The sequence below is a fragment of the Streptomyces sp. P13-3-3 genome (assembly GCF_050571355.1).
Taxonomy (GTDB): Bacteria; Actinomycetota; Actinomycetes; order Streptomycetales; family Streptomycetaceae; genus Streptomyces; species Streptomyces althioticus.
Genome location: NZ_CP192228.1, coordinates 3,003,801 through 3,059,250 on the forward strand (window position 1 = coordinate 3,003,801; position 55,450 = coordinate 3,059,250).

The following is a 55,450-nucleotide window of genomic DNA, read 5'->3' on the forward strand; positions in this document are numbered from 1 at the left end:
GGCGCCCATGGTGTCGATCGCCGGCGGCGAGCCCCTGATGCACCCCCAGATCGACGAGATCGTGCGTCAGCTGGTGGCCCGCCGGAAGTACGTCTTCCTGTGCACCAACGCGCTGCTGATGCGCAAGAAGATGGACAAGTTCACCCCGTCGCCGTACTTCGCGTTCGCGGTGCACATCGACGGGCTGCGGGAGCGGCACGACGAGTCCGTCGCCAAGGAGGGCGTGTTCGACGAGGCCGTGGAGGCCATCAAGGAGGCCAAGCGGCGCGGCTTCCGGGTCACCACCAACTCGACGTTCTTCAACACCGACACCCCGCAGACCGTCGTCGAGGTCCTCAACTTCCTCAACGACGACCTCAAGGTCGACGAGATGATGATCTCGCCCGCCTACGCCTACGAGAAGGCGCCCGACCAGGAGCACTTCCTGGGCGTGGAGCAGACCCGCGAGCTGTTCAAGAAGGCCTTCTCCGGCGGCAACCGGCGCCGCTGGCGGCTCAACCACTCCCCGCTGTTCCTCGACTTCCTCGAGGGCAAGGTGGACTTCCCCTGCACCGCCTGGGCGATCCCCAACTACTCCCTGTTCGGCTGGCAGCGCCCCTGCTACCTGATGAGCGACGGCTACGTGCCGACCTACCGGGAGCTCATCGAGGACACCGACTGGGACCAGTACGGCCGCGGCAAGGACCCGCGCTGCGCCAACTGCATGGCGCACTGCGGCTACGAGCCCACCGCCGTCCTCGCCACCATGGGCTCCCTGAAGGAGTCCCTGCGCGCCATGCGCGAGACCGTCTCGTCGAACAGGGAGTGACGCAGATGACCGCAGTCTCCCTGGGCCTCCCCGAGGTCCCGGCCACGCTCGCGGTGCGCCGGAGGAGCCGGCAGATCCAGGTCGGCTCGGTGGCGGTGGGTGGGAACGCGCCGGTGTCGGTGCAGTCGATGACGACCACGCGCACGTCGGACATCGGCGCGACGCTGCAGCAGATCGCGGAGCTGACCGCGTCGGGCTGCCAGATCGTGCGGGTGGCGTGTCCGACGCAGGACGACGCGGACGCGCTGCCGGTGATCGCGAAGAAGTCGCAGATCCCGGTGATCGCCGACATCCACTTCCAGCCGAAGTACGTGTTCGCCGCGATCGAGGCGGGCTGCGCGGCGGTGCGGGTGAACCCGGGCAACATCAAGAAGTTCGACGACCAGGTCAAGGAGATCGCCAAGGCGGCGAAGGACCACGGCACCCCGATCCGTATCGGGGTGAACGCGGGTTCGCTGGACCGGCGGCTGCTGCAGAAGTACGGCAGGGCGACCCCGGAGGCGCTGGCGGAGTCGGCGCTGTGGGAGGCGTCGCTGTTCGAGGAGCACGACTTCCGCGACATCAAGATCTCGGTGAAGCACAACGACCCGGTCGTGATGGTGGAGGCGTACCGGCAGCTCGCCGCCCAGTGCGACTACCCGCTCCACCTGGGTGTCACCGAGGCCGGCCCCGCCTTCCAGGGCACCATCAAGTCGGCCGTCGCGTTCGGTGCGCTGCTCTCCCAGGGCATCGGCGACACCATCCGCGTCTCCCTCTCGGCCCCGCCGGTGGAGGAGATCAAGGTCGGCATCCAGATCCTGGAGTCCTTGAATCTGCGGCAGCGGGGGCTGGAGATCGTGTCGTGCCCGTCGTGCGGGCGGGCGCAGGTGGACGTGTACAAGCTGGCCGAGGAGGTCACCGCGGGCCTGACCGGCATGGAGGTGCCGCTGCGCGTCGCGGTCATGGGCTGTGTGGTGAACGGTCCGGGTGAGGCGCGTGAGGCGGATCTGGGTGTGGCGTCGGGCAACGGCAAGGGGCAGATCTTCGTGAAGGGCGAGGTCATCAAGACCGTGCCCGAGTCGAAGATCGTGGAGACCCTCATCGAAGAGGCGATGAAGATCGCCGAGCAGATGGAGAAGGACGGTATCGCGTCGGGGGAGCCGGCCGTCACCGTGAGCTGAGCAGCACGGAACCGAAGGGGGCCCGAGCGTGACGATTCTGGAGAACATTCGGCAACCACGTGACCTGAAGGCGCTGACCGAGGCGGAACTCGGCGAACTGACCGACGAGATCAGGGAGTTCCTGGTGCACGCGGTCGCCAGGACCGGGGGCCACCTCGGGCCCAACCTCGGGGTGGTGGAGCTGACCATCGCCCTGCACCGGGTCTTCGAGTCGCCGGTGGACCGCATCCTGTGGGACACCGGCCACCAGTCCTACGTGCACAAGCTGTTGACCGGCCGTCAGGACTTCTCCAAGCTGCGCGGCAAGGGCGGCCTCTCCGGCTACCCCTCCCGCGAGGAGTCCGAGCACGACGTCATCGAGAACAGCCACGCCTCCACCGCACTCGGCTGGGCCGACGGGCTCGCCAAGGCCCGCCGGGTGCGCGGAGAGCAAGGGCACGTCGTCGCGGTGATCGGCGACGGCGCGCTCACCGGCGGCATGGCCTGGGAGGCGCTGAACAACATCGCCGCCGCCAAGGACCGGCCGCTCATCGTCGTCGTCAACGACAACGAACGCTCCTACGCCCCCACCATCGGCGGACTCGCCAACCATCTCGCCGCCCTGCGCACCACCGACGGCTACGAACGCGTCCTGGCCTGGGGCAAGGACGTCCTCCAGCGCACCCCCGTGGTCGGGCCGCCCGTCTACGAGGCGCTGCACGGAGCGAAGAAGGGCTTCAAGGACGCCTTCGCCCCGCAGGGCCTCTTCGAGGACCTGGGCCTGAAGTACGTCGGCCCCATCGACGGCCACGACATCCGGGCCGTGGAGTCCGCGCTGCGCCGCGCCAAACGCTTCCACGGCCCCGTCCTCGTGCACTGCATCACCGAGAAGGGCCGCGGCTACGAGCCCGCCCTCGCCCACGAGGAGGACCACTTCCACACCGTCGGCGTGATGGACCCGCTCACCTGCGCGCCCCTCGCCCCCTCCGGCGGGCCGTCCTGGACCTCGGTCTTCGGCGAGGAGATCGTCAGGATCGGCGAGGAACGCGAGGACGTGGTGGCCATCACCGCCGCCATGCTCCACCCGGTCGGCCTCGGCCCGTTCGCCGAACGCTTCCCGGACCGGGTGTGGGACGTCGGCATCGCCGAGCAGCACGCCGCCGTCTCCGCCGCCGGGCTCGCCACCGGCGGACTCCACCCGGTCGTCGCCGTCTACGCCACCTTCCTCAACCGCGCCTTCGACCAGCTCCTGATGGACGTGGCCCTGCACCGCTGCGGCGTCACCTTCGTCCTGGACCGGGCGGGCGTCACCGGCACCGACGGCCCCTCCCACAACGGCATGTGGGACATGTCGGTGCTCCAGGTGGTGCCCGGCCTGCGCATCGCCGCGCCCCGCGACGCCGACCAATTGCGCGCCCAGCTCCGCGAGGCGGTCGCCGTGGACGACGCGCCGACCCTGCTGCGCTTCCCGAAGGAGTCCGTCGGCCCGGCGGTCCCGGCGGTGGACCGGATCGGCGGCATGGACGTGCTGCACCGCGCGGACGACCCCGAGGTGCTGCTGGTGGCCGTCGGGGCGATGGCGTCCGTCTGCCTCCAGGCCGCGGACCTGCTCCGGGCACGCGGGATCGGCTGCACCGTGGTCGACCCCCGCTGGGTGAAGCCCGTCGACCCCGCCCTCCCGCCGCTGGCCGCCCGGCACCGGCTGGTGGCCGTGGTGGAGGACAACAGCCGCGCCGCCGGGGTCGGCTCGGCGGTGGCGCTGGTTCTGGGCGACGCCGACGTCGACGTGCCGGTGCGGCGGTTCGGCATCCCGGAGCAGTTCCTCGCGCACGCCAAGCGCGGCGAGGTCCTCGCCGACATCGGTCTCACGCCCGTCGACGTCGCCGGGCGGATCAGTGCGAGCCTCGCCGCCCGGGAGGAACTCGCGAAACAGTCACCGGACGCACAGGAGCACCAGGCATGACCACCGCGGAGTCCGCGTCGGAGTCGTCCCAGGCCGGGAAGTTCGACATCGGCGCCCTGCTGGCAGAGCGCGGGGCCGAGCGCTACGAACTGCACAACCGGTACCTCAACCCGCAGCTCCCGCGCATGCTGCACACCATCGGCTTCGACAAGGTCTACGAGCGCGCCGAGGGCGCCCACTTCTGGGACGCCGAAGGGAACGACCACCTGGACATGCTCGCCGGGTTCGGGGTGATGGGGCTCGGCCGCCACCACCCCGTGGTCCGCAAGGCGCTGCACGACGTCCTGGACCTGTCGCTCGCCGACCTCACCCGCTTCGACTGCCAGCCGCTGCCGGGCCTGCTCGCCGAACGGCTCCTCGTCCACAGCCCGCACCTGGACCGGGTGTTCTTCGGCAACAGCGGCACGGAGGCCGTGGAGGGCGCCCTGAAGTTCGCCCGCTACGCCACCGGCCGGCCCAGGGTGCTCTACTGCGACCACGCCTTCCACGGGCTGACCACCGGCGCCCTGTCCGTCAACGGCGAGCCCGGCTTCCGGGACGGGTTCGCCCCGCTGCTGCCCGACACGGCCGTGCCGCTCGGCGACCTCGACGCGCTGGAGCGGGAGCTGCGCAAGGGCGACGTGGCCGCGCTGATCGTGGAGCCGATCCAGGGCAAGGGCGTCCACGAGGCCCCGCCCGGCTATCTGCGGGCCGCGCAGGACCTGCTGCACCGGCACAAGGCGCTGCTGATCGCCGACGAGGTGCAGACCGGGCTCGGCCGCACCGGTGACTTCTACGCCTACCAGCACGAGGAGGGCGTGGAGCCGGACCTGGTGTGCGTGGCCAAGGCGCTGTCCGGCGGGTACGTGCCGGTCGGGGCCACGCTCGGCAAGGAGTGGATCTTCAGGAAGGTCTTCTCGTCGATGGACCGTGTGCTGGTGCACTCCGCCAGCTTCGGCGCCAACGCGCAGGCCATGGCGGCGGGCCTCGCGGTCCTGTCGGTCATGGAGGACGAACAGATCGTGGCGCACGTGCGCAGGGTCGGGGACCTGCTGCGGACCCGGCTGGCCGCCCTGACCGACCGGTACGAGCTGCTCGCCGACGTCCGCGGCCGGGGCCTGATGATCGGCATCGAGTTCGGGCGGCCCCGCTCGCTGAAACTGCGCTCGCGCTGGGCCATGCTCCAGGCGGCCCGCAAGGGGCTGTTCGCTCAGATGGTGGTGGTCCCGCTGCTCCAGCGGCACCGTATCCTCACGCAGGTGTCAGGGGACCACCTCGAGGTGATCAAGCTGATCCCCCCGCTGATCGTCGACGAGGGGGACGTGGACCGGTTCGTGGACGCCTTCACCGCGGTGATGGACGACGCCCACGAGGGCGGGCTCATCTGGGACTTCGGCCGGACCCTGGTGAAGCAGGCGGTCGCCAACCGCTGACCGCGACGAGCACGACGGGCTTTGCCTCTGAGGCAAGAAAATTGCCCCAAAGGCAAAGTCCGGTGCTTAATGGAGGCATGAGCTCCTCCGAGACCGAGCCGCGGGACGAGCCTGTCGGGGCCCTCCCCGCGGTCGCTCCTCAGCTGCGTGCCCTGCGCCGGCGGGCCTCCCTGACGCTGGAGGCCGCCGCACGGCAGGCGGGCCTGTCACCCGCCCACCTCTCCCGGCTGGAGACCGGACAGCGCCAGCCCTCGCTGCCGATGCTGCTCTCCCTCGCGCGGATCTACGGTACGACCGTCTCCGAGCTGCTCGGGGAGTCGGCCGTCGAGCGTGACGCCGTGGTGCGCGCCGCCGACATGGAACCCACCGAGGCCGGCGGCTGGACCTACTGGCAGGCCGGGGCCGCCGGGCGCGGCATGCAGGCCCTGCGGGTCCACGTGCCGCACGGCTCCCAGGGCGACATCGTGCGCGTCCACCCCGGCGAGGAGTGGCTGTACGTCCTCAAGGGGCGGCTGCGGCTGCGCCTCGGGGACACCCTCCACCGGCTGTCCCCGGGCGACAGCGCCCACTTCGACTCGCTCACCCCGCACCGCATCGCCGCGCAGGACCCCGACGGGGTCGAGCTGCTGTTCGTGCACACCCTGCTGCAGAGTCCCACGGCCGCCCTGTGCCTGGGCCCGACCCATGGAGAGACACCGTGACCGGCAAGGACATGGAGGAGAAGTTCCCGAGGGCCCTCTGGGTCAGGCTGTTCGTCTACGTCGTGGTCGGGCACCTCTTCGCGGCCTTCATCTACTTCCTCTTCGAGATCGCGCCGAAGAAGTAGCGGCCACGGGGCGAGGCGCGCACGGGGGCGGGTGTCAGTCGAGCAGGCGCTCGCGCAGCCGCTCCCGGTGGGCCGGGGTGAGCCCGAGCCCCTGTTCCAGGTAGGCGTCCACGCCGCCCCAGGTCTCCTCGACCGTGTCGAAGGCGGCCGCCAGATACTCCGCGCGCGCGTCGAAGAGCGGGCTGAGCAGCTCCATGACCTCGGGGGAGTAGGCGTCGGGGGAGCTGCCGCTGCGCCGCACCTTGTAGCGGCGGTGCTTGGCGTTGGACTTCAGGTAGTCCTCGACGATCGCGTCGCACTCCACACCCACGGCGAGCAGGGTCACCGCCACCGAGAGGCCCGCGCGGTCCTTGCCGGCCGCGCAGTGCATCAGCGCGGGGACGCTGTCCTCGGCGAGCGCGCGCAGCACCTGGGAGTGCTCGGGGGTCCGCTCCTTGATGATCGTGCGGTACGAGGTGATCATGCGGTCCGCGCCCTGGCCGTCGGCGAGGATCGCGCGCAGCTGGTCCAGGTCGCCGTCGCGCACCATCTTCCAGAACTCCGCGCCGTCGGCCGGGTCGCTCAGCGGCAGGTTGACGTTGCGCACGCCCGGCAGTGCCACGTCCGGGCCCTCCAGCTTCTGGTCGGCCGCGTTGCGGAAGTCGAACACGGTGTGCAGACCGAGCGAGGCGAGGAAGGCGGCGTCCTCCGCGGTGGCGTGGGCGAGGTGACCGCTGCGGAACAGCACCCCGTGCCGCACCCGCCGGCCGTCCACCGTGGGCAGCCCGCCCACGTCGCGGAAGTTGCGCACCCCGGTCAGCTGGGGCTCGGTCGACGGGATCTCCTGCGTCACGGACGGCTCCTCCCACTTCGCGCCGTCGCCGCGGCTCGTCGACGGGCACCACTCGACGATACGACATGGCTGCCAGGGGCAACGAGGTGTCGGCCGCCCTTGTGACGTTGGATTATGTCGCTTTCTGTTTGTTTCTGAGGCGGGATTCCGGAGCTCGTCCCGTCAAGATCAGGATGTCGCGATTGCGTCGACTGTCCTGCCCGACTTCATGATGAATGGGCGATCTGTCCGAATAAGACACTTGGGGATAACGTGCCCCGATAGCAAGGGATTTGAGGATGGAGTGCGTGAGCATCGTCATACCGGTGACCCTGTGCTGTCGCCATGCTCACGTAATTCCCCACCGTGACAAGGGAATTCACCTGCGGCTCACTCGTGGGATCGACGCACGGTGACGTCATTTCCGCCTTTCGATCACGGAAAAAGAGGGTTCGTGGGAACCCGCGCTTGTTTCGCCGCGTCGAGGTCGCTTACGTTCCCAACCGATCCGGACGGACGCCTAATCCTGCCGCCGCCCGGAGCCCGCACACACTGACCCGACGTACGGCAGGAGCGGGGGACCCACAGGTACAACTGCCTGTTCCGGGCCCCGGAAACAGGCTTGGGGTTAAGCCGCGCAGCAACGCGGCCGGACATCTCCAGTCCGCACCCGACAGCTCACCTCGTAGGCGCCGGAGAGGAATTCGTCATGCCCGCGAAGGGTAAGCACCGCCGTACCAAGGCCCAGCGTTTCACCCGCTCCATCGCCGTCGCCGGAACCGGTGGCGCCGCTCTCGCCCTGCCGCTCCTCGGCGCCACCGGCGCGCACGCCGCGACGCCGCAGTCCGCCCCCGAGACGTCGGTCCGGTCGCTCTCCGTCACCGGCCAGCAGGCCAAGGCCGAGAAGGGCGACGAGGCCCGCACGTACACCGTGAAGGCCGGCGACTACCTCGCCAAGATCGCCGAGGCCGAGCACGTCGACGGTGGCTGGAAGCAGCTCTACGCGGACAACCGCGAGGCCGTCGGTGACGACCCGTCGCTCATCCACCCGGGTCTGAAGCTCTCCATCGACGGCAAGGCCGCCAAGAGCGCCCCGAAGCAGTCCACTTCGCCGCAGGCCGCCGAGCCCGCCGCGCCCAAGGCGGAGAAGCCGGCCGAGAAGCCCGCGCAGAAGGCCGCCGAGGAGTCCTCCTCCGACGAGGCGTCCACGCAGACCGCCCCCGCCTCCGGCTTCACCTCCCCGGTGTCCGGCGGCAGCGTCGGCACCGCCTACAAGGTGGCCGGCAGCATGTGGTCCAGCGGCTACCACACCGGTGCCGACTTCGTCGTCCCGACCGGCACCCCCCTGAAGGCCGTCGGCGCCGGCACCGTCGTCTCCGCCGGCTGGGGCGGCGCGTACGGCAACCAGGTCGTCATCCAGCTGAACGACGGCCACTACGCCCAGTACGCCCACCTGTCCTCCCTGTCCGTCTCCGCGGGCCAGACGGTGAGCGCCGGCCAGCAGGTCGGTCTCTCCGGTGCGACCGGCAACGTGACCGGCCCGCACCTGCACTTCGAGATCCGCACCAGCCCGGACTACGGCTCGGACGTGGACCCGATCTCGTACCTCCGCGGCAAGGGCGTCTCCCTCTGACACCCGGAGCTCCGGCTCCCGAGCGGCACCCTTCCTGACACGCGCGCCGAAGGCCGACCCCGATCCACGGGGCCGGCCTTCGGTGTGTCCGGGCCCGTGCCGGGCGCGGGGCCGTACCTATTCCTGGCTTGGCCAAACCTTGAAGTGGCTTATCTCACCGCGCGTCAACCCCCGCCTACGGTCGCGTAGGTCACATCCGAAGGTGAATCATGTCCGGCTGTGGCAGACGATTCGAAGAGTGACAAGGCAACAGTGATCGGGTCGTACGTGGCGGTGGGGGACAGCTTCACCGAGGGCGTCGGCGACCCCGGGCCCGACGGGGCGTTCGTCGGCTGGGCCGACCGGCTCGCCGTTCTGCTCGCGGACCGCAGGCCCGAGGGCGACTTCCGGTACGTCAACCTCGCCGTACGCGGCAAGCTGCTGGACCAGATCGTGGCCGACCAGGTCCCCCGGGCCGTCGAACTCGCCCCGGACCTGGTCTCCTTCTGCGCGGGCGGCAACGACATCCTGCGCCCGGGCACCGACCCGGACGAGGTGGCCGAACGGTTCGAGAAGGCGATCGCCCAGCTCGCGGCGGCCTGCGGCACGGTTCTGGTGACGACCGGGTTCGACACCCGGGGCGTCCCGCTGCTCAAGCATCTGCGGGGCAAGATCGCCACGTACAACGGGCACGTGAGGGCGGTCGCCGACCGGTACGGCTGCCCGGTGCTCGACCTGTGGTCGCTGCGCAGCGTGCAGGACCGCAGGGCGTGGGACGCCGACCGGCTGCACCTCTCGCCCGAGGGACACACCCGCGTCGCACTGCGCGCGGGTCTCGCCCTCGGTCTGGAGGTGCCCGCCGATCCGGAGCAGCCGTGGCCGCCGCTTCCGCCGCGCGGCACGCTAGAGATCCGGCGGGACGACGTCCACTGGGCCCGCGAGTACCTCGTCCCGTGGATCGGGCGCCGCCTCCGCGGGGAGTCCTCGGGCGACCACGTCACGGCAAAGGGGACGCTGTCCCCGGCGGACATCCGCTCGCGGATCGCGAAGGTGGCGTGAGGCGCGGTCCGCGGGGCGCGCGGTCCGCTGGGCGCCCGGGGCGCGGGGTGGCTGGGCCGGCGGGGCGTGTGCGGGCCGGTTTGTGGCTGGTCGCGCAGTTCCCCGCGCCCCTGAGGGGGCGTGGTGCTCGCGTGTCTTGAAGGCCACGTGAAGCTGCGTGCCTCGGGGGCGTGTGCGGGCCGGTTTGTGGCTGGTGGCGCAGTTCCTCGCGCCCCTGAGGGGGCCGCGGTGCTCGCGTGTCTTGAGGGCGCGGGGCTGATGACGCCCTGAGGGGGCGCGGGGAACTGCGCGTCGGGGGTTCGGGGGCGGAGCCCCCGTGGCGGGAGGGCGGGGCGGGGGCTGTTTCCACAACCACCCCGGCCGTAGGCGCCACCGCACATAATGGAAACTCCGATCGATTCCATCTGGAGGTACCGTGGCCGCTTCTTCCGCCCCCCGGACGGGGCTCGGCGCCCTGCGGCCCCCGGCCTTCGGCGCGGAGCCGGCCGGTGAGCGTCTGGCCCGGATCCACAGGTCCCCGCACTTCGCGAACGGCGTGTTCCAGAACCCGGGCGGACCGGCCCGTGTGCGCCCCTCCGGTTCGGGACGGGACATGGCCAAGCAGTTCCTCGACAAGGACTCCCGCTCCCGCCGCGCCCCCCGGGGCACGATCCCGGTACATCCCACCACCCTCGCCGACCTGAACCGCCCGCCCGCGACCGGGCTCCGCCTGACGTGGATGGGCCACTCCAGCGTGCTCGCGGAGATCGACGGACAGCGGGTGCTGTTCGACCCCGTGTGGGGCGAGCGCTGCTCGCCGTTCCCCTTCGCGGGCCCGAAGCGGCTGCACCCCGTGCCGCTGCCGCTGGCCGCGCTCGGCCCGGTGGACGTCGTGGTGATCTCCCACGACCACTACGACCACCTGGACATGCCGACGATCAAGGAACTGGCCGGCACGGACACCGTGTTCGCCGTGCCCCTCGGCGTAGGCGCCCACCTGGAGCGCTGGGGCGTTCCCGCGGAGCGGCTGCGCGAGCTGGACTGGCAGGAGTCGACGCGGGTCGGCGGCCTCACCCTGACCGCGACACCGGCCCGTCACTTCTGCGGCCGGGGCCTGCGCAACACCCAGCACACCCTGTGGGCCTCCTGGGTGGTCGCCGGCGAGCGGCACCGGATCTACCACAGCGGCGACACCGGCTACTTCGAGGGCTTCCGCGACATCGGCGCCGCCCACGGCCCGTTCGACGCGACGATGATCCAGGTCGGCGCCTACTCCGAATTCTGGCCGGACATCCACATGACGCCCGAGGAAGGCGTCCGTTCGCACCTCGACCTCCAGGGCGGCGACCCGGGCGGCGTCCTGATGCCGATCCACTGGGGCACCTTCAACCTCGCCCCGCACGCGTGGGCGGAGCCGGGGGAGTGGATGACGGACGCCGCGGGGGCCGTGGGCCAGGCCGTCGCCTTCCCCCGTCCCGGCGCGCCCTTCGAGCCGGGCGGGGAACTGCCCACCGAGCCCTGGTGGCGTCCGCTCACCCGGCCCGTCCCGCGCGTGTGGAACACCGGCGGCCCGTCGCGGAGCGAGGAGACCCCCAGCGGCGACCTCGACCTCGCGGGCGACCGCTGACCCGTCGAGCGGGGACGAGCAGGGCGACGCCCCACGGCACGGGCCTGATGTCACACCCCGTTGCCAGACTGTCGGCTGTGATGATCGACAGTCTTGACGTCTCGTACGGCGACATGTGGGGCTCCCATGAGGGGCCGACCCACCCTGACCCGATACCGAGCGCGCTCGCCTCCCGCCGACATGCCGCCGGGATGCCGTACGCGGTGCTGCTCTCCTCGCGGGAGCGACCGCTGGCCATGGTCGAGCGATGGCCGCGCGGGATGTGGCGCGTATACCTGTTCGACGACGCGTTCCGCCGCGCGCAGATGATCGATTTCAAGCCGTACGGCACGGGGATGCTGCTGGCTCACCGGAACACCCGGTTGACCGAGGGCGACCAGGAGACCACGGCCGTCGAGGTCCTCTCCTGCCCCGCGCCGAAGTTCGGCGACTGGCAGGTGTTCGCTCCGTTCCTCGCCCAGCAGGGCCACGAGCCCGCCCCGACCGTGGTCCTGAACGACGTGTCCGTGGACGAGGGAGCGGGACCGCTGCGCCCCACCCGCATCGAGCGGCTGTTCGTGCCGGGCCCGCGCGACACCCCGGACGGCCCGGCCACCCTCGAGCTCGGCGACGCCGGTGCGGTGCGGATCACGTCAGGACAGCTGGTGGTCTCGGACCCCGGCTGGGTCACCGAACCACGGACCGTCGCCGTGCCGCCGGGCGACTACCCGGTCACGCTGTCGCTCCTGCGCGGAACCCATGAGGTGAGGGTCGCTGCGGCCAAGGTGACCTTCCTGGACGCCCCGCCCCGCACATGGGAGATGGTCCTCCGCCCCGACGAGGACCCGGCGCTGCTCGGCGAGGGCGAGTTCTACGGGGTCGGCGTCGACACCGGCACGGTGGCCTTCATGGACGCGACCCGGACGGTCGACGAGGAAAGGCTGGACGAAGAGGTGTTCGTCCCCCTCTCCTTCGTCGACCGCCCCAGCGTCGAACTCTCCGGTACGGATGGCGGGCCGAACCTCATCGCCCTGAGCGCCGGCTGGGGCGACGGGTCCTACCCCGTCTGGATCGGCCGCACCGAGGACGGGAAGGCTTGCTGCGTCGTGGTCGACTTCCGGCTCTACCCCACCGACCAGGAGATGACGGCCCCCGGCGGAACCGGGCCCTCGCCCGCGTAGCTGTCGCCCCGCCCGGCCGTCGGCGCGTCGTCCCCGGCGAGCGTCAGGCCGGCCCAGGGGCCGGCGAGGACCGCGTCGTCCAGGGTGATGCCGAGGTGGCCGAGCAGGAGGGCCACCACCGGCGCCATCCCGGCGCCCTCGCCCTCGTGCTCGGCCAGGGCCTCCTCCACCCGGTCCCACCAAGGGCCGTGCGGCTCGGACCGGCTGTGCTCCATGCCGGGCTCGAAGTACTCGACGCACTTACCGTCGCGCCAGTGCTGGAAGACGTCGATCCCCTCGGTCGTCGCCACGCCGTACGTCTCGGTCCCCCGGGACAGCTCCGCGAGCGCCTCCTCGCCGAAGCCGATGGTGCCGTCCTCCTCGACGCAGAAGGTCCACTCACCGAGCCTGCCGGCCCGCAGCAGCGAAACCGGCCCGTCGTCCGCGTCGTCCGGGAGCAGAGCCGAGGCCGCGTCCCGGTCGAGCGGGCGCGCCCGTCCCGGATCGGCCCCGTACCGGGCGAACACCTCGCGCGGTTCCAGCCCCCGGGTGAAGGTCACGCACATCCCGGCCCTCGCCCACGCATGCGAACCCGCGTTCGTGCCCATCATCCCCCCACTGTCGTCACAACCGGCCCCCTGCCGGGGCCGAGCCCGAGATCATGATGCCCGGCCGGTGTGACAGAGCGGCGGGCGGGCCGGAGACGTCCCTCCGGCCCGCCCGCCTCCGCACGCTCACCCGGACTCAGGGCGTCGCCGTGACCGACGTCGGCCGCGTACCGGCCGCCGCCGCGGCCTCCGCCGCCAGCCTGCGTCGCCGCGTCGCCGGGCCGAACACCGCCAGGACCAGCGCGCCCAGCGTCCAGGTGCCGGCGATGACCATGAAGACCGCCTGGTAGCCGATGCCGTTGTAGACGCCGGCGATCATCAGCGGGCCCACCGCGTTGGACAGCCGGCCCAGACCGTAGGCGATGCTCGTGCCCAGCGAGCGGCCCTCGGTGCCGTACAACTCGGGGGCGTAGGCGTACGCCAGGGCCGTGTAGCCGCGCTCGAACAGGTTGACCAGGAAGCCGAAGACGACGATCAGCACCGGCGTGAACGTCAGCCCGTAGAGCAGACCGGACGCGGCGATGACCAGGCCGAACACGACCAGGCACCATTTGCGTTCGAAGCGGTCGGTGACCATCGCCGCGAGGAACGAGCCGAGCGGCGCACCCACGGTCGTCAGCGCCACGTAGAAGATCGAGTCCTCGACGCTGACGCCCTCGGCGGCCAGCAGCGTCGGCGCCCAGCTGGAGTAGCCGAAGAAGCCGATGGTCTGGGTGATCCACAGGACCGACAGCAGGAGCGTCGGGTACAGGAACTTCTTGTCCTTCAGCATGCCCAGGCCGGGCTTGACCGAGGGCCCCTTCGGCTTCGGCTGCTGCGGCTCGGGCAGCGGGCCGTGCTCGGCCGTCACGTGGGCCTCGATGCGGGTCAGGACCGCCTCGGCCTCCTCGTGCCGGCCGCGCGACTCCAGCCACTGCGGGGACTCCTCGAGCCGCCGCACGAAGAAGAGGAACAGCGCGCCCAGCGACCCCCACAGGTAGACCAGCCGCCAGGACCAGTCGGACATCGGGACGACCGCGGAGGCGATCAGGTTGGTGACGGGCGTGCCGCAGATGCCGATGACGATGGCGTACGCCTGGAACTTGCCGCGCTTGGCGCTGGGGAACAGCTCGCTGATGTAGACGACGGCGACGACCGTCATCGCCGACAGGCCCGCCGAGGTCAGCACGCGGAACACGCCGAGGGACCAGATGTCCCAGGCGAACACGCAGGCGAACGACCACACCGTGAACCACAGGGTGGTCGCGGTCAGCGTCTGCTTGCGGCCCAGCCGGTCGGCCAGCCCGCCGGCCACGACGGCGCCGACGAACATGCCCACGAAGGACAGCGAGGTGACGTACGCGACGTGGTTCACGTCGGCGCCCCACTGCTCGCGCACCACCGGGGCCGTGATGGCGAAGGTGTTGATGTCCGCGAACTCGAAGAAGTAGGCGAACGCCACCGCGAGGATGGTCCGCTTGTGGAACTTCGTGATCGGCAGCCGGTCCAGCCGGTTCGCCGCGTTGGTGGTACGGATGTGCTGCACTGCACGCTCCTGGAAAGGGGTGGACCCGTCTCACCGGGCCGGGGGTGACGTCAGCGGGCCTCGTCGGGCCAGTACAGACGCAGGGGGTTGTCGACCAGCAGCGCCCGCTGTCGCGCGGCGGTGGTCGCGATGTGCGGGATGTGGTCGACCAGCAGACCGTCGTCGGGCATGTGGTTCTTCAGGTTCGGGTGCGGCCAGTCGGTGCCCCACAGCGCCCGGTCGGTGAACTCCTCGACGACCTTGCGGGCGAACGGCACCACGTCGCGGTAGGCGTGCCGCTCCCCGTCGAGCGCGGGCGGGCCCGAGACCGTCAGCCGCTCCGGGCAGGACACCTTCACCCACACGTCGTTCGCCGCGACGAACCGGAGGAACCTCGCGAACTCGGGTCCGTCCGCGCTGCGGGTGACGTCCGGGCGGCCCATGTGGTCGACGACCAGCGGCACGGGCAGGGAGGCGAAGAACGACTCGAGGTCCGGCAGGTCCGCCGCCTCGAAGTAGAGGACGACGTGCCAGCCCAGCGGCGCCACCCGGCGGGCCACGGCCTCCAGTGCCTCACGCGGCGCCGCGTCCACCAGACGGCGGACGAAGTTGAAGCGCACCCCGCGCACCCCGGCCTCGTGCAGCCGCCGCAGCTCCGCGTCGGTGACGTCCGGCCGGACCGTCGCCACCCCGCGGGCGCGCCCGTCGGCCGCGTGCAGGGCGTCCACCAGGGCGCTGTTGTCTGCGCCGTGGCAGGTGGCCTGCACGATGACGTTGCGGTCGACGCCGAGGTGGTCGCGCAGGGCGAACAGGTCGTGCTTGGAGGCGTCGACCGGCGTGTACTTCCGCTCGGGGGCGAAGGGGAACTCGGCGGCGGGGCCGAAGACGTGGCAGTGGGCGTCCACCGCTCCCGGCGGCAGGACGAACGCCGGCTTGCTCGGCCCCCGGTACCAGTCGAGCCAGCCCGGGGTGACCGCGGTGTCGTGGTCGGTCATCGTGCTCCTCGCATTCAGTCGACGTAGGTGAGGCCGAGCTCGGCCAGCGGGCCGCGCATGCCGTACATGTCCAGGCCCAGCTCGCCGGACCGGAACCGTTCCCGCTTGCCCTCCTCCGCCGCCTCGCGCCGCGCGGACGCCTCCGCGACCTCGGCGGCCCGGGCGGCGGGGACGACCACCACGCCGTCGGCGTCGGCGACGACCACGTCACCAGGGTTGACCAGCGCGTTCGCCACCACGACGGGAACGTTCACCGACCCCAGGGTGGCCTTGACCGTGCCCTTGGCGTTCACCGCGCGGGAGAAGACGGGGAAGTCCATCCGGCGCAGGTCGTCCACGTCACGGCAGCCGCCGTCGATCACCAGGCCCCGGGCGCCCCGGGCGCGCAGCGAGGTGGCGAGCAGCTCGCCGAAGAAGCCGTCCTCGCTCTCGGTGGTGCAGCCGGCGACCACCACGTCGCCCTCGCGCACCTGCTCGGCGGCGACGTGCAGCATCCAGTTGTCGCCGGGCTGGAGCAGCACGGTGACCGCGGTCCCGCACAGCCTCGCCCCCTCGTACACCGGCCGTATGTAGGGGCGCATCAGACCGAGGCGGCCCATCGCCTCGTGCACGGTCGCGACCCCGAACCGTGACAGGGCCTCGACCGCGGCCGGGTCGGCGCGGTCGACGGTCCGGTGGACGACTCCGAGGTGGTGCATGGTGCGGCTCCTTGCTTCTGCGGGCATTCTCGGCCCGCGGTGAACGGTCGGGGTCGGCGGGGGTGGACGGCCGGGGGCGGCGCGGGTCAGCGGCCCTGGGCGGCCAGCCGGGCGTCGAGCCGGGGGTAGACCCGCCGCGCGTTGCGCTCCTCGACGGCGGCGAGGTCCTCGGGGGTCAGGCCCGCCTTCTCGACGTAGCGGCGGGTGTCGTCGAAGTGGTGGCCGGTGCGCGGGTCGACGCCGCGCACCGCGCCGACCATCTCGGAGGCGAAGAGGACGTTCTCCACGGGCATCACCTCCAGCAGAAGGTCGATGCCGGGCTGGTGGTAGACACAGGTGTCGAAGAAGACGTTGCGCAGCAGCGACTCCTCCGGCTCGGGCCGGCCGAGCGCCTGCGCCAGCCCCCGGAAGCGGCCCCAGTGGTACGGCACCGCGCCGCCGCCGTGCGGGATCACCAGCCGCAGATCGGGGAAGTCGGCGAACAGGTCGCCGGTCAGCAGCTGCATGAACGCGGTGGTGTCGGCGTTGAGGTAGTGCGCCCCGGTGGTGTGGAAGGCCGGGTTACAACTCGTGGAGACGTGCACCATGGCCGGCACGTCCAGCTCGACGAGCTTCTCCCACACCGGGTACCAGGACCGGTCGGTCAGCGGGGGAGCGGTCCAGTGGCCGCCGCTCGGGTCCGGGTTGAGGTTGACGGTGACCGCGCCCAGCTCCAGCACCGCGCGCTCGATCTCCGGGACCACGGTCGCCGGGTCCACGCCGGGGGACTGCGGGAGCATCGCGCCGGGGACGAAGCGGTCCGGGTACAGTTCGGACACCCGGTGGCACAGGTCGTTGCAGATCCGCGCCCAGGCGGCGGAGGTGGCGAAGTCGCCGATGTGGTGCGCCATGAACGAGGCGCGGGGGGAGAAGACGGTGACGTCGATGCCGCGCTCGTCCATCAGCCGCAGCTGGTTGGTCTCGATCGACGCACGGATCTCGTCGTCGCCGATCGCCGGGCCCGCGGGGTCGGGCGCCCGCAGCGGGTCGGTGAGCGCGGCCACCTGCGCGTCCCGCCACTGCCCGAGGGGAGCGGGGGCCGTGGTGTAGTGGCCGTGGATGTCGATGATCACGCGTGCTTCTCCTGACGGACGGGAGTGGGGTCCCAGACGGAACGGGGGACGAGCAGGTCGCCGGCCATGAGCAGGCGGGCGGTGCGCAGCAGCGCGGAGCGGGTCACCCGCTGCGGGTCGGCGGGGTCGAGGCCGAGGGTGACGCTGAACTCGCCGGACGGGTGCTCGACGGAGACGGTGGGCTCCGTGCCGGACACCCCGGCCGCCACGTCCCGGGCGACGGTGCCCTCGATGACGCAGGCGGTGGCCGCGGTGACGGCGGCCATCACGCCGATGGACTGGTGGCAGACCCGGGGGATGAGGCTGCGGGTGGTGAGGGTTCCGCCGTGACGGGGCGGCGCGACGAGGGTCATCTTCGGGTAGTTCCGCCCGCTCACGTCGCCGAGGCCCATCGCCTCCCCGCAGACCAGGCGCAGCGCCTCGACGCGGGCCTTGAGCGCCTCGTCGGCGTCGACGTCCGCCGGGGACTCGTAGCCGGTGGCGCCCAGGCGGGCGGCCTCGACGATCACCAGCGGCTGGCCGTTGTCGATCAGGGTGACGTCCACGGCGCCCAGCCCCGGCACCTCCACGGAGTCCCGGGGACGCCCGGTGGGCAGCAGGGCCCCGGCGACCGAACCGGCGGTGTCCAGGAAGCCGATCTCGACGGGGGCGGCGGCGCCGGGGACGCCGTCGATGCGGGCGGCGCCGGCGTAGGAGACGTGCCGCGTCCCGTCGGCGCCCTCCGGAGTGGCGACGGTGATCTCGGCGACCATGCCGGTGTTCCGGGTCAGCACCCGGGCCGTCGTACGGTCGCCGGCCGGCACCACCATGCCGGTCTCGACGGCGAAGGGCAGCACGGCGGCGAGCATGTTGCCGCAGTTGGCCGAGGTGTCGACGGTGTCCCCGTCGGGCTGCACCTGGGCGAAGGTCCACTCCACGTCGACGCCGTGCCGCGTGCCCGGACGCACCAGGCCGATCTTGCTGGTCAAGGGGTGCGCCCCGCCGACGCCGTCGATCTGCCGCGCGTCGGGCGAGCCCATCGCCGCCAGCAGCACCGCGTCCCTCAGGGCGGGGTCGGCGGGCAGCAGGCGCGCGTCGAAGAAGGGCCCCCGCGACGTGCCGCCCCGCATGAACAGGCACGGGATCGCGGTCTGGGAGCCGCGGCGGGTGACCTCGGGGACCCGGGCGGCTGCGACGGCGGACATGGTCGCTCCTTCGGTGGACGGAATCGGGGCGGCGGCGCGGCGCCGGACGATGTGAAGATGCGAGGAAGCTAAATCATCAACGAGATTGTTGACAAGATGTTCCGACGAAAATGCTCACCAGATGGGATCCCGGGTGCGGTCGCCTCGGTACCGCGCACTAGGGTTCTCCCAGCGAGGGCCGCCGGGGACGGACGCGGGACGAGGGAGAGGTCGACGGAGTGACGGAGAAGCTTACGGGCGCTGCCGGCCGCGAGTATGTGGCGAACGCCATCAGGCAGGCCCTGCGCGCCGGGGACCTGGTGCCCGGCCAGCGGCTCGTCGAGCTCGACCTCGCCGAGGTCTACGGGACCACGCGCGGAGCCGTCCGGGAGGCGCTGCAGGACCTCGCGGCAGAGGAGATCGTCGAGATCGTCCCCCGCCGCGGCGCCCGGATCCGCGCGGTGTCCGTCGAGGAGGCCGTCCAGATCACCGAGTGCCGGTCGGCCCTGGAGCAGCTGTGCGCGCGGAAGGCGGCAGGCTGGGCGAGCGACGAGCAGCGCGCGGAACTGCGGCGGATCGGCGCCGACATGCGGCAGGCCGTTGCCGACGGTGCCTGGGATACGTATTCCGCCCTCAACCAGCGGCTGCACGAACTCGTCATCGAGGCCAGCGGGCAGGAGGTGGCGCGCCGTCAGCTCGAGCGGCTGAACGGGCCGATGGTCCGCTTCCAGTTCCGGCTCGCCCTGCGCCCCGGACGCCCCGCGCAGTCCCTCCCGCAGCACCTGGCGATCATCGACGCGGTCGCCGGCGCCGATCCGGAGGCGGCGGCACGGGCGGTGGCGGCGCACCTGGACGACGTGATCGAGCAGCTGCGGGCGTCGGCCACGGGGGCGTCGGCGCCTCGCGTCTGACGGGCGTCGGCCCCATGTTCCGCTACACAGCGTGATGTTCTGGCCGGAGGGCTGAAGCCGCCTTCGCGGTGGAGGGCGCCTACTGAGGCGCGTCCCGCCCTCCTCGCGCCCCTCATGACCTCTCCGCGCCCTGAGTGTCCTCGCGACCGCTTCTGACCAGCATTGATCGACCGCCGATCACTTCCGTCGCAGTCCGCTGAACGGTTATCGGTCTGTCGTACGACGCCTCATACCAGAGCGCGATGCTGTCCGCACGAGTTTGTCAACTGCCCACCGCACATGATGCGGTGACGACTACGGTGAGTGTCGGTCGCCCGGCGTGACGGCTCGCGACGGCTCATGTCGCAGGACGCCTCGCGCCGAGGGCCGCGTCGTAGGGATCGGGATCAGGGAGCGGGGACCGGTACGTGCAGCCACAAGGCGGACGAGGGAGCCGACGGGGCGAGGAGCCCCGACACCCGGGGACGGTCGGCGCCACGGTCGTGGCCCGCACCCCGCAGAGCGGCGCCCCGCAGAGCGGCGCCGCCCCGAAGACCCCGCCCCCGGGCCCCGGCGCCCGCCGCAACGGCACCGCCTCCCGGCCGGAGCGGCGTGAGGGCGGGCGGCACGGACGTCCGCCCGCCCGGCCCGCGCCCGGCCTGCCGGAGTCGCCCATACGGTCCCAGCTGCTCCGGCTCGCCGTGCTGCCGCCCGTCGCGGTGGCCCTGAGCGCCTGCGCCGCCGTGCTGTTCACCGTCCGCTCCAGCGGAATGCGCCCGAACGGCGCGCTGTGGGCGGTGCTCTGCGGCGCCACCGCCGTGGCCCTCGCCGGCATCGTCATCGCCGCCGTGGCCGCCGAGCGCGCGGCCCGCGCCGTGCACGACCGCGTGGGCGTCCTGCGCCGCAGCACGGCACGGCGCGCGGCCGACCTGCGCGCCCTCGTCGAGGCGCTGCGCAACGGCGAGCCGCCGCCGCCGCGCGGCCGGCGCACCGAACGCGGCGGCGACGGCGACGAGTTCGACCAGCTCGCCGGCGACCTCGCCCGCGCCCACGACGGCGCGGTCACCGCCGTGGTGCAGGCGGCGCAGCTCTCCAGCCAGGCGGGCAGCGAACAGAAGCTCGAGGTGTTCGTCAACCTCGCCCGGCGGCTGCAGTCCCTCGTCCACCGCGAGATCTCCATCCTCGACGAGCTGGAGAACGAGATGGAGGACCCCGACCTGCTCAAGGGGCTCTTCCACGTCGACCACCTCGCCACCCGCATCCGCCGCCACGCGGAGAACCTCGCCGTGCTCGGCGGGGCCGTCTCACGACGGCAGTGGAGCAACCCGGTACCCATGACCGAGGTGCTGCGCTCCGCGATCGCCGAGGTCGAGCAGTACTCGCGGGTCAAGCTCGTGCCGCCGGTCGACGGCACCCTGCGCGGACACGCGGTCGCCGACGTCATCCACCTGCTCGCCGAACTCGTCGAGAACGCGACCGTGTTCTCCGCCCCCCACACCCAAGTGCTGCTGCGGGCGAACCTGGTCACCTCCGGACTGGCCGTCGAGGTCGAGGACCGCGGCCTCGGGATGCCCGTCGGCGAGCAGGACCGGATGAACGCGCTGCTCGCCGACCCCGACCAGGTGCACGTCGCCAGCCTGCTGGCCGACGGCCGGATCGGCCTGTTCGTCGTCTCCCAGCTCGCCCGGCGGCACGGCATCCACGTCCGGCTGCAGTCCAACATCTACGGCGGCGTGCAGGCCGTGCTGGTGGTGCCGCAGTCCTTGCTCGGCGGGGAACCGGCCGCCGTGACGGGGGCGCCGGGGACGACCGCGGTGCTGCCCCCGGCGGACGGCGGCACGGCACCGACGGGGCGTCACATCCCGGCACTGACCGGCCCGGTGGACACCCGTCCGGACACGCAGCCCCAGGCCCTGGTGACGGACGCCCACACGGAGGAGAACACCACCCCCGCGTCCCCCCTCACCCCCGCCGCCCACCCCGGCCGGACCCCGGCCGCGTCCCCCGGCAACGGTGCCGTCCCCCCGCCGCTGCCCCTGCGCGGAGCCCGCACCACCCGCCCCACCCCCGCCGAGGCCGTACCCGGCGTCCACCACACCGCGCCGCACCCCGGGGGGACCGCGCCCGACGGACCCACCGCGCCGGGCGGGCAGGGCGGACCCGCCACGGCCGGGGAGGCGCCCACCCCGCTCGTCCCTCGCACGACCCCGGCGCGCGGCACCATGGGCAGACCCCAACTGCCCCGCCGCCGCGCCCAGGAGCACATCGCGCCTCAGCTGCGCGACGGGCCCGCGCCCCGCCAGGACAGCGAGCACGTCGCCGGCCACGACCCCCAGCTGATGGCCGCCTTCCAACGGGGCATCAGCCTCGCGGAGTCCCAGCCGGAGTCCCCCGCGCCCGCGCGGCCGGCCGTCCCCGCACCCCGAACCGACCACACGGCCCGGCACGACGGGAGCACGTCCGCCGGATGACCACCCCCAGCCCCAGCGCTCCCGCAGACCTTCGTACCCCAAGGAGTCGATCCACCATGGCGAGCGATGCGCCGACCGCCCAGGTATCCGACCTCGACTGGCTGATGAGCGGCCTCGTGCAACGCGTACCGCACACCCGGAGCGCCGTCCTGCTGTCCTGCGACGGACTGGTGAAGTCCGTCCACGGCCTCGACCCGGACGCCGCCGACCACATGGCCGCCCTCGCCTCCGGCCTGTACTCCCTCGGCCGTAGCGCCGGCGTCCGCTTCGGCGACGGCGGCGACGTCCGGCAGGTCGTCGTCGAGCTCGACTCGACGCTGCTGTTCGTCACCACCGCCGGCTCCGGCACCTGCCTCGCCGTGATGGCCGGCCGCGAGGCCGACGCGGCGGTCCTCGGCTACGAGATGGCGATGCTGGTCAAGTCCGTACGGCCGTACCTGATGACCGCTCCTCGGCAGCAGGGCGTCGAGCCCCCGGCGATGAGGCCTTGAGCGTGCAGGCGGCCGGTGACGGGCCGTGGCTCGACGACGCGGCCGGCCGGCTGGTGCGCCCCTTCACGGTCAGCAACGGACGGACCCGGCCGACCGTCGCCCTCGACCTGATGTCGCAGGTGCGGGCCACCGGCGCCACCCCGCTCGGCTACCTCGGCCCCGAGCACGCGCAGGCCCTCGACCTGTGCCGCGCCCCCGTCCCGGTCGCCGAGGTCGCCGCCCATCTCGGGCTGCCGGTGGCCGTCACCAAGGTGCTGCTGGCGGACCTCGTCGACTGCGGGGCGCTGACCGACAAACCCCCCGTGTTCCACCACAACCCGACGGACCGGGCCCTTCTGGAGGCAGTGCTCGATGGACTACGACGACAGCTCTGACCGGGTCGACGGCGCCGGGCACGGCGACGACCTGTTCCCGACCGCCCTCAAGATCCTGGTGGCGGGCGGGTTCGGGGTGGGCAAGACCACCTTCGTGGGCGCCGTCAGCGAGATCGCGCCGCTCAGCACGGAGGAACTGCTCACCACCGTCAGCGCCGCCACCGACAACCTCGACGGCATCGAGAACAAGGTCGAGACGACCGTGGCCATGGACTTCGGCCGCATCACCCTCGACGCCGAACACGTGCTGTACCTGTTCGGCACGCCAGGCCAGGAACGCTTCTGGTTCATGTGGGACGAGCTGTGCGAGGGGGCCCTCGGCGCGGTGATCCTCGCCGACACCCGGCGACTGGAGGAGTGCTTCGCGGCGGTCGACTTCTTCGAGCAGCGCGGCCTCGCGTTCGTCGTCGCCGTCAACGAGTTCGACGGCGCCTTCCGCTACGACCCCGGGGAGGTACGGGCCGCCCTCGACCTCCCGGACGAGGTGCCCGTCGTCTGCTGCGACGCCCGTATCTCCAGCTCCGGCGTGAAGACCCTGCTGACCCTCGTCCGCCACCTCCTCGCCCACACCCCCGCCACCCCCACGGGGTACGGCGCCCCGCTGTGATCCCCGCACACCGTCACGGAGCCCGTCCATGAACCACGCCCACGTCCCGGGAGCCCGCCCATGAGCTACGACCCGCCCCGCCCGGCCGGTCGACTGCTGCTCACCCCGGAGGACCGGCAGGCGCCGGAGCGCACCCGCAAGCTGCGCCGGATGGGACTCGGGGAGCATCCCGATCCCGAGCTGGACGCCTTCGCCCGCGGCCTCGCCGAGCTCACCGGGGCACCGTACGCCGTGGTCAACCTCCCCGGCGAGCACGGGCAGTTCTTCGCGGGTCTGCACACCCCGGGCGTCGCCCCCGTCCTCCGCAGCGACGGCACCGGCGCCCTGCTCGGCCGGGCGCTGCCCCGCGACCACGGCTTCTGTCCCCATGTCATCGCCCGGGGCAGGGCGCTGGTGCTGGAGGACGTGAGCGACTACCCGCGGTTCGCGGGCAACGCGGTGGTGGACGAGTTCGGCGTCCGCTCCTACATGGGCGCGCCGCTCACCGACCGCACCGGCATGGTGCTCGGCACCGTCGCGGTCAGCGACGTACGGCCCCGCGGCTGGGGGCAGCCCGGCCTCGCCGCCATCAAGGCGCAGGCCGCCGAACTCGTCGTACGGCTGGAACGCCGGGAGGGCGACGGGCTGCCGCTGTGAGGCGAGGCGCGCTCCCAGGCCCGGACGGGTGACGCGTGAAGCAAAGCTGTGGCCGCGCTTAAGAAATCCTCGATGGACCGGTGAGGGTGGTGTACGGCAGATTGCAGTCGATTCCACTCCTCTTCCCGGACCGGGCCGCCTCGGCATGCCCGCACCCGGGACTCACCGTCAGGAGCCGTAGCGTTGAAGGCGCTGGTCAAGGAGAAGGCGGAGCCCGGGCTGTGGCTCATGGACGTCCCGGAGCCCGCCGTCGGACCCGGCGACGTGCTGATCAAGGTGCTGCGCACCGGTATCTGCGGCACCGACCTGCACATCCGGAACTGGGACGGCTGGGCCCAGCAGACGATCGACACCCCGCTGGTCCTCGGACACGAGTTCGTCGGTGAGGTCGTGGAGACCGGCCGGGACGTCCCCGACGACATCAAGCCCGGCGACCGGGTCAGCGGCGAGGGCCACCTGGTGTGCGGCAAGTGCCGCAACTGCCTGGCCGGCCGCCGCCACCTGTGCCGCGCCACGGTCGGCCTCGGCGTCGGGCGCGACGGCGCGTTCGCCGAGTACGTCGTGCTCCCCGCCACGAACGTCTGGGTGCACCGCGTCCCCGTCGACCTCGACGTCGCCGCGATCTTCGACCCGTTCGGCAACGCCGTGCACACCGCGCTGTCCTTCCCGCTCGTCGGCGAGGACGTCCTGATCACCGGCGCCGGACCGATCGGCCTGATGGCCGCCGCCGTGGCCCGCCACGCCGGCGCGCGCAACGTCGTCATCACCGACGTCAGCGAGGAGCGCCTGGAGCTCGCCCGCAAGATCGGCGCGACCCTGGCGCTGAACGTCGCCGAGTCGACGATCGCCGACGGGCAGCACACCCTCGGCCTGCGCGAGGGCTTCGACATCGGCCTGGAGATGTCCGGCCGTCCCGAGGCGATGCGCGACATGATCGCCAACATGACGCACGGCGGCCGCATCGCCATGCTCGGCCTGCCCGCCGAGGAGTTCCCGGTCGACTGGGCCCGCGTCGTCACCTCGATGATCACCATCAAGGGCATCTACGGCCGCGAGATGTTCGAGACCTGGTACGCCATGTCGGTGCTCCTCGAGGGCGGTCTCGACCTCGCCCCCGTGATCACCGGCCGCTACTCCCACCGCGACTTCGAGGCCGCCTTCGAGGACGCCGCCGGCGGCAAGGGCGGCAAGGTCATCCTCGACTGGACCGCGTAAGTCATCTGCCTTCCAAGGAGCTTTGAGATGTTCGACTCCGTGCGCGACGACCTGCGCGCCACCCTCGACGAGATCCGCGCCGCCGGCCTGCACAAGCCCGAGCGCGTCATCGGCACCCCGCAGTCCGCGACCGTGAACGTCACCGCCGGCGGCCGCCCCGGCGAGGTCCTCAACTTCTGCGCCAACAACTACCTCGGCCTCGCCGACCACCCCGAGGTGATCGCCGCCGCCCACGAGGCCCTGGACCGCTGGGGCTACGGCATGGCGTCCGTCCGCTTCATCTGCGGCACCCAGGAGGTGCACAAGGAGCTCGAGGCGCGGCTGTCGGCGTTCCTCGGCCAGGAGGACACGATCCTCTACTCCTCCTGCTTCGACGCCAACGGCGGCGTCTTCGAGACGCTGCTCGGCCCGGAGGACGCGGTCATCTCCGACGCGCTGAACCACGCGTCGATCATCGACGGCATCCGGCTCTCCAAGGCCCGCCGCTTCCGCTACGCCAACCGTGACATGGCCGACCTGGAGCGCCAGCTGAAGGAGGCCGCCGAGGGCGGCGCCCGCCGGAAACTCATCGTCACGGACGGCGTCTTCTCCATGGACGGCTACGTCGCCCCGCTCGACGAGATCTGCGACCTCGCCGACCGGCACGGCGCGATGGTCATGGTCGACGACTCGCACGCCGTCGGCTTCGTCGGTCCCGGCGGGCGCGGCACCCCCGAGCTGCACGGCGTGATGGACCGCGTCGACATCATCACCGGCACGCTCGGCAAGGCCCTCGGCGGCGCCTCCGGCGGCTACGTCGCCGCCCGCGCCGAGATCGTCGCCCTGCTGCGCCAGCGCTCCCGCCCGTACCTGTTCTCCAACACGCTCGCCCCGGTCATCGCCGCCGCCTCCCTGAAGGTCCTGGACCTCCTGGAGTCCGCCGACGACCTGCGCGTCCGCCTGGCCGAGAACACCGCCCTGTTCCGCCGCCGGATGACCGAGGAGGGCTTCGACATCCTCCCCGGCGACCACGCCATCGCCCCCGTGATGATCGGCGACGCCTCACGTGCCGGCCGCATGGCGGAGCTGCTGCTGGAGCGCGGGGTGTACGTGATCGGGTTCTCCTACCCGGTCGTGCCGCAGGGCCAGGCCCGCATCCGCGTGCAGCTCTCGGCCGCGCACTCCACGGACGACGTCAACCGCGCCGTCGACGCGTTCGTCGCGGCCCGTGCGGAGCTCGACGGCTGACCGTCGCGCACCGCGGCATTTGAGACAATCGGTCGCATGATCGAAGCGCGGCGGCTCCACATCCTCCGTGCGGTGGCGGACCACCGCACGGTCACCGCGGCGGCCGCCGCGCTGTACCTCACCCCCTCGGCCGTCTCCCAGCAGCTCACCGCCCTGGAGCAGGAGACCGGCCACCGCCTGGTCGAGCGCGGCGCCAAGGGCGTACGGCTCACCCCGGCCGGGGAGATCCTGCTCAGCCACACCCACGCGGTCCTCGCCCAGCTGGAGCGCGCCGAGGCCGAGCTGGCCGCGTACGGGGCGGGGGAGGCCGGCACCGTCACGGTCGCCGCCTTCGCCACCGGCATCGCGCAGGTCGTCGCGCCCGCGGTGGCCCGGCTTGCCGCCTCCGCGCCCGGCATCCGCATCCGCGTGCAGGACGCCGAGGGCGACGCGAGCCTGCCGATGGTCCTGGACCGGCAGGTCGACGTCGCCGTGGCGGTCGAGTACCGCGGGGCGCCGTCCGCCGACGACCCGCGCCTGACCCACGTCCCGCTCTACGCCGAGCCGTTCGACGCGGTCGTCCCGGTCACCCACCGCCTGGCCGACGGGTCCGAGGTGCCGCTCGCCGAGCTGGCCAAGGACCCCTGGATCGGCCCGTACCCCGGCAACCCCTGCCATGACGTGGTGGTGCTGGCCTGCGAGAACGCCGGGTTCCAGCCGCGGCTCGAACACTCCTCGGACGACTTCCGCGCGGTCGTCGCCCTCGCCTCCGCCGACGTGGGCGTGGCTCTCGTGCCCCGGTCGGCGCTGCGCGGCATGGACCTCGCGGGCGTGGTCGTCCGCCCGGTCGACGGGGTCGCGCCCACGCGCCGGGTGTTCGCCGCCGTACGCCGCGGCGCCGAGAGCCACCCGCTGATCCGCCCGGTCCTCGACGCCCTCCGCGCCGCCGCCGAGGACACCTGAGAGGCCCTCGCCGGACGAAGGCGACACGCGAGTCGCGGGTGGACCGCCGCTGTCAGGCTTCCGGCTTCGGGTCGGGCCGGCGGTCCGGGGCGTATCTGGCGAGCATGGTCCGGACGGCCTCGTCGACGGCGTCGGTGATGTCGGAGGCCGCGGGGTTCCAGTCGGTCAGCAGCATGCGCGGCCACAGGACGTAGTTGGCGATCATGCCGAGGAACTGGTTCGCGGCGCTCTCGGCGTCCGGGACCTCGGCGTTGCCCGCCTCGTGCTCGGCTTCCAGGTACTGCTGGACGGACGTGAAGTAGGGCAGTTTGCCGAGCTGGAACTGCATCCGTCCCAGTTCGGGGAAACGAGGCAGCTCGGCGATGACGATCCGGAACAGGGCGGCCATGCCGGGCCGCCCGACCAGGTCGGCGTAGCGGCGGCCGATGGCGGTCAGTCCGGAGCGCAGGTCTCCTGTCCGCGGCCGCGCGGCGTCGTCGTCGGCGTCACGCTGCCAGGACTCGGCGACGATGGCCTCGAAGAGTGCCGCCTTGGTCGGGAACTGCTTGAACAGCGTGGACTTCGAGACCCCGGCCGCTTCGGCGATCCGGGCCAGCGAGGTGCCGTCGTAGCCACGGTCCAGGAACAGTTCCGTGGCCGCGGTGATGATCGCCTCGCGCTTGCGCTGAGCGAGTCTGCGGTGGTGTGCGGAGAGCTCTGCTGCCATGCGGACAGTATGCCTTAGCTCCGAGGCGAGTCACTTGACTCGCCTCGTTCTCCCTGCTTACGGTGGGAGATGAAGGCGAGTCGAGTGACTCGCATCGCATCCGCGACGCCGGGTGATCCGGTGGCCGCGCGGCGAAAGGACCCTTCATGACGAGCGACAAGATCGCCTTGGTGACCGGTGCGAGTCGCGGCCTCGGGCGCGCCACGGCCGTCGCCCTGGCCGCGCGCGGCGCGCGAGTTCTGCTCACCCACCGCGGAGACACGGCCGGGGCCGAGGAGACCGCGGAACAGGTGCGGGCGGCGGGTGGAACCGCCGCTGTGCTCCGGCTCGACATCGGCGACGTCTCCTCCTTCCCGTCCTTCACCTCAGCACTGGGTGAGCAGTTGGAGCGCTGGGGTGCCTCGCGGTTCGACATCCTGGTCAACAATGCCGGGGTGGGGATCTTCGGACCGCTGGAGGGTGTCACGGCCGACGACTTCGACACGGTGATGGGCACCAACGTCCGGGGCACGTTCTTCCTCACCCAGGCGCTCGTGCCGCTGCTGGCCCAGGGAGGCCACGTCATCAACGTCTCGACGTCGCTGACCCGCCACACCAGCCCCGCCACCTCGGTCTACTCCGCCTCGAAGGCCGCCGTCGAAGCCCTGAGCCGCACCCTCGCCGCAGAGCTCGGCCCGCGCGGCATCCGGGTCAACTCCGTCGCCCCGGGGCCGACCGCCACGGACTTCAACGGCGGGGCGATGCGGGACGACGCCGGGATGCGCCAGGTCCTGGCCGGGCAGACCGCGCTCGGCCGCGTCGGCGAACCCGAGGAGATCGGCGACGCCATCGCCACCCTGGCCTCCGACAGCCTGCGCTGGGTCACCGCCCAGCGGATCGAGGTCTCCGGCGGCGCCCTCCTCTGAGGTCTTCCGGAGCCGTTCACATTCGGGATATGGTCCCGGATATGAAACAGGAGCAAGGGCTCGTCCACGATCCCGTCGACGTCCGGCTCGGTGCGCGTCTGTCCGAACTCCGGGCCGAACACGGCTGGTCCTTGGGGGAGTTGGCGGAGCGCAGCGGCGTCAGCCGGTCCACGCTGTCCCGCGCCGAGCGGGCCGAGACCAGCCCCACCGCCTCCCTGCTGAACCGCCTCTGCGCCGTCTACGGCCGCACCATGTCCCAGCTGCTCAGCGAGATCGAGGCGGAGCCCGCGCCGGTGGTGCGCGCCGCCGACCAGCCCGTGTGGCAGGACAGGGCGTCCGGCTTCGTCCGCCGCTCCGTGTCCCCGCCGCACGCCGGACTGCGCGGCGAACTCGTCGAGGGCCGCCTCACCGCCGGCGCGGACATCCCCTACGACCGGCCGCCCGTCCCCGGCCTGGAACAGCACATCTGGGTACTCGAAGGCGCCCTCGCCGTCACCGTCGGCGACACCGAGCACCTCGTGGGCGAGGGCGACTGCCTCCGGCTGCGCGTCTGGGGCCCCACCCGCTTCCGGTGCCCCGGCCCCCAGGACGTCCGTTACGTGCTGGCGGTGGTGCGGCCGTGAACGTCGAACGCCCCGGCGCAGCCCGGCTTCTGGAGATGACCGGCGCGCTGGCCGACCTGCTCGTCGACACCGTGGACGGCGGCGCGTCCGTCGGCTTCCTCGCCCCGCTCGACCACGCGGCCGCCGTCGCCTGGTGGACGGAGCGGTGCGCGGCCGTCGCCTCCGGACGCCTCACGGTGTGGACGGCGTCCGAGGAACCCGGCCGGGTGCTGGGCACCGTGAGCCTCGCCCTGCCCGCCGACAAGCCCAACAGCGCGCACCGCGCGGAACTGGTGAAGCTGATGGTGCACCGCTCGGCACGCGGCAAGGGCCTCGGCCGCCGGCTGCTGGCGGTAGCGGAGCAGGCGGCGGCCGGCGAGGGCATCACCCTGCTGCACCTGGACACCGAGACCGGCAGCCCCGCCGAGCACCTGTACCGCACGTCCGGCTGGACCGAGGTGGGCGCGATCCCGGACTACGCGGCGGACCCGGCCGGCGTGCTGCGGCCGACGACGATCTACTACAAGAGGCCGGCTCCTCCGGGTCTGCGGAAGGGCAACGCCCCCTAGGGGCGCGGGGAACTGCGCGACGGGGGGCCCGAGGGCGGAGCCCCCGAAAAGCGGGAGGGGGCAGGCGCCGAACGGTGACTGTCGGTCCCACCCGCTACCGTGCCGGCCATGCCGGATGCCGAAGACGTACGACGGATCGCCCTGTCCCTCCCGGACACCACGGAGAAGATCGCCTGGAGCATGCCCACGTTCCGGGTCGCGGGGAAGATGTTCGCCACCCTGCCCGAGGACGAGACGTCGATCGCCGTGCGCTGCCCCAAGGAGGAGCGGGACGAACTGGCCCTCGCCGAGCCGGAGAAGTTCTGGATCGCGGACCACGAGGCGCAGTTCGCGTGGGTGCGGGTCCGGCTCGCGGCGCTGGAGGACGAGGGCGAGCTGCGGGACATCCTCGCCGACTCCTGGCGCCAGGCCGCCCCGACCCGGCTGCTCGAATCGCACCCCCGCCTGGGGCTGCCGCCGGAGGGCTGAGGGAGCCGTCGAAGGGCTGACGGAGCCGGGGCCGTCCGGCCCCCTCCCGTTGTCAGTGCCCCGTGGCATGATCCCGATCACGCGTGGCCGCCGGGTCCGGAGGGGGGTCCCGGCGGTCCGCCGCGCGTGCCCCGCCCCGGGTGGTCGGCTCACGCACCGGTGGGCACGGCCCCCGTGGTGAACCGAGTGATCCGCTCGCGCAGCGACCGCGCGTCCAGGCCGTGCGCCGCGACGTGCTCGTCGATCTGGCCGTAGCGGCGCAGCTCCGCCCGGCCCACCCCCAGCCCCAGCACCCGGTGCGGCACGTCGGCCAGCGCGTCGTTCGCCGCGGCCGTCGACGTCCCCGCCAGATACGGCTCCACCAGCACCACGTCCGTCCCCGCCGCCACGGCGGCACGGCGCAGGGCGTCCCCGTCGAAGGGGCGGACCGTGGTGGCGTACAGGACCGTGACGTCCAGGCCCTCGGTCGCCGCGAGCACGGCGTCCAGCATCGGCCCCACCGCGACCACCACCCCCGCGTGCCCCTCCCGGACCGTGAGGAACCGCTGTCCGTCCACGGATCGTCCGGTCGCGTTGGACTGAAGGGAGAGCCGTACGTAGACCTTGTCGTCGCCCGCGGCCACCGCGTGCCGCAGCAGCGTCTCCGCCTCGTCCGGATGCCCGGGTACATGCACCGTCCACCCGTCCAGGGTGTCGAGCAGCGCCACGTCCCCCGGCGCCATGTGGGTGTAGCCGCCGGCGGGCCAGTCGAAGGAGGCGGCGGCGCTCACCAGCACCGCGCCCGCGTCCTGGTGCCCCAGGTCCAGCTTGACCTGCTCGAACGGCCGCTCGACGAGGAAGCTGGCGAAGGTGTGCGCCACGGGCCGCATCCCGGCCAGCGCCATCCCGGACGCCGCGCCGACCAGCAGCTGCTCCCGGATACCGACGTTGACCACCCGGTCCGGGTGACGGCGTTTCGCCTCGGCGAAGCCGTCCGCGCCGATCTCCGCGAGGACCACGGCGACCCGGGGGTCCTCGTCCAGGAGCCGGGTGACGACGGGGGCGAAACGATCACGCATGCTGTCCACGGGAATCGTCCTTCCGATCAGTGATGAGTGATGAGTGAGGTGCCGGGAGGGAGGGGAGGGGCCGCTCACGCGTTCTTCGGCTCGACCCGGGCCACGACGACATGCGGCCTGCCCGGGTGCGGGGCGGTGAACGCGTCGTACAGCGCCTCGTGGTCACGGCCGTCGACCGTGCGGGCGGACCACCCGGCCGCCTCGAACCGCGCGGCGATCCCGCCCGGACGGGCGTACGAGGCCGAGGAGTTGTCGACGACGACCGTGTGCAGCCGGTCCAGGCCGGCGGGTCCGGCGAAGGCGATCGCCTCGTGGTTGCTGCCCTCGTCCAGTTCGGCGTCCCCGATGAGCGTCCACACCGCCGGGTCGTGCCGCCCCTGGGCACGCAGCCCGAGCGCCGTACCCACCGCGATCGGCAGCCCGTGCCCCAGCGACCCGCTGCCGATCTCCACGCCCGGCACGAGCGTCCGGTCCGGGTGATGGCCGAGCGGGGAGTCGTAGGAGCCGAAACCGGGCAGCCGGTCCACCGGCAGGAACCCCTTCGCGGCCAGGACGGCGTAGTACGCCATCGGCCCGTGTCCCTTGGACAGCAGGAACCGGTCCCGTCCCGGGTCGTCGGCGCTGTCCGGGCCGACCCGGAGCACCCGGTCGTACAGGACCCACAGCACGTCCAGCGTGGACGTCGCGGCGGGTCCGTGCTTCTCGTCCCCGGTCATCAGCCCCATCAGACCCGGGAGATCGGAGTATCCGTACGTCTGCGTGCGCTGCTCGGTGATCGTCATGAACCGATCGTGCGACCTCAACCGAACTTGAGGTCAAGTGTCACCCGGACGTGTCGTGCGCGGGATAACGGATGCGCGATCACCGCCTTGAGTGCGGTATGGTTTCCGTGCGCGTTCGGCCGGGGGAATCCCCAGGTCAGACGGGCAACGGGACGTGGCGCAGCTTGGTAGCGCACTTGACTGGGGGTCAAGGGGTCGCAGGTTCAAATCCTGTCGTCCCGACTTTGTGCGAGTCGTGGTTCAGGGCCGGTACCGGAGACATCCGGTACCGGCCCTGACGCATGCCGGCCCCGTCAGGCGGGCGCGCCCAAGGGGGGGTGCTCCAGTACACGGGGCTTGTACTCGACCAGCTGCGTACGGCCGTCGAAGGTGCGGCTCCCGGTCATCTCGAGAGCCACGTCCGGGTAGCCGTCGTAGATGCGCTCCGCGCCCGTGGCCCCGGTGATCACCGGGAACATCACCACCCGGAAACGGTCGACGAGGCCGGCCCGCAGCAGGGACCGGGACAGGCTGAGGCTGCCGATGGTGCTGAGGATCCCCGACCCGCTCTCCTTCAGGGCGCGGACGGTCTCCACGGCGTCGTCGCGGACGAGCGTGCAGTTCGCCCACTTCAGCGGCTCCTCCAGGGAGGAGGAGAACACCACCTTGGGAGCCTGCGTGAGCTCGTCGACGGACTCCTTCTCCTCGTCCCTGAACTCGTCCTGGCCGGCCGGGACGTCGCCCGCGGCGAAGCCGGACATCAGACGGTAGGTGTTCGCTCCCATCAGATAGGTGACCTCGGGCTGCTCCCCGAGCCAGGCGAGGTACTCCGGGCCTTCGAGGCCCCAGAACCCGGGCCACCCCTCTCCCGACGCGTAGCCGTCCAGGGAGGTGATGAAGTCGACGAGAAGCTCCGACATGGCGTTGTCCTTTCCTGAGGTGTCACGAGTGCGGACCGGTCGGAGACCGGGAACTCATCGGTCCGAACGCGATAAGAATCGTCCGCGTATGTCCTTGATGTCTCTTTCGTAACTATCTAACGTTCCCGCGGAGACACCGGCGCGGGTTCCGACGCCCGAGCCGCCGTCCCGGAAGCGAGGTGCGGAGCGATTGCACGCGAGATGCGGACGTCACAGAAGGCCGCGGCGCGCGCGGGCGCTGCTCGCCCTGACCGTGCTCGCCTCGACGCTCGCCGCCTGTGGCGGTGACGACGAGAGCTCCCGCCCCACCCTCAACTGGTACAACTTCCCCGACGACTCCGGCGCGCTCCAGGAGGCCGCCGACCGGTGCAGCCGGGAGTCCGGGGGGCGTTACCGCATCGTCTACAACAAGCTGCCCCGCGCGGCCGACGGCCAACGGCAGCAGATGGTGCGCCGCCTCGCCGCCGAGGACGACTCCCTCGACATCCTGGGTCTGGACGTCACCTGGGCCGCCGAGTTCGCCGAGGCCCGGTGGATCAAGGAGTGGACCGGCGAGAACAAGCGCCGGGCCACCGAGGGCACCCTCGACGTGCCGATCCAGACCGCGACCTGGAAGGGCAAGCTCTACGCCGTCCCGTACAACACCAACGTCCAGCTGCTCTGGTACCGCAAGGACCTCGTCCCGAAGCCGCCCACGACCTGGGCCGAGATGCTGGACATGTCCCGCGACCTGGCCCGGCAGGGCAAACCGCACTACGCCGAGATCCAGGGCGCCCAGTACGAGGGCCTCACCGTCTGGTTCAACTCCCTGATCAACAGCGCCGGCGGCACCATCCTCAACCCGAGCGCCACCGAGCCCTCCCTCGGCCCGCCCGCCGTGAAGGCGGCCTCGATCATGCGGGACCTCGCCCGCTCCCCGGCCGCCGACCCCTCCCTGCCCAACCAGATGGAGGACCAGAACCGGCTCGCCATGGAGTCGGGGGTAGCCGCCTTCGAGATCAACTACCCGTTCGTCTATCCGTCGATGAAGAGCAACAACCCGACGCTCTTCAAGAACTTCCGCTGGGCGGTCTACCCCCGCGTGGACGCCGACCGCCCCTCGCGCCCCACCATCGGCGGCATCGACCTCGCCGTCAGCGCCTACTCCCGCCACCCCGACCTGGCCTTCGACGCGGCCCTGTGCCTGCGCGACCGGGAGAACCAGCTCAACGCGGCGCTCAAGGGCGGGCTCCCGCCCACCTTGCGCGCCCTCTACGACGAGCCGGAGTTCATGAAGGAGTACCCCTTCTCCAAGGAGGTCCTGACCTCCCTGGAGTCGGCGAGCGTACGGCCGCTCACCCCCGCCTACCAGAACGTGTCGATCGCCGTCTCGCACACCCTGTCCCCGCCCTCCGACATCCGGCCGGAGAGCGACGTCTCCACCATCAGGGAGCAGATCGACGAGGCCCTGCGATCCGAGGGTGTGATCCCGTGAGCACCATGGCAGAGCCGGCGAAGGACGAAGCGAAGGACAAGAAGGCCCTGTCGGCGGGCGCCCGGCAGGAACGGCGGCTCGGCTGGCTGCTGTGCGCGCCCGCCGTGATCGTCATGGTCGCCGTCACCGCCTACCCCATCTGCTACGCGGTCTACCTGTCCCTCCAGCGCTACGACCTGCGCTTCCCCGACCGCGCCGAGTTCACCGGACTCAGCAACTACGGCGCCGTGCTGACCTCGCCGTTCTGGTGGGACGCCTTCTGGGTGACGCTGTTCCTCACCGTGGTGTCCGTGGCCATCGAACTGGTCCTCGGCATGGGCCTCGCCCTGGTCATGCACCGCACGCTCTTCGCACGCGGCACGGTCCGCACCGCCGTCCTCATCCCGTACGGCATCGTCACCGTCGTCGCCGCCTTCTCCTGGCAGTACGCCTGGACCCCCGAACTCGGCTATCTCGCCGGGCTGCTGCCCAGCGGGGACGCCCCGCTCACCGAGCAGTGGCCCGCCCTGTGGCTGATCATCCTGGCCGAGGTGTGGAAGACGACCCCCTTCATGGCGCTGCTGCTGCTCGCCGGCCTCGCCCTGGTCCCCGAGGAGACGCTGAGAGCCGCGATGGTCGACGGAGCCACCCCCTGGCAGCGGTTCACCAAGGTGATGCTGCCCCTGATGAAACCGGCGATCCTGGTCGCCCTGCTCTTCCGCACCCTGGACGCCTTCCGCATCTTCGACAACATCTACGTCCTCACGGCGGGCGCCCACGGCACCGGCTCCCTGTCCATCCTCGGCTACGACAACCTGTTCACCGCGCTGAACCTGGGCATCGGGTCGGCGATCTCGGTCCTGATCTTCATCTGCGTCGGGATCATCGCCTTCACCTTCGTCAAGCTGTTCGGCGCCGCCGCACCGGGCGCGGAGGTGAAGCGCTGATGGCCGCCGCAGGCAGGTCGCACGCGACGCGATGGGGCGTCGTCAACGTCGTGGTGGTGCTGTACGCCCTGTTCCCGGTGTGGTGGATCGTCGCCCTGTCCTTCAAGGCGCCCAGCACCCTCACCGACGGCAGCTACATCCCCACCGACTGGACCTGGGAGAACTACAAGGGGATCTTCCAGACCTCCGAGTTCACCCGGGCCCTGATCAACTCGATCGGCATCGCCCTCATCGCCACGGTGATCGCCGTCATCCTCGGCACCATGGCCGCCTACGCGGTCGCCCGGCTGCGCTTCCCCGGCAAGCAGGTGCTCATCGGGATGTCGCTGCTGATCGCGATGTTCCCGCCGATCTCCCTGGTGTCCCCGCTGTTCAACATCGAGCGGAGCATCGGCATCTTCGACACCTGGCCCGGACTGATCATCCCGTACATGACCTTCTCGCTGCCGCTGGCGATCTACACCCTGTCGGCGTTCTTCCGGGAGATCCCCTGGGACCTGGAGAAGGCCGCCAAGGTGGACGGAGCGACGCCCGCACAGGCGTTCCGGCTGGTCATCGTGCCGCTCGCCGCGCCGGGCGTGTTCACCACCGCCATCCTCGTGTTCATCTTCTGCTGGAACGACTTCCTCTTCGCGATCTCGCTGACCTCCACCGAGTCCGCGCGCACGGTGCCCGCCGCGATCGCGTTCTTCACCGGCAGCTCGCAGTTCCAGCAGCCCACCGGATCGATCGCCGCGGCCGCCGTGGTGATCACCGTCCCGATCATCATCTTCGTCCTGCTCTTCCAGCGGCGGATCGTCGCCGGCCTGACCTCCGGCGCGGTCAAGGGATGAGCCCGAAGGCAAGGAGGCAGCACCCATGGCCGAGATCGTCCTCGAGGGAGTCACCAAGCGCTATCCCGACGGATCCCTCGCCGTACGGGACGTGAACCTCGAGATCGCCGACGGCGAGTTCGTGATCCTGGTCGGCCCGTCCGGGTGCGGCAAGTCGACCACCCTGAACATGATCGCGGGCCTGGAGGACATCACCGAGGGCACCCTGCGCATCGGCGGACAGGTCGTCAACGACCTCGCGCCCAAGGAGCGCGACGTCGCCATGGTGTTCCAGAGCTACGCCCTCTACCCGCACATGAGCGTGCGGGAGAACATGGGCTTCCCGCTGCGGCTCGCCAAGGTCGACAAGGCGACCATCGACCAGAAGGTGGAGGAGGCCGCCCGGGTGCTCGACCTCGTCGAGTTCCTGGACCGCAAGCCGGCCAACCTCTCGGGCGGCCAGCGCCAGCGTGTCGCGATGGGACGGGCCATCGTCCGCAACCCCAAGGCGTTCCTCATGGACGAACCCCTGTCCAACCTGGACGCCAAGCTCCGCGTGCAGATGCGCACCCAGATCTCCCGCATCCAGCGCCGCCTGGGCACCACCACGGTGTACGTCACCCACGACCAGACCGAGGCCATGACCCTCGGCGACCGGGTCGTCGTGATGCGCCAGGGCCTGGTCCAGCAGGTCGGCACCCCCGCCGAGCTGTACGACATGCCGCGCAACCTGTTCGTCGCCGGGTTCATCGGCTCCCCCTCGATGAACTTCGTCCAGGCGTCCCTGACCCCGGACACCCTGCGCACCCCGCTCGGCGACCTGCCGCTGGACGACCGCATGCGCCGCGAGCTGGAGCGGCGGGACGCGCCCCGCGAGGTCATCGTGGGCCTGCGGCCCGAGGCGTTCGAGGACGCGAGCCTGGCCCGCGACACCGCAGGCCCGACCGTCACCGTCACCGTGGAGGTGCTGGAGTCGCTGGGCTCCGACGCCTACGTCTACTTCACCGCCGAGGGCGGCCCGGTGAGCACCGCCGAACTGGACGAGCTGGCCACGGACTCGGGTCTGGCCGACACCGGCGCCGGAGGGGACCAGCAGATCGTGGCGAGGCTCGACGCGGCGACCCGCGCCCGGGAGGGACAGCCGATCGAGCTCCGCGTGGACCTCTCCAAGGCGCACGTCTTCGACCCGAAGAACGGCACCAACCTCACCCACCCGGAGAGCTGAACACCCCCGGAGACGCATCGCGCCGTCCGGACCGCCCCGCGGGGAGGTCCGGACGGCGTCACGCGTCAGATCACGCAGCCCGCGTGCGCCAGCGCCTGCTTCAGCAGCACCCCGTGCCCGCCCGGCATCTCGCTCTGCACCGCCCGCGACACGGCCTCCTGCGGGGTGAACCACACCAGGTCCAGCGCGTCCTGCCGGGGCCGGCAGTCACCGGTCACCGGAACGATGTACGCCAGCGACACCGCGTGCTGCCGGGGGTCGTGGAACGGGGTGATCCCCTGGGTCGGGAAGTACTCCGCGACCGTGAACGGCTGCAACGACGCCGGGACCCGGGGGAGCGCCACCGGGCCGAGGTCCTTCTCCAGATGACGCAGCAGCGCGTCCCGCACCCGCTCGTGGTGCAGCACCCGGCCGGAGACCAGGGTCCGGCTGACCGTCCCGTCGGGCCCGATACGCAGCAGCAGACCGACGCTGGTGACCTCACCACTGTCGTCCACACGCACGGGAACGGCCTCGACGTACAGGATCGGCATCTGGGCGCGTGCCTGCTCCAGGTCGTCGGAGGACAGCCAGCCCGGCGTGGTCTCGGTCATGTCAGACATTGCTTGATCATACTTTCGGGGGTCAGGGCTTCACGGCCACCGCGCCGTACTGGGGCACCACCAGATCGGCGCCGGGTTCGGCGCGCCACTGGGAGCAGGAGACCAGACCGGGCTCCACCAGCTCCAGTCCGTCAAAGAACGCGGTGATGTCCGCGGCGCCGCGGGCGGTGATCGGGGGAGTGGCGTTCGCGTTCCAGAACTCCATCGCCGGCACCTGGAGTTCCCCGCCCACCTCGGGGTCGAACGTGGGGTGGGTGAGCACCAGGAAGCTGCCGGAGGGCACCTCGGCCATGACACGGCGCACGATCTCCCGTGCCTTCTCCGTGTCCAGCACGAAGTTGAGGATGCCGAGCAGCATCACCGCGACCGGCTTCGAGAAGTCCAGCGTCGCCGACGCCTGTTCCACGATGGCGCCCGGGTCGTGGACGTCGGCGTCGATGTAGTCGGTGGCGCCCTCGGACGTGCCGGTCAGCAGGGTCCGGGCGTGCACGAGGACGATCGGGTCGTTGTCGACGTAGACGATCCGCGCGTCCGGCGCGATGCGCTGCGCGATCTCGTGGGTGTTGTCCGCCGTCGGCAGGCCCGTGCCGATGTCGAGGAACTGCCGCACCCCTCGCTCACGTGTCAGATACGCGACCGCGCGGCCCAGGAAGTCCCGGTCCGCGCGGGCGATGTCCCGGATGACCGGGATGATCGACGCGACGTGGTCCCCGACCTGCTGGTCGACCTCGTAGTTGTCCTTGCCGCCGATCCAGTAGTTCCACACGCGCGCGTTGTGCGCCACACCGGTGTTCAGCCTCGCCGAGCCGCTCGTCGGGGTGTGGCTCTCACTCAACGGTCTCTCCCTTTCCTCGCCCGCGTCCTGCCCGTACGGGCCGACCCGGCCATTGTGCATCGCGGTGATCACCATGTCCCGGGAACGGAACGGGCCGCCCCGTGAACCGGGGCGGCCCGCAAGGAGACTGAGCGACGGTCAGCGCGACTCCGCTCGGCGCAGGGTGTCCTCGGCGACGTCCTTGTCGAGCGCCGCGCGCACCAGCGCCGAGGACAGCACGGCCGGTTCCGTCCGGCCCGCGAGGCCGAGCAGCCGGTCCGGGTCCTCCGGCAGCCCGAGCCGCCGGGCGCCCTGCAGCGCCTTGGCGTCCACCAGCGGGGCCGCCTCCGGCCACACCGCCTGCGCCTCGCGCAGGAAGATGCCCGCGCCGGACGGGCCGATGCCGGGGAACTCCTGGAGCAGCCGCCTCAGTTCACCGGCGTCGCCGTCGGCCTCCGCGCGCAGCCGGCGCAGGTCTCCGCCCCAGCGGTCCAGCAACAGCTCGGCCGCCTCGCCGAGTTGGGTGGCGGTGCGCTCGTCGTAGCGCCGGTAGCCGCCCCGGCCGAGGGCGTCGACCCGCTCCTGCCACGACGCGTCCGCCATCCGGCGCGGGTCGCGCAGCCCCGCCTCGTGCAGGGCACGGGCCGTGGCCACGGCGACCGAGCCGCGGATGCGCGCGCTGAGCAGATGGGCCAGCACCAGCAGCCGGTACAACGGCTGCGGCGTGTTCCGCAGGGCGATGCCCGCCTCGTGCGCGTACGTCTCGCCGTGCGCGTCGACGAGGACGCGCACCACGGCCCGTTCGCCGTCGCGGCCGGCCACGGTCACCCCTTGAGCGGGTCGTGGCCCAGCGTCATCAGACGGTGGCGACGGGCGGTGTCGCCGGCCAGCGGCTCGTTCTCCGGGTCCGTCTCGTCCTGGACGGCGTCCACGACCTCCTCCATCACGCGCAGGTCGTCCTCGGTGAGGTCGGTGCGGCGCTTCTGGAGGATGGCCAGGACATGCTGTCCCGTGTCGCTGCCCGCCCGGTCCGGCAGCGGTTCCGTCGTCTCGCCGGCGTCGCCGACCCGCAGCCATGCGGCCAGCTCCGCCGACGTCATGTTCACCGCGCGGTGGAAGTCCTCCCACAGCGCGTCCATCTCGAGGGCGTCGGTCATCGTGTGCCCCTTCGTCCGCGTACGTCGTGCGTCCGGGGTCCTCAGGACTCCCGGGGGTGGTTCTCCGCCTCGAACATCCAGCGCTGCTTCTCCAGGTCGGCGGTGATGGAGATCAGCAGGTCCTGCGTGACCAGGTCGGCCTTCTCGGTGGCGTCGATGCGCTCGCGCAGCCGCGCGATCGCCGCGCCGAGGGCGTCGGTCATCACCTCGACGGCCTCCGAGTCGCGCAGCCAGCCTTCCGCGGGCGCCGGCAGGGAGAAGACCTTGGCGATCGTCTCCGGGCGGCCGTCCGGCGGCACGCCGATGGCCGCGGCGCGCTCCGCCACCGTGTCGGCGTGCGTGCGGGCGGCCGAGACGACCTCGTCCAGCTGCAGGTGCACGGAGCGGAACCGCGGCCCCACGACGTTCCAGTGCGCCTGCTTGCCGATCAGGGACAGTCCGAGCAGGTCGATCAGGGTCTCCTGGAGGGCCTCGCTGGAAACGCGGCGGGCCTCGTCCGGAAGCGTGCTCCTCACGACGGTCATGAAGTGGTGTTCCTCCCAGTTGATGCGCTCGTGGCGCGAGGGCGGGGACCCGCGGGACGACGTCCGCGCGGGCCGCGCTCCGCGACCACTCCGTGAACGCGCGGGTGCCCCCGGCCCACCGGGACAAACCCGGCCGGCGGTACGGCGGGACCGGCCGTGACCTCCAGGATCTTCCCCGGGAGGGGCCGGGCGGTCTATAGTCCGAAACTAGCGGTGCTAATTAAGTGAGCCGCCGATCGGCAGCCCGGCCGTCGGCCTCCGGATCAGGAGTTTGCGTTGCGACCCGTCCACTTCGCGGCCGCCCGCCGCACCCCCATCGGCAAACTGCGCGGAGCCCTCTCGGGCGTACGGCCCGACGACCTCGCCGCCGCGGTGATCCGCGGCCTGGTCGCCGACGTGCCCGCGCTGGACCCGGCCCGCGTCGACGACGTCTACTGGGGCGCCGCCAACCAGGCGGGCGAGGACAACCGCAACGTCGCCCGCATGGCCGCCCTGCTCGCCGGCCTCCCCGAGACCGTCCCCGGCGCCACCGTCAACCGCCTCTGCGCCTCCGGCCTGGAGGCCGTCACCACCGCCGCCCGCACCATCGCGGCCGGCGAGGCCGACATCGTCGTCGCCGGCGGCTCGGAGTCCATGAGCCGCGCGCCCTTCGTGCTGCCCCGCCCCGACGAGGCGCTCCCGCACCGCATGGAGACCTACGACACGCGGCTCGGCTGGCGGCTGGTCAACCCGGCGATGAAGGACCTGCACGGCCTGCTGGCGATGGGCGAGACCGCGGAGGAGGTCGCCGGACGGTACGGCATCTCGCGCGAACGGCAGGACGAGTTCGCCCTGCGCAGCCACCGGCGCGCCGCCGACGCCCGCAAGAACGGCCACTTCGACGACGAACTGCTGCCGGTGACCCGCCCGGACGGCGTGGTCGTCGACGCCGACGAGTGCGTCCGCGAGGACACCTCCCTGGAGAAGCTGGGCCGGCTGAAGCCCGTGTTCCGCGCGGGCGGCTCGGTCACCGCGGGCAACGCCTCCCCGATGAACGACGGCGCCGCCGGGCTGATCCTGGTCAGCGAGGAGGCGCTCGACGACCTGGGCCTGGAGTCGCTCGGCCGCTACGTCGCCGGCGGCTCGGCGGGTGTCCACCCGGACGTCATGGGCATCGGCCCCGTCCCCGCCACCCGCAAGGTCCTCGCCCGCGCCGGCTGGGACGTCGGGGACGTCCAGGAGGCCGAGTTCAACGAGGCGTTCGCCGCGCAGGCGCTGGCCTGCGTCGACCAGCTCGGCATCGACCCGGAGCGGGTGAACCGGGACGGCGGCGCCATCGCCCTCGGCCACCCGCTGGGCTGCTCCGGCGCCCGCATCCTCACCACCCTGCTGCACCGCATGCGCCGCACCGGCGCCGAACGGGGCCTCGCCACCATGTGCGTGGGGGTGGGGCAGGGCAGCGCGGTCCTGGTCGAACGCCACTGACGGACGGCCGCCGCGGCGGCCGTCCGGGCGGTCACCAGGTGGGACGCGGCTTACCGGCGGCCGATGCCCGCACGTAGCATCGGTCGCCGCATGAACACCATGACCCTCTGGGACCTCACCGGCTGGGAGTTCGCCGCGCTGGCCTTCGCGGCCCTGCTCGTCGGGTTCTCCAAGACCGCCGTCAGCGGCGCGAACACGGTGAGTCTCGCCGTGTTCGCCGCCGTCCTGCCCGCCCGCGCGTCCACCGGCGTGCTGCTGCCCATCCTGATCGCCGGGGACGTCCTCGCCGTGCTGACCTACCGGCGGCACGCGCACTGGCCCACCCTGTGGCGGCTGTTCCCCGCCGTCGCGGCGGGCGTGGTCGTCGGCACGTTCTTCCTCATGTGGGCGGACGACGGGATCGTACGGACCTCGATCGGGGCGATCCTGCTGCTGATGGCCGGGGTCACGGTGTGGCGACGGCGCCGCGCCGACACCGAGGACGAACCCGACGGGGTGGTCACCCGGGCCGGCCGCGTCAAGGCCCGCTCCTACGGCGTCCTCGGCGGATTCACCACCATGGTCGCCAACGCGGGCGGCCCGGTCATGTCGATGTACCTGCTCTCCGCCGGCTTCCGGAAGCTGGGCTTCCTGGGCACGTCGGCGTTCTTCTTCCTCATCGTCAACACGTCCAAGCTGCCCTTCAGCGCGGGCCTCGGCCTGATCGACGCGGACTCCTTGCTGCTGGACGCGGCACTGGTGCTGTTCGTGGTGCCGGGGGCCTTGCTGGGCAAGTGGGCGGTGACGCGGATCAACCAGCGGCTGTTCGAACAACTGGTCATCGCGGCGACGGTGGTGGGGGGACTGCAGCTGCTGTTGCGCTGACGCCCGGGGTTCACATCCGGGCGGTGTCTTGTCCGGCTGGACGGCGCGGCTGTCGAGCCCGTGCGGGCGGCGGGGGAGGCGCGCGCCCCGCCGAACGCCTGGCGCGGTGACCGGTCCCGGCGGAGGACGGCGCGCCCGTGCGGTGGCGCGGCGCCCGGCAGGCCTCGTGTGCAGGCCGGGGCGCTCCCGATCGGCAGCCGACCGGAGCGGAGGCGGCGAGCTGCGCTGCCCGCCCAGCCCGTGCGGATTGCTACGGTCGCGGCGCCGTACCGCTCCGGCGGGTGCGAGCGGGGGCGTGCCTCGTGACCCCGCTTGTCCGGGAGCTCGACGGTCGCTGCGCGCACCGGCGGCACGGGTCGGCGCGGGCGGCACGGATCGGTGCGGGCGCCGGCGCGCTCGGTCGTCCCGTGGCCGCGCGCTCAGGTGCCGGACGGGCCGGTGCCCGAGGTGGGCGTTTCCTGGCGGTCCGGGGAGTCCGGGGGCCGGTGCCGGGGCCAGTGGAGGTGGGTGGGGACCGCCGTGCGGCCCACCGTCGCGGCCAGTTTGCGCAGGCGGCGCCAGTCCAGGCGGGGCGGACCCGGGGCGACGCCCGGGCGTTTGCGGGGGACGCGGACGCGCAGCGCGCCCGGGGCGATGCGGCAGTGGACCGGCGCGGGCAGGACCATCGCCTCGCCGTCGACGCCGGCCTCGATCTCGTCCCGGTCCGCCTCGACGACCACCTCCGGCGCGGCCAGCACCGTCAGCCCCGCCGGGTCCGGGTTCAGCAGCAGCGCGGCCGCGCTGATCGCGCCCTCCACCTTCACGCCGAGGACGCCCAGCGTCCCCGAGTCCAGCCGCTCGCGCCGCCCCAGGCCGAACGGGTCGCCGGTGCGGTACGGGTTGTTGCTCACCAGCACCGCCTGCGGAGCCGTCAGCGTGGTGTCCCCGGCGTGGGCGACCAGCCGGGGCCCCTGCTGCCCGGTGAGCAGGTCCGGCAGCATCTCCAGACTCGTGCCGATCTTGTCGTCCCGGTACGCGGGACTCTGCACGATCGCCGCGTACGCCCCGAACGACGCGTTGTTCACGAACGGCTGGTCCCCGGCGAACCCCAGGTCGACCCGGAGCTCCACCCCGTCCGTCAGCGCGTCCAGGCAGGCCGCCGGGTTCCCCCGGTCCAGACCGAGGTCGAGCGCGAAGTGGTTGCGGGTGCCCGCGCTGATCACCAGGAACGGGACGTCGTGCTCCGCGGCCACGGCCGCGACCAGCGCCTGCGTGCCGTCACCGCCCGCCGCGCCCAGCAGGTCCGCGCCGTCGGCGACCGCCCTCCGGGCCAGCTCGGTCACGTCGTGCTGCTGCCCCGGCTCCAGCAGCACCACCCGCGCGCCCAGCCGCTCCGCCTTCTCCCGCAGCCGGAACCGGCCCACCTTGCCGCCGCCCGACCGCGGGTTCATGATCAGCACCGGCTTCCGGGGCGGCGGCAGCCGCCGCTCCCGCGCCGGGGCGTGCCCGCCCGTCCCGCGCAGCGCGTACCTGCCGCTCCAGACCGCGAGACCCCACAGTGCCAGCGACACCAGCAGAGCCCAGAACAACGTCACCGCGAACAGCGCCAGCAGCGCCGCCGGCACGCACACGGCGACCAGCGCGGCCCCCCACCGCAGCGGCCCGCGCAGCGTCAGCGTCCACCACACGGCCGCCGCGCTGAGCCCCAGCCCGGCCGCCCCGAGCACCAGCAGCGCCAGTCCGCGCAGCCCGCCGTAGACCAGGGGGGTCGCCACCGCGAGCGCTGCCGCGAGCAACGCCCCCCGCGCCGCCCACCGCTGGGCGTGATAGCCCCGCCTGCTCCAGTCCACGCCCTGACTCCTTAGGTCGCCCCGGCGTCATCGTAGGGCGAACACGCACAGGCGTGCGGGCGGACGGTGATCATCGGCCGCCGGGCCGCCGCCGCGCGCCAGGACCTCGCCCCTTACCCTCGGCGCATGTCCCCGCACGTGCTGATCCTCGGCGGCACCGCCGAGGCGCGCCGGCTCGCCGCCGCGCTGGCCGCCCGCCCCGGCATCCGGGTCACCACCTCGCTCGCCGGACGCGTGTCCCGGCCGCGCGCGCTCGACGGCGAGGTGCGCGTCGGCGGCTTCGGCGGCCCCGGCGGACTCGCGTCCTGGCTCCGTGAGGAGCGCGTGGACGCCGTCGTCGACGCGACCCACCCGTTCGCCGCGACGATCACCGGGAACGCCGCCGTCGCGACCGCCGCCGCGCGGGTGCCCCTGCTGGTGCTGCGCCGTCCCGGCTGGCAGCCCGTTCCCGGCGACCGCTGGCACCCGGTCCCGTCCCTGGAGGCGGCCGCCGCCGCGCTGCCCGCACTCGGTCCCCGCGTCTTCCTGACCACCGGGCGCCTCGGCCTCGCCGCCTTCGCCGGACTCACGGAGCTTCGTTTTCTTGTGCGGTCGGTCGAACCCCCCGAGCCGCCGCTGCCCCCGCACACACACGTCCTGCTGGCGCGCGGCCCGTTCACCGTCACCGACGAAACGGCACTGCTGCGCGAGCACCGCGTCGACGTGCTGGTGACGAAGGACAGCGGCGGGGCGGCGACCTCGGCGAAACTCGCCGCAGCCCGGGACCTCGGCCTGCCGGTCGTGGTCGTCCGCCGCCCGCCCCTGCCGGACGGCGTCACAGCGCTCGCGGACGTGCCGGTGTTGCTGGCACGGCTGGACGAGGTCCTCGCCCGGACCCGCTAGGCGGGCCTGGCCGCGTCTTCAGCGCGCAGGGCCGGCGACGCGGTGTCCGGCGCGTCCTCGTCATGGCCCTGAACAGGCATAGGGCTCTGGCGGCGTTGCCGCCGGTCGCCTTGCGCCTGGACGCACCGGACCCCACTCACCGGACCCCGCTCACCCGCGCCCGCCGCACAGCGGGCTGCCGCGCCCTTCGACCTGCCCCGCCGGACAGGCGTCACCGCTCGCCCGGCGCGCGCCGCAGCAGATACGTGTCCATGATCCAGCCCTTGCGCTCACGCGCTTCGGCGCGCAGCCGTTCGATGCGGGGGGCGGCCTCGGCGACCGGACCGGAGACGAGGATCTCGTCCGGGGTGCCGATGTACGCGCCCCAGTAGATGTCGACGTCCTCGTCGGCGAAGGCGCGGAAACGCTGGTGCGCGTCGAGCATCACCACCACGTCGTCCACGCCCTCCGGGAAGCCTTCCTCGGCGAGCCGCCGGCCCGTGGTGATCTGCACCGGGCGCGCCACCCGGTTGAGCCCCGTGCGGTGCCGGGCGACCAGGGCCGAGACGCTGCTGACGCCCGGCACGACGTCGTACGCGAAGGCGACCGTGCCCCGCTCCCGCACCTCTTCGAGGATGCCGAGCGTGCTGTCGTACAGCGCGGGATCGCCCCACACCAGGAACGCGCCGGTCTCCTCCTCGCCCAGCTCCTCCACGATCATCCGCTCGTAGAGGTCGGCGCGGGCGCTGCGCCAGTCGCCGACGGCGGGGGAGTAGGCGGCGCCGCCCGCCGAGCGGTCCCGCTCCGGGTCACGCGCCTCGACGACGCGGTACGTCCGGTCCGCCAGGTGCGTCTCCAGCATGTCCCGGCGCAGCCGCGTCAGGTCCGCCTTCGCCTCGCCCTTGTCGAGGAGGAAGAACACGTCCGTGTCCCGCATGGCCTTGACCGCCTGCAGGGTGAGCTGCTCGGGGTCGCCCGCACCGATTCCGATCACATGAAGAGTCCGCACGGCCCCGAGTCTGCCGCACGCCGCCGACCGTCCCGCACCCAGGTCATGCGGCACCGCGCACCCAGGTCATGCGGCGCCCCGCAGCCGGTTCAGGCGGCGCCCCGCAGCCGAGGCGCCCGCGCGCCCGCGTCCACCGGAGCGCCCTCCCCGCGCTCCACCTCCGCCGCCAGTTCCCGAGCCCAGGCGATCACCGAGGGCAGGTCGATCCCGTGCGGCCGGAGGTCACCGCCCGCCGCCCACTCCTCGGCCGCGCCCGCCCCGCGCCGCAGCAGCCGCGCCCCGCCGGTGAGGTTCCCGCGCGCCGCGTGCGTGAGCCCGACCGCCATCTGGGCCAGCCCCCGCCACAGCTCCCGTTCCTCCTCGGGCCCCGACTTCCAGGCGTCCTCGAACACCTCGTGCGCGTGGAACGGCTTGCCCTGGTCCAGCAGCCGCTGAGCCTCGGCGACGCTCTCCTCCGGCGGCCGCACCACTCCCTCCGGCTGCCGGGGCACGCCCTCCTCGCCGTACGGCAGGGGCCGCCCGAGCCCGTCGCGCGGCCGGGCGTTGCGCGCCCGTCCCTCGTCGTCGCGGTCGCGGTCGGCGGCGCCCGCCCGGTCCGTGGATGTGCTGTCCGTGGTGCCCATACGGCCGATTGTGCCCCGCCGTCCCGTCCTGACTCGTGCCCCGCCTCCGGGCCCGGCTTCGGTCCGGCGGCGGGTGTGCGGTAAAGTGCTCATCGCGCGATCACGCGGTTCACCCGCGCGACGCGCACCGGGACGTGGCGCAGCTTGGTAGCGCACTTGACTGGGGGTCAAGGGGTCGCAGGTTCAAATCCTGTCGTCCCGACTTGCGACGAGCAGGTCGTCGGGCCGTATCGGAGTTCTCCGATACGGCCTTTTTCGCGTCCGCGCCTCAGTCGAGCGTGATCCGGGCCCGCACCGGCAGGTGGTCGCTCCCCGTCGCGGGCAGCGTCTCGATCCCGCTCACCGTCGCCGAGCGGGCCATCACCTGGTCGATCCGCACCAGCGGCAGCCCCGTCGGGAAGCTGAACGCGAATCCGCGCCGTGGCACCTCCAGCCGGGACGTCAGCGGGGCGAGGCCCCGGTCGTCGACCGTGCCGTTGAGGTCGCCCATCAGGATCACCCGGTCCAGCGGCTCGTCCGCCACCGCCCGCCCCAGCAGCGCCGCGCTCTCGTCACGCCCGGCCGACGTCATCCCGCGCGGCACGATCCGCACCGACGGCAGATGCGCCACGTACACCGCGACCTCCCCGTGCGGCGTGGCGGCCACCGCCCGCAGTCCCCGGCTCCACGGCTCGGTCAGGCGGGCCGGCTTGATGTCCACCGTCCGCGCCCCGCTCAGCGGGTGCCGCGACCACAGCCCGACGGTGCCCCGCACCACGTGGTGCGGATAGCGCGCGGCGAGGACCCGCTCGTACGCGGGCAGCGCGTCCGGGACCAGTTCCTCCAGCGCGATCAGGTCCGCGCCGGAGTCCGCGAGGGCGCGGGCCGTGTCCGCAGGGTCGGGGTTCTCGTCGGAGACGTTGTGCTGCACCACGACCAGATCGCGCGGCCCGGCCGGGTCCGCGGGGAGGAGCAGGTCACCGAAGGAACGCGTCCACACCGCGACGGGCAGCAGCACGGCCACCAGGACGACGGGCGACCTGCGCACCAGGCCGTACAGGAACAGGGGGACGACCGCCAGGCCGAGCCACGGCAGGAACGACTCCAGCAGGCTCCCCAACCGGCCCGGCGTGTTCGGCACCGCCCGGTGGAACGCGAGCAGCCCCGCCGTCAGCACGGCCAGGGCCGCGGGCACCCGCCCCCGGACCGGACGGGGTCTCGCGATGTCCACCCGGGCGTCCCCTTCGCGCGTCGTGATGATCAGCACTGATCGTACGGACGCGCGGGGAGGGCCCCGCGGTTCACGGTCTGACCAGCAACTGGAAGTCGAAGGAGTACCGGGACGCGCGGTAGATGTGGCTGCCGTACTCCACCGCACGGCCCGTGTCGTCGTACGCGGTGCGCTGCATGGTGAGCAGCGCCGCGCCCTCCTTCTCGTCCAGGCGGGACGCCTCCTCGGCGGTCGCCGAGCGGGCGCCGACCGTCTGGCGGGCGCTGTGCAGGGTGATGCCGGCCGCGCGCATCATCCGGTACAGGCCTGTCGCCTCCAGGCGGTCGGCGTCCAGGTCGAGCAGGCCCGACGGAAGGTGGTTGCTCAGCAGGGCGACCGGCAGGCCGTGGGTGCGCCGCAGCCGCTCCAGGGCGATCACCTCGGCGCCCTCGGGCAGCCCCAGGGCGGCGGCCACGCCGGGCGGCGCCGGGACGGTCTCGGTGCGGACCACCTCCGTGGTCGGCGCCTGCCCGGCCGCCTCCAGGTCGTCGTAGAGACTGGTCAGCTCCAGGGAGCGGCGCACCTGGCTGTGCACCACCTGGGTGCCCACCCCGCGCCGCCGGACCAGCAGCCCCTTGTCGACCAGGGACTGGATGGCCTGGCGGACGGTCGGCCGGGACAGGCCGAGACGGACGGAGAGGTCCACCTCGTTGCCCAGCAGGTCGCCGGGCGCGAGCACCCCGCCGGAGATCGCCGCCTCCAGCTGCTGGGCGAGCTGGTAGTACAGCGGCACCGGACTGCCCCGGTCCAGGGCGAAGTCCAGGGTGTGCGTCGCCGGTCCGGCCGCGGCGCGTGCGGGGTCACCGGGCTTCGCCATGGACGTGCCTTCCTGTCGGGGCTCCCGGTCGGAGCGCGGGGGCGGGTTCACAGGTGGCGGCGGCGCCCGGTGACCTGGGCGTCGTAGCGTTCGCGGGCCTGCCGGGCGGGCTCGCGGGTGGCGACCTCCGCCACCGGCACGTCCCACCAGGCCTCGGCCGGGGGAGCGGTCGGCGTCGGGTCGGTCTCGACGTAGACGCAGGTCGGACGGTCGGAGGCGCGGGCCTCGGCGAGGGCGGAGCGCAGCTCCCGCACCGTCTTGGCGCGCGAGACGTCCATGCCGAGGCTGGCCGCGTTCGCCGCGAGGTCCACCGGCAGCGGGGCGCCGGTGAAGGAGCCGTCCTCGGCGCGGTACCGGTAGGCGGTGCCGTAACGCTCGCCGCCGGTCTCCTCCGACAGGCCGCCGATGGAGGCGTAACCGTGGTTCTGGACGAGGACCACGTTGACCGGCAGGCCCTCCTGGACGGCCGTGACGATCTCCGTGGGCATCATCAGGTACGTGCCGTCGCCGACGAGCGCCCAGACGGGCGTGCCGGGCGCGGCCTGCTGGACGCCCAGCGCGGCGGGGATCTCGTAGCCCATGCAGGAGTAGCCGTACTCCAGGTGGTACTGGCGGGGGCTGCGGGCGCGCCACAGCTTGTGCAGGTCGCCCGGGAGCGAGCCGGCCGCGTTGATCACCACGTCGTCGTCGCCGACCACCGCGTCCAGCGCGCCCAGCACCTGCGTCTGGGTCGGCACGGCGGTGTCGTCCTCGGCGCGCAGGGCCGCCTCGACGACCGCGTCCCAGCGCTCCTTGCCCTGCCCGTACTCCGCTTCGTACGCCGCGTCCACGCGGTACCCGGCGAGCGCCTCCGTGAGCCGCTCCAGACCGGTGCGCGCGTCGCAGACGAGGGGGCGGGCGGCGAGCTTGTGGGCGTCGAAGCCGGTGACGTTGAGGTTCACGAACGTGACGTCCGGGTTCCGGAACAGGGTGCCGGAGGCGGTGGTGAAGTCGGTGTAGCGCGTGCCGACGCCGATCACCACGTCGGCGTCGCGGGCCAGCGCGTCGCCGACCGCGGTGCCCGTGTGGCCGATGCCGCCCAGGTCGGCGGGGTGGTCGTGGCGCAGCGAGCCCTTGCCGGCCTGGGTGGAGGCGACCGGGATGCCGGTGGCGTCCACGAGCGCCCGCAGCGCATCCTCGGCCTCGCTGTGGTGCACGCCGCCGCCCGCGACGATCAGCGGCCGGCGGGCCGCCCGTACGGCCGCCACGGCCGCGTCCAGCTCCACCGGGTCCGGGGCGGGCCGCCGTACCGTCCACACCCGCTCGGCGAAGAACTCCTCCGGCCAGTCGTACGCCTCGGCCTGCACGTCCTGCGGCAGGGCGAGGGTGACGGCGCCGGTCTCGGCCGGGTCGGCGAGCACCCGCATCGCGTTCAGCGCGGACGCGATCAGCGCCTCCGGGCGGGTGATCCGGTCGAAGTACCGGGAGACGGGGCGCAGCGTGTCGTTGACCGAGACGTCGGCCTCGACGGGGTGCTCCAGCTGCTGGAGCAGCGGGTCGGCGGCGCGGGAGGCGAAGTAGTCGCCGGGCAGCAGCAGCACCGGCAGCCGGTTGATGGTGGCGAGGGCGGCGCCGGTGACCATGTTGGTCGCGCCGGGGCCGATGGACGTCGTCACCGCCTGCGCCGAGAGGCGGTTGAGCTGGCGGGCGTACCCGACGGCCGCGTGCACCATCGACTGCTCGTTGCGGCCCTGGTGGTACGGCATGGCGTCGCGGTACTCCACCAGCGCCTGCCCGAGACCGGCGACGTTGCCGTGGCCGAAGATGCCCCAGGTGCCCGCGATCAGCCGGCGGCGCACACCGTCCCGCTCGGTGTACTGCGCGGACAGGAACCGCACCAGGGCCTGGGCGGTGGTCAGTCGGCGGGTGGTGGCGCTCATGCGGACCTCTCCGGTGCGGTGTAGAGGGGGAGTCGGGGGTCGACGGGCCGCTCGGGCCAGGTGTCGCGGATCCAGGCGTGGTCGGGGTGGTCGCAGATCAGCCAGGCGCGTTCGTTTTCGGGTCCCGCCATGACGTTCAGGTAGTACATGTGGTGGCCGGGCACCGCCATGGACGGGCCGTGCCAACCGTCCGGGATGAGGACGACGTCGCCGTCGCGCACCTCGGCCAGCACGTCCGTGTCACGGCCCGGACCGGACGGGGAGACCCGCTGGTAGCCGAGGCCCGGGGTGCCGTCGTGGGCGGCGAACTCGAAGTAGTAGATCTCCTCCAGCACCGACTCCTCGCCCGGCCGGTGCTCGTCGTGCTTGTGCGGCGGGAACGACGACCAGTTGCCGCCCGGGGTGAGCACCTCGACCGCGATCAGCTTGTCGCACTCGAAGACGCCCGCGGCCCCGAAGTTGTTGACCTGGCGGGAGCAGTTCCCGGTGCCGCGCAGCTCCACCGGCACGTCCGACGCGGGTCCGTACCGTGCGGGCAGCCGCCGGGTGCAGCGGGCGCCGGTCAGCGCGAACCGGCCGCCCTCCGCCGAGGACACGGTGACCCGGGCGTCGCGCGGCACGTAGGCGAAGTCGGTGACGCCGTCGAACACGCTCGTACGGCCGGTGAGCGCGAACTCCTCGTGGCCGAAGTCGTCGTCCGAGGCGACCGTGCACGCGCCGGTCAGGGGCAGCACGATCCACTCGGCGTCCCCGGTGTCGAAGGTGTGCGAGCCGCCCGGCTCCAGGCGCAGCACCCGCAGCGAGGAGTACCCCCAGCCGGCGGTGTCCGGGCTCACGTCCACGGCGTACGGGCCGGCGGCGGCCTCGCCCGCGGGAAGGTGATGGGTCATGCGTGCCTCCGTCTGCGAACGTCGTCGTACGGGCTTGTCACAACAGGCCGACGGCCGTGTCCACCGCCGTCTCCACACTGCCCTCGGCGGGGTAGAGCAGCGAGCGGCCGACGACCATGCCCTGCACGGTGGGCAGCCGCAGCGCCTTGCCCCAGCGCTCGTAGGCCGCTTCCTGGTCGCCGACCTCGCCGCCGAGCAGCACCACCGGCAGCGTCGACGTGCGCAGCACCTCGTCCATGTCGTCGACGTTCTCGGTGACCGGCAGCTTCAGCCAGGTGTAGGCGGAGGTGCCGCCGAGCCCGGAGGCGATGGCGATGGAGCGGGTGACGGCCTCGGCGGACAGGTCGTTGCGGACCCGGCCGTCCACGCGGCGGGAGATGAACGGCTCCACGAACACCGGCAGCCGGCGCGCGGCCATCGCGTCGACGGCGCGGGCGGAGGCCTCCAGGGTGGCGAGCGATCCGGGGTCGTCGTAGTCGATGCGGACCAGCAGCTTGCCCGCGTCGAAACCGAGCCGCTCGATGTCCTCGGCGCGGTGGCCGGTGAAGCGGTCGTCCATCTCGAAGGACGCCCCGGCCAGGCCGCCGCGGTTCATCGAGCCCATGACGACCTTGTTCTCCAGCGCGCCCAACAGGAGCAGGTCCTCCAGGATGTCGGCGGTGGCCAGCACCCCGTCCACGCCCGGCCGGGACAACGCGACACACAGGCGTTCCAGCAGGTCGGCCCGGTCCGCCATGGCCAGACGGCGGTCGCCTATGCCGAGGGCGCCCCGCGCGGGGTGGTCCGCGGCCACGATCATCAGCCGGCCGCTGTCGCCGAGCAGCGGACGCCGGGTCCGGCGGGCGGCCGCCTCGGCGACGGCCTCGGGATGCCGGGCGCGGACCGTGGTGAGCTCGGGGATGCTGAGTTTCAAGGAAGGGCTCCGTTCAGGGCTGGTTCGGCCGGCCGGCCGCGTCCCGCGCGAGGAGGTCGGCGACCTCCGGCCCGGTCGGCATGGCGGACGAGCAGGCGAGGCGCGAGGCGACGAGGGCGCCGGCCGCGTTGGCGTGGCGCATGGTCCGCTCCAGGTCCCAGCCGGAGAGCAGACCGTGGCAGAGCGAGCCGCCGAAGGCGTCGCCGGCGCCGAGGCCGTTGACCACCTCGACCGGCACCGGGGGCACCTCCGCGCGGCTGCCGTCACGGTGCACGGCCAGCACACCGCGCGGACCCTGCTTCACCACGGCCAGCTCCACGCCGGCCGCCAGCAGCGCCTCGGCGCACGCCTCGGGCTCGCGCACCCCGGTGGCGACCTCGCACTCGTCGAGGTTGCCGACGGCGACCGTGGCGTGGCGCAGCGCCTCGCGGTAGTACGGGCGCGCCTGGTCCGGGTCCCGCCAGAACATGGGACGCCAGTCCAGGTCGAAGACGGTGGAGCCGGCCTTGGCGCGCGCCTCCAGGGCGGCCAGCGTGGCGGTGCGGCTCGGCTCCTCGCTCAGGCCGGTGCCGGTGATCCAGAAGATGCCGGCCGCGCGGATCGCCGGCAGGTCCAGCTCGTGCGGGTGGATCTCCAGGTCGGGCGCCTTGGGACGCCGGTAGAAGTAGAGGGGGAAGTCGTCCGGCGGGAAGATCTCGCAGAAGGTGACGGGGGTCGGGTACGCCGCCACCGGGGTCACCCAGCGGTCGTCCACACCGAAGTCCTTCAGCGCCTCGTGCAGATAGGCGCCGAAGGGGTCGTCGCCGGTGCGGGTGATCACCGCGGTGGAGCGGCCGAGCCGCGCCGCGGCGACCGCGACATTCGCGGCGGACCCGCCCAGGAACTTCCCGAACGTCTCCACCTGCGACAACGGCACTCCGGTCTGCAGGGGATAAAGGTCGACCCCGATGCGACCCATGGTCACCAGGTCGAAATACTGTGGTGTGTCGGCCATTGAGCGACGCTCCTCGAGCAGCTGGGGATGCGGGGCCCAGGACGCCCTGCCACGGTGGGGACGTGCTTCCGGGGACCCGCCGCCTCCCAGGTGTAGGTCTCGAGGGGCGGCGGTGTCAATAGTTTGTACTTACATTCGGACGAGCGCGTGAAATGATGTCTTAACAAAGTATTGACAGCAGGCGGTTTCGGGGATTGGATCGCGTCCCAGCACGAACCGCCGTGTGTGATGGCACACACCCCGGACTCCCGAGGTTCCGGGCACCGGACTCTCGGACTCCTCGCCCCCTTTTCCCCGTGAAGCACAGTGAGGTGCAGGACTGATGGACCGCTCTTCCCACCCCCGCTCCCGCAGAGTCGCCCCCTTCGTCGCGGCCGCGGCGGCAGCCGCCCTGGCTCTCGCAGGCTGCTCGAGCAGCAGCGGCGGCAAGAAGTCCGAGGAAGGCGGAGCGGACGCCTCGGCCGGCAAGGCCTCGACGCCGCAGATGACCGTCGCCCTGGTCACCCACCAGGCGCCCGGCGACACCTTCTGGGACATCGTGCGCAAGGGTGCGCAGACCGCCGCCGACAAGGACAACGTCAAGCTGATCTACTCGGCCGACCCGAACGCCGGCAACCAGGCCAACCTGGTGCAGAACGCCATCGACCAGAAGGTCGACGGCATCGCGGTCACCCTCGCCAAGCCGGACGCGCTCAAGGGCGTCATAGCCAAGGCCGAGGCGGCGGGCATCCCGGTCGTCGGCATCAACTCCGGACTGAGCGACTGGAAGAATCTCGGGCTGCTGGAGTTCTTCGGGCAGGACGAGACCGTCGCGGGCGAGGCGTTCGGCAAGAAGCTCAACGAGGTCGGCGCGAAGAACGCGGTCTGCGTCGTCCAGGAGCAGGGCAACATCGGCCTGACCCAGCGCTGCGCCGGCCTGGAGAAGACCTTCGAGGGCAAGACGCAGGTCCTCAACGTCAACGGCACCGACATGCCGTCGGTGAAGTCGACCATCACGGCCAAGCTGAAGCAGGACTCCTCCATCGACTACGTCGTCACCCTCGGCGCCCCCTTCGCGCCGACCGCGGTGCAGTCCGTCGAGGAGGCCGGCAGCAAGGCGAAGGTCGCCACCTTCGACCTGAACAAGGAGCTGACCGGCGCCATCCAGGACGGCGACATCGAGTTCGCGGTGGACCAGCAGCCCTACC

The 55,450-nt window shown here is 72.5% G+C and carries 56 protein-coding genes, 2 tRNA genes and 1 riboswitch (2 of these 59 only partly in view); of the genes, 33 read left to right on the plus strand and 25 right to left on the minus strand.

Annotated elements, in window-relative coordinates; all coding sequences use genetic code 11:
• From hpnH to ACQZOG_RS13690, 6 genes are all read left to right on the plus strand, one after another.
• Positions 1 to 808: the 3' portion of an adenosyl-hopene transferase HpnH gene (gene hpnH / locus ACQZOG_RS13665; RefSeq protein ID WP_033278156.1), read on the plus strand. Its footprint begins 215 nt before the window's first position; 808 of the gene's 1,023 nt are visible here — the last part of the coding sequence; the start codon falls outside the window, past its left edge; its stop codon occupies positions 806 to 808.
• A gap of 5 nt (positions 809 to 813) precedes the next feature.
• On the plus strand, positions 814 to 1,968 hold the full coding sequence (ispG, locus tag ACQZOG_RS13670; RefSeq protein WP_203549700.1) for a flavodoxin-dependent (E)-4-hydroxy-3-methylbut-2-enyl-diphosphate synthase: 1,155 nt from the start codon (positions 814 to 816) through the stop codon (positions 1,966 to 1,968).
• Between the two features lie 28 nt (positions 1,969 to 1,996).
• Positions 1,997 to 3,910: a 1-deoxy-D-xylulose-5-phosphate synthase gene (dxs, locus tag ACQZOG_RS13675; protein ID WP_354793248.1), complete on the plus strand. Its 1,914-nt coding sequence runs from the start codon at positions 1,997 to 1,999 to the stop codon at positions 3,908 to 3,910.
• Positions 3,907 to 5,322, plus strand: a complete 1,416-nt coding sequence (locus ACQZOG_RS13680; RefSeq protein WP_430741524.1) for an aspartate aminotransferase family protein — start codon at positions 3,907 to 3,909, stop codon at positions 5,320 to 5,322. The genes dxs and ACQZOG_RS13680 overlap by 4 nt, the downstream gene beginning before the upstream one ends.
• Positions 5,323 to 5,399: 77 nt before the next feature.
• The gene (locus tag ACQZOG_RS13685) at positions 5,400 to 6,023 is read left to right on the plus strand and encodes a helix-turn-helix domain-containing protein (protein WP_033277250.1); all 624 of its coding nucleotides are present in this window, start codon (positions 5,400 to 5,402) and stop codon (positions 6,021 to 6,023) included.
• Positions 6,020 to 6,148, plus strand: coding sequence for a DUF6126 family protein (locus ACQZOG_RS13690; RefSeq protein WP_078493074.1), 129 nt, complete (start codon positions 6,020 to 6,022; stop codon positions 6,146 to 6,148). The genes ACQZOG_RS13685 and ACQZOG_RS13690 overlap by 4 nt, the downstream gene beginning before the upstream one ends.
• A 34-nt stretch (positions 6,149 to 6,182) precedes the next feature.
• Here the strand turns inward: ACQZOG_RS13690 and ACQZOG_RS13695 are convergent, their stop codons facing one another.
• Complete coding sequence (locus tag ACQZOG_RS13695) at positions 6,183 to 6,980, minus strand: tyrosine-protein phosphatase (RefSeq protein ID WP_058917436.1); 798 nt, start codon at positions 6,978 to 6,980, stop codon at positions 6,183 to 6,185.
• A gap of 519 nt (positions 6,981 to 7,499) precedes the next feature.
• Positions 7,500 to 7,664: riboswitch (cyclic di-AMP (ydaO/yuaA leader) on the plus strand.
• 4 nt (positions 7,665 to 7,668) lie between these two features.
• Between ACQZOG_RS13695 and ACQZOG_RS13700 the strand changes: the two genes are divergently transcribed.
• From ACQZOG_RS13700 to ACQZOG_RS13715, 4 genes are all read left to right on the plus strand, one after another.
• Positions 7,669 to 8,592 carry a M23 family metallopeptidase gene (locus ACQZOG_RS13700; RefSeq protein ID WP_430741525.1) on the plus strand — a complete coding sequence of 308 codons (924 nt, stop codon included), beginning with the start codon at positions 7,669 to 7,671 and terminating at the stop codon, positions 8,590 to 8,592.
• 252 nt (positions 8,593 to 8,844) lie between these two features.
• Positions 8,845 to 9,630, plus strand: coding sequence for an SGNH/GDSL hydrolase family protein (locus ACQZOG_RS13705; RefSeq protein ID WP_033277253.1), 786 nt, complete (start codon positions 8,845 to 8,847; stop codon positions 9,628 to 9,630).
• Between the two features lie 415 nt (positions 9,631 to 10,045).
• Complete coding sequence (locus tag ACQZOG_RS13710) at positions 10,046 to 11,236, plus strand: MBL fold metallo-hydrolase (RefSeq protein WP_037642893.1); 1,191 nt, start codon at positions 10,046 to 10,048, stop codon at positions 11,234 to 11,236.
• An 80-nt stretch (positions 11,237 to 11,316) separates the two neighbouring features.
• Positions 11,317 to 12,396: a DUF4241 domain-containing protein gene (locus tag ACQZOG_RS13715; RefSeq protein ID WP_193456187.1), complete on the plus strand. Its 1,080-nt coding sequence runs from the start codon at positions 11,317 to 11,319 to the stop codon at positions 12,394 to 12,396.
• Here ACQZOG_RS13715 and ACQZOG_RS13720 read toward each other — a convergent pair.
• The 6 genes from ACQZOG_RS13720 to ACQZOG_RS13745 all read right to left on the minus strand — a co-directional run bounded on the left by ACQZOG_RS13720 (position 12,339) and on the right by ACQZOG_RS13745 (position 18,476).
• Entirely contained in the window at positions 12,339 to 12,986 is a 648-nt protein-coding gene (locus tag ACQZOG_RS13720) for a DUF6461 domain-containing protein (protein ID WP_315968246.1), read from the minus strand. The two genes, ACQZOG_RS13715 and ACQZOG_RS13720, sit on opposite strands and share 58 nt — an antisense overlap.
• A 133-nt stretch (positions 12,987 to 13,119) precedes the next feature.
• Complete coding sequence (locus ACQZOG_RS13725) at positions 13,120 to 14,508, minus strand: MFS transporter (RefSeq protein ID WP_430741526.1); 1,389 nt, start codon at positions 14,506 to 14,508, stop codon at positions 13,120 to 13,122.
• A gap of 50 nt (positions 14,509 to 14,558) precedes the next feature.
• Positions 14,559 to 15,482 (minus strand): amidohydrolase family protein, encoded by a 924-nt coding sequence (locus tag ACQZOG_RS13730; RefSeq protein ID WP_359568758.1) that lies wholly within the window; start codon positions 15,480 to 15,482, stop codon positions 14,559 to 14,561.
• A 14-nt stretch (positions 15,483 to 15,496) separates the two neighbouring features.
• Complete coding sequence (gene ligK, locus ACQZOG_RS13735; protein ID WP_033277257.1) at positions 15,497 to 16,180, minus strand: 4-carboxy-4-hydroxy-2-oxoadipate aldolase/oxaloacetate decarboxylase; 684 nt, start codon at positions 16,178 to 16,180, stop codon at positions 15,497 to 15,499.
• Positions 16,181 to 16,266: 86 nt separating this feature from the next.
• Complete coding sequence (locus ACQZOG_RS13740; protein ID WP_058917442.1) at positions 16,267 to 17,292, minus strand: amidohydrolase family protein; 1,026 nt, start codon at positions 17,290 to 17,292, stop codon at positions 16,267 to 16,269.
• Positions 17,289 to 18,476, minus strand: a complete 1,188-nt coding sequence (locus tag ACQZOG_RS13745; RefSeq protein ID WP_430741527.1) for a 4-oxalomesaconate tautomerase — start codon at positions 18,474 to 18,476, stop codon at positions 17,289 to 17,291. The genes ACQZOG_RS13740 and ACQZOG_RS13745 overlap by 4 nt, the downstream gene beginning before the upstream one ends.
• A gap of 218 nt (positions 18,477 to 18,694) precedes the next feature.
• Here ACQZOG_RS13745 and ACQZOG_RS13750 point away from each other — a divergent pair, with 218 nt between their 5' ends.
• From ACQZOG_RS13750 to ACQZOG_RS13790, 9 genes are all read left to right on the plus strand, one after another.
• On the plus strand, positions 18,695 to 19,366 hold the full coding sequence (locus tag ACQZOG_RS13750) for a GntR family transcriptional regulator (protein WP_430741528.1): 672 nt from the start codon (positions 18,695 to 18,697) through the stop codon (positions 19,364 to 19,366).
• A 482-nt stretch (positions 19,367 to 19,848) separates the two neighbouring features.
• Entirely contained in the window at positions 19,849 to 21,816 is a 1,968-nt protein-coding gene (locus ACQZOG_RS13755) for an ATP-binding protein (protein WP_430741529.1), read from the plus strand.
• 56 nt (positions 21,817 to 21,872) lie between these two features.
• Entirely contained in the window at positions 21,873 to 22,307 is a 435-nt protein-coding gene (locus tag ACQZOG_RS13760; RefSeq protein ID WP_019522568.1) for a roadblock/LC7 domain-containing protein, read from the plus strand.
• Between the two features lie 2 nt (positions 22,308 to 22,309).
• Complete coding sequence (locus ACQZOG_RS13765) at positions 22,310 to 22,681, plus strand: DUF742 domain-containing protein (RefSeq protein WP_033277262.1); 372 nt, start codon at positions 22,310 to 22,312, stop codon at positions 22,679 to 22,681.
• Complete coding sequence (locus ACQZOG_RS13770) at positions 22,659 to 23,288, plus strand: GTP-binding protein (RefSeq protein ID WP_058917444.1); 630 nt, start codon at positions 22,659 to 22,661, stop codon at positions 23,286 to 23,288. Before ACQZOG_RS13765 ends, ACQZOG_RS13770 begins: the two co-directional genes overlap by 23 nt.
• A 60-nt stretch (positions 23,289 to 23,348) precedes the next feature.
• Positions 23,349 to 23,924: a GAF domain-containing protein gene (locus ACQZOG_RS13775; RefSeq protein WP_033277264.1), complete on the plus strand. Its 576-nt coding sequence runs from the start codon at positions 23,349 to 23,351 to the stop codon at positions 23,922 to 23,924.
• Positions 23,925 to 24,107: 183 nt separating this feature from the next.
• A complete protein-coding gene (gene tdh / locus ACQZOG_RS13780; protein ID WP_024883727.1) occupies positions 24,108 to 25,139 on the plus strand; it encodes an L-threonine 3-dehydrogenase in 1,032 nt (343 codons plus the stop codon).
• A gap of 27 nt (positions 25,140 to 25,166) precedes the next feature.
• Positions 25,167 to 26,366: a glycine C-acetyltransferase gene (locus tag ACQZOG_RS13785; RefSeq protein ID WP_033277265.1), complete on the plus strand. Its 1,200-nt coding sequence runs from the start codon at positions 25,167 to 25,169 to the stop codon at positions 26,364 to 26,366.
• 36 nt (positions 26,367 to 26,402) lie between these two features.
• Positions 26,403 to 27,308, plus strand: coding sequence for a LysR family transcriptional regulator (locus ACQZOG_RS13790; RefSeq protein ID WP_037642912.1), 906 nt, complete (start codon positions 26,403 to 26,405; stop codon positions 27,306 to 27,308).
• Positions 27,309 to 27,360: 52 nt separating this feature from the next.
• On the opposite strand, the gene ACQZOG_RS13795 is transcribed toward ACQZOG_RS13790, so the two are convergent.
• Positions 27,361 to 28,014: a TetR/AcrR family transcriptional regulator gene (locus ACQZOG_RS13795; RefSeq protein WP_037642913.1), complete on the minus strand. Its 654-nt coding sequence runs from the start codon at positions 28,012 to 28,014 to the stop codon at positions 27,361 to 27,363.
• A 146-nt stretch (positions 28,015 to 28,160) separates the two neighbouring features.
• Here ACQZOG_RS13795 and ACQZOG_RS13800 point away from each other — a divergent pair, with 146 nt between their 5' ends.
• From ACQZOG_RS13800 to ACQZOG_RS13815, 4 genes are all read left to right on the plus strand, one after another.
• Positions 28,161 to 28,919: an SDR family NAD(P)-dependent oxidoreductase gene (locus ACQZOG_RS13800; RefSeq protein ID WP_359597080.1), complete on the plus strand. Its 759-nt coding sequence runs from the start codon at positions 28,161 to 28,163 to the stop codon at positions 28,917 to 28,919.
• 41 nt (positions 28,920 to 28,960) lie between these two features.
• Positions 28,961 to 29,542, plus strand: coding sequence for a helix-turn-helix domain-containing protein (locus ACQZOG_RS13805; RefSeq protein WP_058917445.1), 582 nt, complete (start codon positions 28,961 to 28,963; stop codon positions 29,540 to 29,542).
• A 35-nt stretch (positions 29,543 to 29,577) separates the two neighbouring features.
• Complete coding sequence (locus ACQZOG_RS13810) at positions 29,578 to 30,090, plus strand: GNAT family N-acetyltransferase (RefSeq protein ID WP_051724642.1); 513 nt, start codon at positions 29,578 to 29,580, stop codon at positions 30,088 to 30,090.
• Positions 30,091 to 30,198: 108 nt separating this feature from the next.
• The gene (locus ACQZOG_RS13815; protein WP_033277271.1) at positions 30,199 to 30,558 is read left to right on the plus strand and encodes an MmcQ/YjbR family DNA-binding protein; all 360 of its coding nucleotides are present in this window, start codon (positions 30,199 to 30,201) and stop codon (positions 30,556 to 30,558) included.
• Positions 30,559 to 30,707: 149 nt separating this feature from the next.
• Here ACQZOG_RS13815 and ACQZOG_RS13820 read toward each other — a convergent pair whose 3' ends face one another.
• Together ACQZOG_RS13820 and ACQZOG_RS13825 are read right to left on the minus strand one after the other, a co-directional pair.
• Positions 30,708 to 31,625, minus strand: a complete 918-nt coding sequence (locus ACQZOG_RS13820; RefSeq protein WP_359672472.1) for a transketolase family protein — start codon at positions 31,623 to 31,625, stop codon at positions 30,708 to 30,710.
• A 65-nt stretch (positions 31,626 to 31,690) separates the two neighbouring features.
• Entirely contained in the window at positions 31,691 to 32,398 is a 708-nt protein-coding gene (locus tag ACQZOG_RS13825) for a transketolase (protein WP_033277273.1), read from the minus strand.
• A gap of 148 nt (positions 32,399 to 32,546) precedes the next feature.
• Here ACQZOG_RS13825 and ACQZOG_RS13830 point away from each other — a divergent pair.
• Positions 32,547 to 32,620 (plus strand) — tRNA-Pro (locus tag ACQZOG_RS13830).
• Positions 32,621 to 32,691: 71 nt separating this feature from the next.
• Here ACQZOG_RS13830 and ACQZOG_RS13835 read toward each other — a convergent pair.
• Positions 32,692 to 33,297, minus strand: a complete 606-nt coding sequence (locus ACQZOG_RS13835; RefSeq protein WP_033277274.1) for a dihydrofolate reductase family protein — start codon at positions 33,295 to 33,297, stop codon at positions 32,692 to 32,694.
• 253 nt (positions 33,298 to 33,550) lie between these two features.
• Between ACQZOG_RS13835 and ACQZOG_RS13840 the strand changes: the two genes are divergently transcribed.
• From ACQZOG_RS13840 to ACQZOG_RS13855, 4 genes are read left to right on the plus strand one after another with little or no spacing between them, the layout of a single operon-like run.
• Positions 33,551 to 34,771 (plus strand): ABC transporter substrate-binding protein, encoded by a 1,221-nt coding sequence (locus tag ACQZOG_RS13840; protein ID WP_033277275.1) that lies wholly within the window; start codon positions 33,551 to 33,553, stop codon positions 34,769 to 34,771.
• On the plus strand, positions 34,768 to 35,697 hold the full coding sequence (locus tag ACQZOG_RS13845; protein ID WP_033277276.1) for a carbohydrate ABC transporter permease: 930 nt from the start codon (positions 34,768 to 34,770) through the stop codon (positions 35,695 to 35,697). Before ACQZOG_RS13840 ends, ACQZOG_RS13845 begins: the two co-directional genes overlap by 4 nt.
• Entirely contained in the window at positions 35,697 to 36,530 is an 834-nt protein-coding gene (locus tag ACQZOG_RS13850; RefSeq protein ID WP_033277277.1) for a carbohydrate ABC transporter permease, read from the plus strand. The genes ACQZOG_RS13845 and ACQZOG_RS13850 overlap by 1 nt, the downstream gene beginning before the upstream one ends.
• A 25-nt stretch (positions 36,531 to 36,555) precedes the next feature.
• The gene (locus ACQZOG_RS13855; RefSeq protein ID WP_037642921.1) at positions 36,556 to 37,734 is read left to right on the plus strand and encodes an ABC transporter ATP-binding protein; all 1,179 of its coding nucleotides are present in this window, start codon (positions 36,556 to 36,558) and stop codon (positions 37,732 to 37,734) included.
• 65 nt (positions 37,735 to 37,799) lie between these two features.
• On the opposite strand, the gene ACQZOG_RS13860 is transcribed toward ACQZOG_RS13855, so the two are convergent.
• The 5 genes from ACQZOG_RS13860 to ACQZOG_RS13880 form a co-directional block, all read right to left on the minus strand.
• The gene (locus ACQZOG_RS13860) at positions 37,800 to 38,327 is read right to left on the minus strand and encodes an NUDIX hydrolase family protein (protein ID WP_006130344.1); all 528 of its coding nucleotides are present in this window, start codon (positions 38,325 to 38,327) and stop codon (positions 37,800 to 37,802) included.
• 31 nt (positions 38,328 to 38,358) lie between these two features.
• On the minus strand, positions 38,359 to 39,171 hold the full coding sequence (locus tag ACQZOG_RS13865) for an SAM-dependent methyltransferase (protein ID WP_037644293.1): 813 nt from the start codon (positions 39,169 to 39,171) through the stop codon (positions 38,359 to 38,361).
• Positions 39,172 to 39,309: 138 nt separating this feature from the next.
• Positions 39,310 to 39,972, minus strand: a complete 663-nt coding sequence (locus ACQZOG_RS13870; protein ID WP_033277306.1) for an endonuclease — start codon at positions 39,970 to 39,972, stop codon at positions 39,310 to 39,312.
• A 2-nt stretch (positions 39,973 to 39,974) separates the two neighbouring features.
• Entirely contained in the window at positions 39,975 to 40,307 is a 333-nt protein-coding gene (locus tag ACQZOG_RS13875) for a DUF3140 domain-containing protein (protein ID WP_033277279.1), read from the minus strand.
• A 41-nt stretch (positions 40,308 to 40,348) separates the two neighbouring features.
• Entirely contained in the window at positions 40,349 to 40,831 is a 483-nt protein-coding gene (locus ACQZOG_RS13880) for a Dps family protein (RefSeq protein ID WP_033277280.1), read from the minus strand.
• Positions 40,832 to 41,107: 276 nt separating this feature from the next.
• Between ACQZOG_RS13880 and ACQZOG_RS13885 the strand changes: the two genes are divergently transcribed.
• Both ACQZOG_RS13885 and ACQZOG_RS13890 read left to right on the plus strand, forming a co-directional pair.
• Entirely contained in the window at positions 41,108 to 42,295 is a 1,188-nt protein-coding gene (locus tag ACQZOG_RS13885; protein ID WP_033277281.1) for a thiolase family protein, read from the plus strand.
• A 90-nt stretch (positions 42,296 to 42,385) separates the two neighbouring features.
• Positions 42,386 to 43,159 carry a sulfite exporter TauE/SafE family protein gene (locus ACQZOG_RS13890; RefSeq protein WP_033277282.1) on the plus strand — a complete coding sequence of 258 codons (774 nt, stop codon included), beginning with the start codon at positions 42,386 to 42,388 and terminating at the stop codon, positions 43,157 to 43,159.
• A 419-nt stretch (positions 43,160 to 43,578) separates the two neighbouring features.
• Here ACQZOG_RS13890 and ACQZOG_RS13895 read toward each other — a convergent pair whose 3' ends face one another.
• On the minus strand, positions 43,579 to 44,988 hold the full coding sequence (locus ACQZOG_RS13895; RefSeq protein ID WP_033277283.1) for a diacylglycerol/lipid kinase family protein: 1,410 nt from the start codon (positions 44,986 to 44,988) through the stop codon (positions 43,579 to 43,581).
• A gap of 126 nt (positions 44,989 to 45,114) precedes the next feature.
• Here ACQZOG_RS13895 and ACQZOG_RS13900 point away from each other — a divergent pair, with 126 nt between their 5' ends.
• Positions 45,115 to 45,870: a cobalt-precorrin-6A reductase gene (locus tag ACQZOG_RS13900; protein WP_354793843.1), complete on the plus strand. Its 756-nt coding sequence runs from the start codon at positions 45,115 to 45,117 to the stop codon at positions 45,868 to 45,870.
• A gap of 211 nt (positions 45,871 to 46,081) precedes the next feature.
• On the opposite strand, the gene cobF is transcribed toward ACQZOG_RS13900, so the two are convergent.
• Together cobF and ACQZOG_RS13910 are read right to left on the minus strand one after the other, a co-directional pair.
• Complete coding sequence (gene cobF, locus ACQZOG_RS13905) at positions 46,082 to 46,858, minus strand: precorrin-6A synthase (deacetylating) (RefSeq protein ID WP_382001046.1); 777 nt, start codon at positions 46,856 to 46,858, stop codon at positions 46,082 to 46,084.
• An 89-nt stretch (positions 46,859 to 46,947) separates the two neighbouring features.
• Positions 46,948 to 47,481 (minus strand): DUF309 domain-containing protein, encoded by a 534-nt coding sequence (locus ACQZOG_RS13910; RefSeq protein ID WP_382001043.1) that lies wholly within the window; start codon positions 47,479 to 47,481, stop codon positions 46,948 to 46,950.
• Between the two features lie 128 nt (positions 47,482 to 47,609).
• On the opposite strand from ACQZOG_RS13910, the gene ACQZOG_RS13915 reads away from it, so the two are divergent.
• Positions 47,610 to 47,683: transfer RNA gene (locus ACQZOG_RS13915), tRNA-Pro, on the plus strand.
• A gap of 66 nt (positions 47,684 to 47,749) precedes the next feature.
• On the opposite strand, the gene ACQZOG_RS13920 is transcribed toward ACQZOG_RS13915, so the two are convergent.
• The 6 genes from ACQZOG_RS13920 to iolC all read right to left on the minus strand — a co-directional run bounded on the left by ACQZOG_RS13920 (position 47,750) and on the right by iolC (position 54,263).
• Entirely contained in the window at positions 47,750 to 48,691 is a 942-nt protein-coding gene (locus ACQZOG_RS13920) for an endonuclease/exonuclease/phosphatase family protein (RefSeq protein ID WP_107685369.1), read from the minus strand.
• Between the two features lie 70 nt (positions 48,692 to 48,761).
• Positions 48,762 to 49,547, minus strand: a complete 786-nt coding sequence (locus tag ACQZOG_RS13925) for a GntR family transcriptional regulator (RefSeq protein ID WP_037642935.1) — start codon at positions 49,545 to 49,547, stop codon at positions 48,762 to 48,764.
• A 47-nt stretch (positions 49,548 to 49,594) separates the two neighbouring features.
• The gene (gene iolD / locus ACQZOG_RS13930) at positions 49,595 to 51,466 is read right to left on the minus strand and encodes a 3D-(3,5/4)-trihydroxycyclohexane-1,2-dione acylhydrolase (decyclizing) (RefSeq protein WP_399609222.1); all 1,872 of its coding nucleotides are present in this window, start codon (positions 51,464 to 51,466) and stop codon (positions 49,595 to 49,597) included.
• On the minus strand, positions 51,463 to 52,356 hold the full coding sequence (gene iolB / locus ACQZOG_RS13935; protein WP_382001040.1) for a 5-deoxy-glucuronate isomerase: 894 nt from the start codon (positions 52,354 to 52,356) through the stop codon (positions 51,463 to 51,465). The genes iolD and iolB overlap by 4 nt, the downstream gene beginning before the upstream one ends.
• A gap of 37 nt (positions 52,357 to 52,393) precedes the next feature.
• Positions 52,394 to 53,269 carry a Cgl0159 family (beta/alpha)8-fold protein gene (locus ACQZOG_RS13940; RefSeq protein ID WP_093553587.1) on the minus strand — a complete coding sequence of 292 codons (876 nt, stop codon included), beginning with the start codon at positions 53,267 to 53,269 and terminating at the stop codon, positions 52,394 to 52,396.
• Between the two features lie 13 nt (positions 53,270 to 53,282).
• A complete protein-coding gene (gene iolC, locus ACQZOG_RS13945; RefSeq protein ID WP_399609221.1) occupies positions 53,283 to 54,263 on the minus strand; it encodes a 5-dehydro-2-deoxygluconokinase in 981 nt (326 codons plus the stop codon).
• A 322-nt stretch (positions 54,264 to 54,585) separates the two neighbouring features.
• On the opposite strand from iolC, the gene ACQZOG_RS13950 reads away from it, so the two are divergent.
• On the plus strand, positions 54,586 to 55,450 hold the 5' portion of the coding sequence (locus tag ACQZOG_RS13950) for a sugar ABC transporter substrate-binding protein (protein WP_033277292.1). 155 nt of this gene lie beyond the right edge of the window; 865 of the gene's 1,020 nt are visible here — the first part of the coding sequence; the start codon lies at positions 54,586 to 54,588; its stop codon lies beyond the right edge, outside the window.

Coding starts and splice junctions, on each gene's coding strand:
- ispG (WP_203549700.1), top strand. CDS start 814: ATGACCGCAGTCTCCCTGGGCCTCCCCGAGGTCCCGGCCACGCTCGCG.
- ACQZOG_RS13680 (WP_430741524.1), top strand. CDS start 3,907: ATGACCACCGCGGAGTCCGCGTCGGAGTCGTCCCAGGCCGGGAAGTTC.
- ACQZOG_RS13685 (WP_033277250.1), top strand. CDS start 5,400: ATGAGCTCCTCCGAGACCGAGCCGCGGGACGAGCCTGTCGGGGCCCTC.
- ACQZOG_RS13700 (WP_430741525.1), top strand. CDS start 7,669: ATGCCCGCGAAGGGTAAGCACCGCCGTACCAAGGCCCAGCGTTTCACC.
- ACQZOG_RS13715 (WP_193456187.1), top strand. CDS start 11,317: ATGATCGACAGTCTTGACGTCTCGTACGGCGACATGTGGGGCTCCCAT.
- ACQZOG_RS13720 (WP_315968246.1), bottom strand. CDS start 12,986: ATGATGGGCACGAACGCGGGTTCGCATGCGTGGGCGAGGGCCGGGATG.
- ACQZOG_RS13730 (WP_359568758.1), bottom strand. CDS start 15,482: ATGACCGACCACGACACCGCGGTCACCCCGGGCTGGCTCGACTGGTAC.
- ligK (WP_033277257.1), bottom strand. CDS start 16,180: ATGCACCACCTCGGAGTCGTCCACCGGACCGTCGACCGCGCCGACCCG.
- ACQZOG_RS13745 (WP_430741527.1), bottom strand. CDS start 18,476: ATGTCCGCCGTCGCAGCCGCCCGGGTCCCCGAGGTCACCCGCCGCGGC.
- ACQZOG_RS13760 (WP_019522568.1), top strand. CDS start 21,873: ATGGCGAGCGATGCGCCGACCGCCCAGGTATCCGACCTCGACTGGCTG.
- ACQZOG_RS13770 (WP_058917444.1), top strand. CDS start 22,659: ATGGACTACGACGACAGCTCTGACCGGGTCGACGGCGCCGGGCACGGC.
- ACQZOG_RS13775 (WP_033277264.1), top strand. CDS start 23,349: ATGAGCTACGACCCGCCCCGCCCGGCCGGTCGACTGCTGCTCACCCCG.
- ACQZOG_RS13785 (WP_033277265.1), top strand. CDS start 25,167: ATGTTCGACTCCGTGCGCGACGACCTGCGCGCCACCCTCGACGAGATC.
- ACQZOG_RS13790 (WP_037642912.1), top strand. CDS start 26,403: ATGATCGAAGCGCGGCGGCTCCACATCCTCCGTGCGGTGGCGGACCAC.
- ACQZOG_RS13795 (WP_037642913.1), bottom strand. CDS start 28,014: ATGGCAGCAGAGCTCTCCGCACACCACCGCAGACTCGCTCAGCGCAAG.
- ACQZOG_RS13800 (WP_359597080.1), top strand. CDS start 28,161: ATGACGAGCGACAAGATCGCCTTGGTGACCGGTGCGAGTCGCGGCCTC.
- ACQZOG_RS13805 (WP_058917445.1), top strand. CDS start 28,961: ATGAAACAGGAGCAAGGGCTCGTCCACGATCCCGTCGACGTCCGGCTC.
- ACQZOG_RS13810 (WP_051724642.1), top strand. CDS start 29,578: ATGACCGGCGCGCTGGCCGACCTGCTCGTCGACACCGTGGACGGCGGC.
- ACQZOG_RS13815 (WP_033277271.1), top strand. CDS start 30,199: ATGCCGGATGCCGAAGACGTACGACGGATCGCCCTGTCCCTCCCGGAC.
- ACQZOG_RS13825 (WP_033277273.1), bottom strand. CDS start 32,398: ATGACGATCACCGAGCAGCGCACGCAGACGTACGGATACTCCGATCTC.
- ACQZOG_RS13835 (WP_033277274.1), bottom strand. CDS start 33,297: ATGTCGGAGCTTCTCGTCGACTTCATCACCTCCCTGGACGGCTACGCG.
- ACQZOG_RS13850 (WP_033277277.1), top strand. CDS start 35,697: ATGGCCGCCGCAGGCAGGTCGCACGCGACGCGATGGGGCGTCGTCAAC.
- ACQZOG_RS13855 (WP_037642921.1), top strand. CDS start 36,556: ATGGCCGAGATCGTCCTCGAGGGAGTCACCAAGCGCTATCCCGACGGA.
- ACQZOG_RS13860 (WP_006130344.1), bottom strand. CDS start 38,327: ATGACCGAGACCACGCCGGGCTGGCTGTCCTCCGACGACCTGGAGCAG.
- ACQZOG_RS13875 (WP_033277279.1), bottom strand. CDS start 40,307: ATGACCGACGCCCTCGAGATGGACGCGCTGTGGGAGGACTTCCACCGC.
- ACQZOG_RS13880 (WP_033277280.1), bottom strand. CDS start 40,831: ATGACCGTCGTGAGGAGCACGCTTCCGGACGAGGCCCGCCGCGTTTCC.
- ACQZOG_RS13890 (WP_033277282.1), top strand. CDS start 42,386: ATGAACACCATGACCCTCTGGGACCTCACCGGCTGGGAGTTCGCCGCG.
- ACQZOG_RS13900 (WP_354793843.1), top strand. CDS start 45,115: ATGTCCCCGCACGTGCTGATCCTCGGCGGCACCGCCGAGGCGCGCCGG.
- ACQZOG_RS13910 (WP_382001043.1), bottom strand. CDS start 47,481: ATGGGCACCACGGACAGCACATCCACGGACCGGGCGGGCGCCGCCGAC.
- ACQZOG_RS13925 (WP_037642935.1), bottom strand. CDS start 49,547: ATGGCGAAGCCCGGTGACCCCGCACGCGCCGCGGCCGGACCGGCGACG.
- iolD (WP_399609222.1), bottom strand. CDS start 51,466: ATGAGCGCCACCACCCGCCGACTGACCACCGCCCAGGCCCTGGTGCGG.
- iolB (WP_382001040.1), bottom strand. CDS start 52,356: ATGACCCATCACCTTCCCGCGGGCGAGGCCGCCGCCGGCCCGTACGCC.
- iolC (WP_399609221.1), bottom strand. CDS start 54,263: ATGGCCGACACACCACAGTATTTCGACCTGGTGACCATGGGTCGCATC.